Genomic DNA, 54,154 nt, shown 5'->3' with positions numbered 1-54,154 from the left:
CTCCTGTCCGGGAGACGTCCGTAGTCCGTGACGGGCCGTCCGATGTACGGCAGAGTAACCGGCCGACTCACCGTAGGGCTCCGATACGGACGAAGGAAGAGGGCGACATCCCGTGAACGGGCGGACACGGCTCACGCACGCGAAAAGGCACCGGACGCAGCCCGTCGTGGGACCGACGGCTGCGCCCGGTGGTGGTGTGTCGTGCGGGATCAACCGGTCAGCGGCCGGGGCAGCTTGAGCAGGGTCACCGAGGTCTCGATGCCGCTGTCCACCAGTCGGCCGTTCGCGTCGAAGGCCTCCGCGCCGTCCGTCATCCCGAAGTCGTTGTCGTTGATGAGCGCCAGGGTGTCGCGGCCCGTGACCGCCACCCCCTCGATCTTGCCGGGCACGCCCGCGACCGTGCCGAGGTCGACGACCAGGCTCTTGCGCAGCACCCGCACCCCGGATGCGGAGGGATCGTCGAGCTCCTCGTACGCGGGCGAGGTCGCCGGGTCGTCCCACACCGAGCCCAGGATGCCGGAACCGTCGGGCAGCGTCACCCTGTGCAGCCGGGCCGACCTGTCGGTGCGCTCCTCCACCAGCAGGCTGTCGCGGCCGATCGCGACGACCGAGGAGATCTTCAGCTCGGACGTGTCGTCCTCGCCCGGGTCGACGACCTCGACCGGGTCGAAGCGGTAGGCGTACTCCGCCGTCACCTTCTGCTTCTTCGTCGAGAAGCGAAGGAACCGCACGTTGCGGGAAGCCTCGCCCGCGTCCTCGTCCGGAAGCGAGAGCGGGCTCTGTACGGCGAGCACCAGGTCCCCGCCGGGCAGCAGCGCCAGGCCCTCGAAACCGCGGTTGATCTTGCGGTGCAGCAGCACGCCGGGCAGCGCCTCGACGACGCGGTAGTCCGCGCCCTCGAGCCGCAGGCCCCGCGGTACGTAACGCGTCAGGACACGGCCGCGCGAGGAGACATGGACGAGCGACGGACCGTACTCGTCGACCAGCCAGAACGAACCGTCCGCGGCACGGACGATGCCCTCCGTGTCCAGCCCGTTCGGGTTGTACGCGAGCGGTGTCTGCGCGTCGAAGGTGTACGGGGCCTCGTCGCGGCTCGCCTGGTTCGCCAGACCCGTCACCGCGTTGCCGGAACGCGTCGTCAGCGGCAAGGAGTCCAGCACCTCGATCCGCTTGCCGTCGACGCGGATCCTGACGATCGCGGGGTCGAAGCCCGGAACGGGGAAGGTGCGCCGCTTCTGCCCGTCGACCTTGATCTGACCGTTAGGACCGCGGTCCGTCACCGTCCAGAACTCGCCCCTGCGGCCAGTGGGGAAGAGGTCGCTGCCGATGCCGCCCAGCATCACGTCCCGGTCGTCGGAGACCGTACCCGGCAGGAGGCCGTTACTGAACGCGGCCAGCGGTACATCGCCGAGCACCGCACTGCCGGTGACCCGCGCCGTGCGCTCGGGGCGGCCACCGGGCCCGTGGCCGTCCTGCGAACCGGCCGCGGTCGCCGCGACACAGACCGTGGACAGCAGGGCGAGCGGCAGCCCGACAGCAAGGGAACGACGGACAACGCGCGCGGACATGGGGCCTCCTGGTGACACTGACGCTCGGTCGGTCGTCAGGCTCCGCCCCCACGCTCAACGCCCGGTGACATCGAGTTGAACGTGGGGACAGCAGGTGAGGAACGCGACGGCCGCTCAGGCGTCGGACAGGGCCCCGGCCAGCGCGCCCGCCGGATCGTCGTCCGCCGGCCCGGCCGGAAGCCACCGGCCCCGCTCCTTGCGGTACGGCCACCAGCGCCCGTCACGCCCGTACCGCAACTGCGCACCGGAGGCCGTCGCGGTCCAGCGGTTGTTCGCGGCGCGCAGCTGCGGGCCCTCGCCCTCCTCCCACGCGGCCGCCAGCTGCGCACGGGCCCGCACGAGCTCCTCCGGGCCCGGCAGCCACTCCTCGTCGAACACCGCCAGCGCGGCCGGCCCGCCGTACCGCCAGGCCCGCACAGCGGCGTCGAGGTCCGCCCGCTGCCGTCCCGAAGCAGAGGCGAGGCGGGCGGACACCTGCTCGTCCGGCCGGGTGCCGGCAGCCAGCCGGACCGCGTCCTGTCCCGGCGTCAGCCCGATTGCCACGGGCTGCCGTTCATGACCCTCGGACAGGGCGTCCGCCAGCATCGCGAAGGCCCGTACGGCGCTGTCCGCCGCCAGTACCTCCAGAGCGGCGGGATCGACGCCCGGCACCGGATCCGTCTCCGAGTCCAGCGACGGCGGCAGACCCGGTTCCGCAGGCAGCGGCGGGGGAGGGGGCAGGGGCGGCAGGATGTCCCGCGCGGCGAACGCCTCGTCGGCCCGGACGCCGCGTGGGAGACCCTGACCCGCCAGGGAGTCCGGCTCCGGATCCGCACCGTCCGCCTCGTGGACCGCACGCGCGGTGCTGCGCACCTGGAGCTCGTCGAGCAGCCGCCGTTCGTCACGTCCCCGCAGCAGCAGCAGTACGAACGGGTCCTGGTCCAGGAGCCGCGCCACCTGGTAGCACAGGGCTCCCGTGTGCGGACAGTGGTCCCACGCCTCGCAACTGCACTCGGGCTCCAGGTCGCCGATCCCCGGCAGCAGCTCGACCCCGGCCGCCGCCGCGTCCTCCACCAGATGAGGGGGCATCTCACGGTCCAGCAGCGCGGCGATGTGCCCGGACCGCTCCGACGCCATGTCCAGGAAGCGGTCCCACTCCGCCTCGGTCAGTTGCTGGAGGAGCACATCACTCCGGTACGCGGTCGAGTCGCGGTCCTGTACGACCGCGGTGATCCGGCCAGGCCGGACGGAGACCGCGCCGACCCTGCCCTCGCGGGCCAGTCTGCGGCCCTTCTTGAGCTGTTGACCGTCGAGCGCGGTGTCCTCCAGCGCCTTCAGCCACGCCTGTCCCCACCAGGACGACGCGAATCCCCTGCCGTGTGCGGGCGGGAGGGCCGCAAACGTACGCTCCGGTCCGTCAACGTCGTTCATCGTGCGCCCCCTCGGAGCTCGACCAGGTCGGCCAGTTCGGCATCGGTCAGTTCCGTCAGCGCCGCCTCGCCCCCGCCGAGGACGGCATCCGCCAGCTTCTGCTTGCGGACCAGCATGTCGGCGATCCGGTCCTCGATGGTTCCCTCGGCGATCAGCCGGTGCACCTGCACCGGCTGGGTCTGCCCGATCCGGTACGCACGGTCGGTGGCCTGCGCCTCCACGGCCGGATTCCACCAGCGGTCGAAGTGCACCACGTGCCCGGCCCGGGTGAGGTTGAGCCCCGTACCCGCCGCCTTGAGCGACAGCAGGAACACCGGGGCACCGCCCGCCTGGAACCGGTTCACCATGGCCTCCCGCGCGGCGACGGGCGTGCCACCGTGCAGGAACTGGGTGGGCACCCCGCGGGCGGCCAGATGCTGTTCGAGCAGCCGCGCCATCTGCACGTACTGGGTGAACACCAGCACGCTCGCCCCCTCGGCCAGAATCGTGTCGAGCAGCTCGTCCAGCAGTTCCACCTTGCCCGAACGGTCCGCGATCCGGGGCTGCTCCTCCTTGAGGTACTGCGCCGGGTGGTTGCAGATCTGCTTGAGCGCCGTCAGCAGTTTCATGACGAGTCCGCGGCGCGCGAAGCCGTCGGCGCCGGAGATCTCGGCGAGGGTCTCCCGCACCACCGCCTCGTACAGACCGGTCTGTTCCGCCGTCAGTGACACCGCGCGGTCGGTCTCCGTCTTCGGCGGCAGCTCCGGGGCGATACCCGGGTCGGACTTGCGGCGCCGCAGGAGGAACGGACGCACCAGCGCCGCCAGCCGCTCGCCGGCCGCAGGGTCGTTGCCGCCCTCGACCACGCCCGCGTACCGGGTACGGAACGTACCGAGCCTGCCCAGCAGCCCGGGCGTCGTCCAGTCGAGGATGGCCCACAACTCGGAGAGGTTGTTCTCGACCGGGGTACCGGTGAGCGCGACGCGGGCTCCGGCACCGATCGTCCGCAGCTGCTTGGCCGTTGCCGAGTGCGGATTCTTCACGTGCTGGGCCTCGTCGGCGACGACCATGCCCCACGACACCTGAGCGAGCCGTGCCGCGTCGAGGCGCATCGTGCCGTACGTGGTGAGGACGAACTCGCCGTCCGCCAGGCCCTCCAGGGAACGCGCCGCGCCGTGGAAGCGGCGCACCGGCGTGCCCGGGGCGAACTTCTCGATCTCCCTCTGCCAGTTGCCCATCAGGGAGGTCGGGCACACCACGAGGGTCGGCCCGGCGGCACGCTCGATGCCCTGCCGGTGCAGATGCAGAGCGATCAGGGTGATGGTCTTGCCGAGCCCCATGTCGTCGGCGAGACAACCGCCGAGGCCGAGCGACGTCATGGTGTGCAGCCAGTTCAGGCCGCGCAGCTGGTAGTCACGCAGGTTCGCGGCGAGGGCCGCCGGCTGACCGACCGTCTGCAGGTCCCGCGACTCCGGGTCGGCGAGCCGCGCACGCAGGTCCTCGAACCAGCCCGTCGCCGAAACCTGCACCTGTCGTCCGCCGATGTCGGCGGTCCCGGTCAGCACGGCGCCGAGGGCGTCGATGGGCGTGACCTTGCGGTCCTGCGCCTCCCGGGCGCGCCGGGCCTCCTCAGGGTCGATGAGGACCCACTGGTCGCGCAGCCTGACCAGGGGCCTGCCCGCCTCGGCGAGCCGGTCGAGCTCCTCGCGGCTCAACTTCCGGTCCCCGAGTGCGAACCGCCAGTCGAACGCGAGCAGCGCGTCGGCGGACATGAGCGAGGGTGTGTCCGTTTCGGTCCTCGCGGGGCGGCCGGCCCCACCCTCCTCGTCGTCCTGGCCGAACGTGCCCGAGGGGCCGATCACCGCGCGTGCGGTGAGCTTCCTGGCGAGCTCCTTGGGCCAGTGCACCTGAACTCCCGTCGCGGCGAGGGCACGGGCCGCGGGTCCCAGCAGCTCCGCGATCTCCTCGTCGGCCGGCTCGACCACGTCCGGCACGGCGGCCGACAGCAGCGGTGTCAGTGGGGGCCAGGCGCGGGCGGCGCGGCGCAGTGCCAACAAGGCGTCCATGCGGGCCCGGGGGCCGAACAACGAGGCGCCGGGGGAGCGTGCTGCCCACACGTCGGCCGCGTCGGCGACCAGGGCGGGATCCTGGACGCTGTGGATCTGCAGGACCGCACGGAACGAGGGCCGTGCGTCCGTACCGTCCGCCGTGTCGGCCGCCCCGGTGAGCCCCAGCACCTCGATGCGCAGCGAGAGCCGGACCCCCGCGTCGTGCCCGGCGGCCACATCGGCCGCCCACGGCCGCAGCCCGGGCAGGTGCTGGGCGGCCGTGGCCGCGAACGCGGGCCCGCCCGTGAGGAGTTCGGCGGCCGGGGTGCGGGGCAGTCCGTCGGCGACGGCATCGAGGAACGAGCGCAGCAGCGGCTCGGGCTCGGCGAGCATGACCGGATCCGCTGCCGCGTCGAGCGGAACCGCGTGGGCGGTGGGAGGCATGGAAGCCGCCAGGACCCTGATCCGGTCCAGGTCGTCGGCGGTCAGCGGGCCGGCGCGCCACGCGTCGTTGTCGCCAGGGCTCAGTCCCGGCAGGAGCAGCCCGCGCGCGACGAGTTGAAGAGCGAGCATCGCGGCGGCGCCCCAGAACGCCGTCGCGGCCGAGGCGTGCGTGCTCGCGCGCGCCCGTGTGAGAACGGGCAGCGCGTCGCGTACCGGCACGGCCAACGCCTGCACGGTGCAGGGGCGGGCGTCGCTGCCGACGACCGTCAGCTCCGTCGAACTCCCTGGACCACCGGGAGGGGTGCTACCGTCCGGGTTCCAGAACGCGATCAGGCCGGTACGGGCCGGATCTGCGGGGAGGAAGACTGCGGAGCAGCGGGACAGTTCAACGATCTCGTCATGTGTTGTTGCCGCAGGGAGCCTGTGCACAGCGATGTCAGATTCCTCAAATTTGACTAGTGAGCCCGGGGTCGCCGAGGGTACTCCATCCACGGCCCGTTCCGGGAGAAATGCACAGTGAGCCACCTCACTCATTTCTGCCTTCTGAGGCTTGAGGTGCAGCCGGCACCACCACGGGGGGAGGGGGCTGGCCCCCGTATTTCCCGGGTGGTGACGCCATGGCAGCCGCAGGCCCGCCATCCGTACGTTTGACGAGGTCAGCGTAGATGCCCAGAAACCGGAGACGTCATGCCCCAGGCGGTAGCCACCGTTGCGCAGCACACCCGTGACGGATCGGAGGGCCCGGGAGCTCCCCAGGCCTCCGGCAGTGATTTCGCACCGCTCCTGAAGGCCGTGAAGAGCCAGGGACTCCTGGAGCGCCGCACCGGCTGGTACGCGGCGGGCATCGCCGCCAACCTGGTCGCCCTCGGGGGTGTCATCACCGGCATGGTGTTCCTCGGAGACACCTGGTGGACCCTCTTCCTCGCCCTTCCGCTGGCCATCCTGTGGACCCGTACCGCCTTCTTCGGGCACGACGCCGGCCACGCGCAGATATCCGGGAACCGCAAGGCGAGCCGCAGCGTCGGGCTGATCCACGCCAACCTGCTCCTCGGCATGAACGAGGCCTGGTGGAACGACAAGCACGTCCGCCACCACGCCAACCCCAACCACATCGACAAGGACCCCGACGTCGGGGTCGGCGCCCTGGTGTGGACGCAGAAGCAGGCGGCACAGCGCGAGGGCTTCGCCCGCTGGCTCACCCGTAACCAGGCGCGGCTCTTCTTCCCGATGCTGCTCCTCGAGGGCATCGCCCTCAAGATCTACGGCTTCCAGTTCCTGCGGCGCCAGCCCGTCCGAGAGCGCGCACTCTCCGGTCTGCTGCTGGCCGGCCACCTCGCGCTGTACGCGACGCTGCTGCTCACCACGATGTCGCTGGGCAAGGCCGTCGTCTTCGCCCTCGTGCACCACGCACTCTTCGGCCTCCACCTGGGCATGGCCTTCGCGCCGAACCACAAGGGCATGGAGATGCCCGACCCGGACGGCGACCGCTGGGGCCACCTGCAGCGCCAGGTCCTCACCTCGCGCAACGTCCGCGGCGCCGTCCTCACCGACTGGTTCCTCGGCGGCCTGAACTACCAGATCGAGCACCACCTCTTCCCGAGCATGCCCCGCCCCCACCTGCGCCTGGCGCAGCCGCTGGTCAGGGCCCACTGCCGGGAGATCGGGATGCCGTACGCGGAGACCGGTCTCATCGAGTCCTACCGCCAGGCCCTGGAGCACATGCACGAGGTCGGCGAACCGCTGCGCTAGACGGGAGCGGCCTGCTGGAACCGATGGGCGGTCGCAGGCGTTCTCACACCAGGAGCGGCTCCGGCCGCGGAGGAGGCATGGATCATGTCGAACGGTGCAAAGATCGCCATCGGGGGAGTGGTCGCGGCAGTCATCCTGATTCCGTTCATCGGATTCTGGTGGTCACTGCTGGTCCTCATCGGGGTGCCCACGGTGGGCTACCTGATGCTCGATCCGGCCCAGCGGCGCAGGCTCCGCAGGATCAGCCGCAAGGAGATAGGGCGCTGAACAGCACAGTCGTGGCCGTCAGCAGCAACGGCGTGTACTCGTTCACCAAACCGAACCGGGGCAGCGTCACGCTGCTGGCCGGGCTCGGCGTGGAGGGCGATGTCCACGCCGGAGTCACGGTCAAACACCGCTCGCGAGTGGCACAGGACCCGACGCAGCCCAACCTGCGTCAGGTACACCTGATCCATGAGGAGCTGTTCGCCGAGCTGCGGGATGCGGGATTCGACGTCGCGCCCGGTGACCTGGGAGAGAACGTCACCACCGGTGGCATCGACCTCCTCGCCCTCCCGGCGGGCACGCTGCTCCACCTCGGCGACGAGGCCGTCGTCGAGGTGACGGGCCTGCGTAATCCGTGCCTCCAGATCGACCACTTCCAGGACGGTCTGCTCAAGCAGGTCGTCGGGAGGGACGAGGACGGCGGCATCGTCCGGAAGGCCGGGATCATGGGCATCGTCAGGGTCGGCGGAGTCGTGCGGCCCGGCGACCCCGTCAGGACCGAGCTGCCCGCCGAGCCGCACCGTCCGCTGGAGCGGGTCTAGGGCCTCTCGTCCGGCCCGCTCGGGTAGCTGGTCCGCGGGTCGCCTGCTCCCGCAGGCCGGCCCGTGGCTTCCCGTCGGCCCGTAGCGGACCCGGGGCTCAGACCGGCCGGACGGCCAACTCGTCCAGTGACTTCAGCAGCCCCGGCAGTTCGGGGCCGCGGCCGACCGGGAGGACCTCGCCCGGCTCCTCGTCCAGCAGGATGAAAGCGATGTCGTCGGTTCTGGCGACCAGGGACCAGCCGGGGCCGTCGACGCGCAGCATGCGGGCCCCGCCGGGGGCGAACGCGGAGCGTATCCGGCCGGGCGGGGGCGGGACCGTGACGTAGGCGAGAGCCTCTGCGAGCGCCCGGCGAACGCCGGGGTGCTGCCGGGAGCCGCTGCCTTCCGCGGCCTCCCCGGCGTCCCCCTGTCCGCCCTCCGATGCCTGTGCCGCCGGAGCCTGCCCGTCCTCCGACGCGTTCCCGTCTGCCGAGGGCTGTCCGTTCTTCGGCGCCTTTCCGTCGGGCCTGCTGAACGTGGTGTCGTCGTCGATCTGCTCGCGCCAGGCGGCCCACTGCAGGGCGATCTCGTCCGCGCCGAGACGCCGCTGGGCCGCTCCCCACACCTCGGTGTCCGGCGGTGTCAGGGGTGCCGGGTCGGTTCCCTCGGCGGACGGGTCCGGCAGCGGGTCGTGCGGCTCGGGAACGCCGGGCGCCGCGACCGCCAGGGCCAGCGGCCAGCCCGGCAGTGCGCACACGACCGAGCGGTCGTCGGGGGAGAGGTCGTACTCCATGCCGCAGTCCCAGGAGGCGATGGCGACCGCCACCAGGGACACATCGTCGACGACGACCGTCCAGCGGGCGCCGCCGCCGTCCTGGCCGAGCACCAGACCGTAGCCCTCGGCGTACGGTTCGAGGCCCAGCGCGCCGCACGCGGCCACGTAGTCGTCGCCGAGCACGCTCGGGAACTGCGCGGGGGTCAGCAGTACCGCGGTCAGCACAAACAGTGCGTCGTCGTCGGCGACCGCCTCGTCGGTCCCGGCCACAGCACCCTCCTCTTTCCTCACAGCTTCGTCCGTCGGCGCACCTTAACTACTCGGTAACCCTGCCGTCGAGGCCCTGACAAGGGATATCGCCCGGTGACAGGCGGTCTCGGCAGCCCGCTGCGGCAGGCCGGAGCACCCCTCGCACCGTGGTGCCCGTCCGCCCGGCCCGCGTAGGCTTGTGCCTCCGGCCGACGAGGGGACAGCCAGGGTGAAGCGGTTCGAACGGCTCAGGCAGATCCAGCGTCTCGACCCGGAGCGGGACTTCCTCGAGATCTACCGGCTCACCGTGACGTACGAATTCCCTTGGGACATCACCCGCGCACTCGAACTCGCCCTGTACCGCACCTACGCCGTCCCCAGCATCGGGCGACTCCTCGCGGAGACAGGGGAACTGACGGAACGTTCACAGAAGCGGTACGACGACACCGCACTTCTCCTCGACTCCGTCGTGGAGCACGGCTTCGACAGCGAGGAAGGCCGCACGGCGGTCCGGCGGATCAACCGGATGCACCGCAGCTACGACATCAGCGACGACGACATGCGCTACGTGCTGTGCACCTTCGTGGTCACCCCGAAGCGCTGGCTCGACACCTACGGCTGGCGCAGGCTGTCCGACCACGAGCTGCGCGCCATCGCGGTCTACTACCGCACTCTCGGCACGCACCTGGGCATCAGGGACGTGCCGCAGACGTACGAGGACTTCGAGCGCACCCTCGACGCCTACGAGGAGGAGCACTTCGGCTGGGACGAGGGCGCACGCTCGGTCTCCGACGCGACGCTGGCTCTCATGGGCTCCTGGTACCCGCGCCCGCTCGCACCCGTCGTGCGCAAGGCGGCGCTGGCCCTCCTCGACGATGCGCTGCTGCGCACGTTCCGCTACGAACGCCCCGGTCCCGTCGCCCGGGGACTGACCCGCGGAGCGCTGCGCCTGAGGGCCCGAGCCGTACGGCTCCTGCCGCCCCGCTCCACCGCGCACTACGCCCGTCAGAACCCCGAGATCAAGGGCTATCCGAACGGGTACGAGGTCGCCGGGCTCGGGACGTTCCCCACTCCGGGCGTCCGCGGGTGCCCGGTCCCGCACGGGCGGCCCTCAGACACTCCGGTCGAGTGAGCCGAGGGTGGCGCGGAGCCACCTCAGCTCGGCCTCACTGGTCGCCCGGGCGATCGTGAGGATGCCCCGGCGGAACGGATCGTCCAGTTCCTCGGCGCGCAGCGGCCGGTCCCCGGCGTAGAAGAAGCTCGCGGGCTCCTCGAGGAAGGCCAGTCGCTGCCGGAGCACGTCGGCCTGGGCCGACGGGTCCGGCAGATGACGCAGGAACGCCAGGAGCGTGAACCAGCGGTTCTCGTCGGTGATGTCCCCTCTGGCGGGTTCCGCCAGACGGTGCCGCAGCTCCGTTCTGCCCGCCTCGGTCAGCGTCAGGACGTGACGGGGCGCGGCCGTGCTGCCCGGCTGCGTCTCCCGGGCCAGCAGCCCCGCCTTCTCCAGCCGCTTGATGGCCGGGTACAGCGTGCTTTCCGCGACCGGCCTCACATGTCCGGTCAGGGCCGTGATGCGTTTGCGCAGTTCGTAGCCGTGCAGGGGGGTGTCGTACAGGAATCCGAGGATGGAGAGCTCCAGCATGCCCGCATTCTGCCTCATGCACGCGGTACATCGTTGCGGTGATACATCGGCAACGATGTATGCTCCTGCTCGAAGCGGGACGTCGGCGAGTGGGGGAGTGGACCTGTGTACGAGGCGAAGTTCGACCAGCGGGGCAGTGTCGTCCGGTGGACCGAGTCGGGCGGGACGCCCGAAGGCGCCGGCGCGGCCTCGGTGTACGTGCACGGGCTCGGAGCGATGTCCTCCGTCTACCACGCGCACCTCGCGGCCGCCCCGGCGCTGTCCGGCCGCCGTTCACTCCTCGTCGACCTTCCCGGGCACGGCATCAGTGACCGGCCCCAGGACTTCGGCTACACGCTGGAGGACCACGCGGACGCGCTCGCCGCCGCGCTCGACGGAGCCGGGGTGCGCGGCGCGGACCTCATCGGCCACAGCATGGGCGGCGCGGTCGCGATCGTCCTCGCGCACCGGCGTCCGGAACTGGTCCGGCGTCTGGTCCTCACCGAGGCCAACCTCGACCCGTACCCGCCGGTCACCGCGGGGAGCAGCGGCATCGCCGGACTGTCGGAGGAGGAGTTCGTCCACGGCGGGGGCTTCGCCCGGGTGCTGGCGCGGGTGGGGCCTGCCTGGGCCGCGACCATGCGGCTCGCCGACCCGCTCGCCCTGCACCGCACGGCGACCGGCCTGGCGCGCGGCACCGACCCGACGATGCGCCGGATGCTGATGGAGTCGCCGGCCGAGCGTGTGTACCTGCAGGGCGCGCTGAGTGGTGAACTCCCGGGAAGGGAGGCGCTGATGGCCGCCGGCGTACGGGTGGAGACCGTCCCGGAGGCGGGACACGTCCTCATGTTCGACCGCCCGGACGCGCTGGTGCGGGCCGTCGCCGAGCGCCCCGCGTGACGCGCGGACGCTCAGCGCGCGCGTACGGCGAGAACCAGGAAGCGGTCGTCCTCGTCGGTGTACGAGTCCAGCACCCAACCCGCGTGCGCAAGCAGGGGAACGAGACGCGGCTCCGCCCGTAGATCGTCGTCGGAGACGCTGCGGCCGTGCCGCGCCGCCAGCGCGGCCCGGCCGATCGGATGGAACAGGGCCAGTCGGCCACCGGGGCGCACGACGCGTGCCAGCTCGCCCAGCCCCGGCTCGGGATGCGTGAGATGGGAGATCAGGCCGGCCGCGAACACCGCGTCGAGCGTTCCGTCGCGCAACGGCAGCCGCGCCGCATCGGCCACGAGCAGGGCGCCGCTGCCGGCCCGCCCCGCCCGTGCCGCCGCATCCAGCATGGCGGGTGTGAGGTCGGCGCCGAGCACCGTGCCGCCGGGTCCCACCGCGTCCCGCAGGTGCGGCAACGCGCGCCCCGTACCGCAGCCCGCGTCGAGAACGGCGTCGCCGGGGCGAAGTCCCAGTGCGCCGACGGCGGCGGCGTACGCGGGCCCGTCATCGGGGAACCGTTTGTCCCAGTCCGCCGCTCGGACCGAGAAGAAGTCCTGGACATGTGTGTGGTCGTCGGCCATACAGACATGATCGCGTAGTCCGTATCCGAGCGAAACGGCACGGAGCGGTGCGCATGTTCGAACCTGCCCTGATCGTTCGGGAACATCTCTCTGTCATATTTCAGCAGCTTTCGAAATGCGCCCCTGGCATGCGCCCCTGAGCGGGCTAGCGTCCCCGATTCATGGGACACCTGGACCACGCCACCTTCGGCTGGCTGACACCCGCGCTGTCGTACGCGATGGCATCGATCGGCGCCGCACTCGGGCTCCGCTGCACCGTGCGCGCGCTCGCCACCAGCGGCCGTTCGCGCCGCAACTGGCTGTTCACCGCCGCATCCGCCATCGGTACGGGCATCTGGACGATGCACTTCGTCGCCATGCTCGGCTTCGGCGTCACCGGTACCGACATCCGCTACAACGTTCCGCTCACGCTGCTCAGCCTGCTGGTCGCCATGGTGGTGGTCGGGGCCGGAGTCTTCGTGGTCGGCTACAGCCGTGACCGCTCGCGTGCGCTCCTCATCGGCGGCCTCACGACCGGGCTCGGGGTCGCCAGCATGCACTACCTCGGCATGGCCGCCCTGAGGCTGCACGGCACCGTCGCGTACGACCCGCTGCTCGTGGCGCTCTCGGTGACGATCGCCGTCGTCGCCGCGACAGCGGCCCTCTGGGCGGCACTGAACATCAGGACGCCGGGGGCCGTGGCCCTCGCGTCCCTCGTCATGGGTGCGGCAGTCAGCAGCATGCACTACACCGGAATGCTGGCCGTCGGGGTCCGGGTCGCGCCGTCGGGATCCGAGCTTCCCGGAGCGACCGTGATGCAGTTCATCTTCCCGCTCGCCGTCGGCCTGGGCTCGTACCTCTTCCTCACCTCGGCGTTCGTCGCACTCTCACCGGCGGCCCGCGAGCGCGTGGAGGACGCCGCCGAACGGGCCCCGGCTGCAGTGGCGCCCTGACGCCGGGGCGGCTGCAACGCCGCCCCGGCGACCGGACGGCGCGGAATTCCGCCGTACACAGCACTCGGGGCACTGAGCTCCACACCTGGAACGAGGAGGCCATGCGCACACCCCGCACGACGACCCCGGACCCCGGTGCGCACGCCGAACGGCCCGCGCCACCGCCACGCGGACGACGCGCGCACGCAGGCCGGCCGGCCGACGAGCGCGCCGACCACGAGCCCGGGTCGCCGGCGCCGGACGATCCCCCGGCGCGTCGCGGGTCCCTGCGCCCCCGGACCGTGCGGGCCAAGGTCATTTCCCTGCTCATGGTCCCGGTCGTCTCGCTGCTCGCCCTGTGGGGCTTCGCCACCGTCACCACGGCGCAGGACGTGGCCCGGCTGCGTGAACTGCAACGGGTGGACAGCACCGTACGAGCACCGGTCCAGGCGGCGGTCGCCGCTCTGCAGACCGAACGTGAGGCGGCACTGCGCCAGTCGGTGGCACCGGGTACCGGGCACGCCGCCGACCTGAAGCGGCAGGCGAAGCACACCGATGCCGCGCTCGGAGCGCTGCGCCTGGGCGACCGGCACACGGTCGCCGACGCAGGCAACCTTCCCGAGGGCGTCGCTAGCCGGCTCAGCACCTTCCTCGAGCACACCAATCAACTCCCCACCCTGCGCAGCAGCCTCCTGGACCCTCCCGCCGGCGGTTCCCGGGACCGGGACGCCGACCGACGCGCCGACGCGGCCGCCGCATTCACGCAGTACTCCGAAGCCGTCACCGCGGCGTTCGGTGTCTCCGGCGCGCTCACCGGTATTCAGGACGCCGAGCTGGGGTCCGAGGCCCGCGTCCTGCTCGAACTGGCGCGGAGCGGCGAAATGCTGGCGCGGGAGGACGCGCTGCTGGCCTCCGCCGGACTCACCAAGACACTCGAAGGTGAGCAGCTGCGCAACTTCACCGGCGCGGTGGCGACCCGCCGGAGCCTCGCAGGAACGGCCGGGGACGATCTGCCGTCCGTCGGCCGAAGTGCCTGGCGCGCCCTCACCGAAGGCGGCGCCTATCGCAGGATCACGGCAGCCGAGGACAAGGTGCTCCAGGCGGAGCCGGGCCGCAAAGCCGCGCAGGCGGTGTCCGCCGCGGCATGGGAACGGGACGCGACAGCCGTACGCGAGGAGCTGAGCTCCATCGAAACCGGCGCGGTCGACCGCGCCGCCGACCGCGCCGACCCCCTCACGCGCGCACTGCTCAGCCCCGCCGGAGCGGCAGTCCTCTTCGGGTTCTTCGCCGCCGCCGCCTCACTCATGATCTCCGTGCGCATCGGCCGTGCGCTCGTCGTCGAGCTCGTCAGTCTGCGCAACAGCGCGCTGGAGATCGCCCGGCGCAAACTGCCCCGCGCCATGCAACGCCTGCGCGCCGGCGAGGAGCTGGACATCCGGGCGGAGGCGCCGCCCGGCAGGCCTTCCCACGACGAGATCGGCCAGGTGGGCGAAGCCCTCGACACCGTCCACCGTGCCGCGCTCAGCGCCGCCGTGGAACGTGCCGAACTGGCCAGCGGGATCTCCGGAGTCTTCGTCAACCTCGCTCGCCGCAGCCAGGTTCTCGTCCACCGCCAGCTCACCCTTCTCGACGGCATGGAGCGCCGCGCCGACGACCCCAACGAGCTGGGCGACCTGTTCCGGCTCGACCACCTCACAACCCGGATGAGGCGGCACGCGGAGAGCCTGATCATTCTCTCCGGGGCAGCGCCCGGGCGGGCCTGGCGGATGGCCGTACCACTGACCAATGTGGTGCGTGCCGCCGTCTCCGAGATCGAGGACTACTCACGGGTGGAGGTGCGGGCGCTGCCGGATGCGGGCGTGAAGGGGGCGGCCGTGGCCGACCTCACCCACCTCCTGGCCGAACTCGTCGAGAACGCCGCACAGTTCTCCCCGCCGCACACCAAGGTGCGCATCAGCGGCGAACCGGTCGGCAACGGGTACGCCCTGGAGATCGAGGACCGTGGGCTCGGCATGGGCAAGGAGTTGCTCGGCGAGGCCAACCGGCGCATCGAGCAGTCGGAAGCGCTCGACCTGTTCGACAGCGACAGGCTCGGCCTCTTCGTGGTGAGCCGGCTCTCCGCCCGTCACCAGATCAAGGTCCAGTTGCGCACCTCGCCGTACGGCGGCACGACGGCGGTGGTGCTGCTGCCGACCGCACTGCTCCAGAGCGGACTGCCGGCAGGCCAGTCGGCCGCTCCGGCGGACGCCGAGCCCGGGGGCGCCACAACGGTGGCCCGCGACGACGACAGCAGGGCACACGGACCAGGGCCACGCGCCGCGGCCCCACGCCCCACCGCGTTCCCCGCCCCGGTGGCCGTGCCCGCGATCGAGCCGCGGACTCCCGTCGAGGCCCGCACAGGCCCGAAGACCGCACCCGCGCCGGTCACCACGCTGCACCGGCGCGCACGCTCCTCGGGTTCCACGGGGCCCTCTGCCTCCACGGGGCCTTCGGGGTCCACAGGTCTCTCGGGTGTCCCGGGTCCCTCCGGTACCTCGGACGAGGACGGCGAGCTGCCGCGTCGCGTCCGCCAGGCGAGCCTCGTACCCCAGCTGCGCGAGAAGCCGCGCCCGGAGCGCGGCGACGCGCGCCACCCAGGGGCCACACCGCCGGTCGAACGCACGCCTGAACAGGCCCGCGACCGCATGACCGCCTACCGCAACGGATGGGTCCGCGGCGGCGGGACCGCACCGGGCGGCAGCACACCCGGACCCGCTTCCGGTATCCGGCCGTACACCGAAGGAGACCAGGCATGATCGCGAACGAGAGAGCGGCGGCTTCCCGCGGCTCCGGCGAACTCGACTGGCTGCTGGACGATCTCGTCGCACGGGTCGGCGAGGTCCGGCACGCAGTCGTGCTGTCCAACGACGGGCTGGCCGTCGGTGCGTCCAGCGCCCTCAGCAGAGAGGACGCCGAGCACCTCGCGGCTGTGGCGTCCGGCTTCCACAGCCTCGCGAAAGGGGCGGGCCGGCACTTCCGGGCCGGGGGAGTGCGCCAGACGATGGTCGAGATGGACGAGGGCTTCCTGTTCGTCGCGGCGGCCGGCGACGGATCCTGTCTAGCCGTGCTGAGCACGGCCTTCGCGGACATCGGCCTCGTGGCCTACGAGATGGCGCGCCTGGTGAAGCGGGTGGGCGAGCACCTCGCCACGCCGGTGAGGCTCGCCGAACCACCGGCGACCGGCTGAGGGGGCGGACGTGCGCACGGGCATGAGCGACGACGGCACCGCGCAGGGCAGCCAGTGGTACGACGCCGAGGCAGGCCCGCTGGTCCGCCCCTACGCCGTGACGGGCGGCCGTACCGATCCGGGGCCCAGCGGGGTGCGCTTCGACCTGATCGCGCTCGTGGCGGTCGACGAGGCCGCGCCGGACGGTTCCGACGAGGGGCTGCTCGGCCCGGAACACCGGGCCCTGCTGACGCTGTGCCGCAGTGAGACCCAGTCGGTCGCTGAACTCTCCGCGGACGCCGACCTGCCCGTCGGCGTGGTGAGAGTGCTCCTCGGCGATCTGCTCGAAGCCGGCTTCGTACGGGTCAGCCGTCCTGTGCCCCCGGCGCAGCTGCCCGACGAGCGGATCCTGCGTGAGGTGATCGACGGCCTGCGGGCGCTGTGACGGGCACCTTCGCGAAGGCCGTGCGCGCTGCCCTCTCGCGTCTACCGAGCCGATCTGAGCGTCCGAATATCTGGAACACCCTGAATGCGTGAGATACGTCGAATACCTCGAATGCATCGAATACCTCGAATACCTCGAATACCGAGTCGAATTCCGACCGGAGTGACCGGATATGAACAATGAGCGGGCCTGTCCGGTCACATCGGTCAAAAACCGTTCACTCCCTTCGGCGGCGGCCGCTCCTTGCCATGCTGTCGCCTCTACTTGACGGCACTCGCGAGAGAAGTGATGGATGTCCTCCGAGCATGTGGACAGCACGGGTGGGGAACAGACCGAGGACACCACGGCCCTCGCTCTGAAGATATTGGTCGCCGGCGGCTTCGGGGTCGGCAAGACGACCCTGGTCGGAGCCGTCAGTGAGATCCGGCCCCTGCGCACCGAGGAACTCCTCAGTGAGGCAGGGCAGTCCGTGGACGACACCGGCGGAGTGGACCAGAAGACCACTACGACCGTGGCCATGGACTTCGGCCGCATCACCATCAGGTCGGGCTTGTCGCTCTATCTCTTCGGAACCCCGGGGCAGGACCGTTTCTGGTTCCTGTGGGACGAGCTGTCCACGGGGGCGCTGGGAGCGGTGGTGCTGGCCGACACCCGCCGGCTCGAGGACTGCTTCCCGGCAGTCGACTACTTCGAACACCGCCGCATTCCGTTCGTCGTCGCCGTCAACTGCTTCTCGGGCGCACGGACTTACGGAGAGGAGGACGTCTCCCGTGCACTCGACCTCGACCGGGGCACGCCGGTCGTGCTGTGCGACGCGCGCGACCGGGCCTCCGGAAAAGAGGTCCTGATCCGCATGGTCGAGTACGCCGGGCGGATGCACACCGCCCGGCTGCTCGACTCCGTGGGGCAGGCCGGCACACACTGAGCCGGACGGAGCGAACCGTGCCGGCCTGCCGGCACGGTCTAGGAGGCCACCTCGGCCATGGCCAGCACCTTGTCGATGTGCACGCGTACGACGAGTTCGCCGGCCACGCCGTTGCGTGCCCCGAACTCCTCGGCCGCCTCCGCGCCCATGTACCGGCCCGCGATACGGGTCGCCCAGCGGCGCAGATCGCCGAGGTCCTCGCTCAGGTCCGCCCGCCCTTGGAGCACGGCGAACGCGAACGGGGGCCGGTCGTCGTCCACGCAGATCGACACCCGTCCGTCTCGCGCGAGATTGCGGCCCTTGACGCTCTCCTTTCCGGTGTTGAAGACCAGATCGTCACCGTCGAGCAGGAACCAGACGGGCGCGATGTGCGGGCTTCCGTCCGCTCGTACGGTCGAAACCTTTGCGGTGCGGGTCCCCTCCGAGAGGAACGCCCGCCATTCGTCCTGGGTCATGTGGTGTGCCATGAGCCCATCTTCGGACGAGATCCTGAGCATGGCGCGAAGCGACGCCCCGGAGACGGGGAGGCGCTTGCCCGCGAGGGACCCTTGCGCGAGGCTTGCCCATCGACGCGGGGAACGGACGAACGGGGAGGATGAGCACATGCCGATGGACCGGGGACTTGACTGGCTCCTTGACGATCTCACCAGCCGGGTGGAGCACATACAGCACGCGCTGGTGCTGTCGAACGACGGGCTGGTCACCGGAGCCAGCGCGGAGCTGGCACGCGAGGACGCCGAGCACCTGGCGGCGGTCTCGTCCGGACTGCACAGCCTGGCCAGGGGATCGGGGCGTCACTTCCGGGCCGGAAGAGCGCGCCAGACCATGGTGGAGTTCGACGAGGCACTGCTCTTTGTGACGGCGGCGGGCGACGGCAGCTGTCTGTGCGTGCTGAGTTCCGCGGAGGCCGACGTCGGCCAGGTCGCCTATGAGATGACCTTGCTGGTCAATCGCGTGGGCGAGCACCTCGGCGTGACGGCACGGCAAGGTGCAGAGCGCGCCGACCGCCTTTGAACTACGCTTTTCGCCGAGTATGCGGAGTTATCCACAGGGGCAGCGGGATCTGCCTCCCCTGGTTACCGTGGTCACAGAGAGTATTCGACCAGAGAGTATTCGACCACACGGGGGAGGCCAGTCATGGCTGTCAAGGAAGCGGCACGCACCGGCCGCGCGGGAGCGGAGCGCACGGCCACGGGAGCGGGTGGGGGCGCCGAAGCGGGTGGGGGTGCCGGAAAAACACCGGGCGCCGCGGGAAGCACGCTGGCCGCAGGACGCGCCGCGCAGGAGCTGGAGTTGAAGCGCGGCGAGTTCGACCTTGCCGTCCATCTGGGGCTGATCAGCGCGGACGCGCCGGTGGCCGGCGGAAGGCCGCGGGTACGGAGGGAAGAAGTCGACCGGCTGCAAGCCACGGCCGGCTTCCCCGAATCCCTCCGGGCAAGGGTGCGCACGGCGGGGACGGCGGAGGGCGCCGCCCTGCTCGGTATCAGCAGTGTCCGCTTCACCGGGCTGGCCCGGATCGGGTGCGTCTCGCCGGTGGCGTTCTATCTGAACCGTTACCGTGCGGTGGTCTGGCTCTATCTGGTGGACGAAATCGCGGGATTCGGTGCCAGGGAGCCCGAGCTGCTCGCCGGAAAGAGCCCGGTCGGGATGCGGACCATGCTGGAGGCCGGCGTCGACTGGCGTGCGCGCAACTGGCGTTCGCGCAGGATCGACCGGCTGCTGGGCCGGACGGAGGATCCATGGGCGCGTGCCGCGGTACAGGCGTCCGCTCTGGACGCGGTCCAGCTCGCGGAAGTGGTGGACGACCCGTACGAACGCGCCTACCTCGCGCGCATCCGGCCGGAGTCCGCCTTCGGGCGGCCGGGATCCGTGTCCGGGAGGGAGACCATGGGGCAGCTGATGCTGGCCGACGATCCGGACGAGATCCTCTGGCGGCGGGTGAACCTGGCCATGGAGCTGGACCGGGCGCGCGAGCGCCGCTCTGCTCCCAGGCCGGGTGGCCCGCCCGGGAGCGCGCCGGTACCTGTGCCCGCGCGGGCGGGGGAGGCGGTCGACCGGGTGGCGGGTCGCACCGCTGCGCCGACCGTGGCCGCGCCGGGTCTCCTGGCCCGGATCGGACTGGGCAGGCGACGGAGCCGAGATCATTAAGTGCTTGCGACCTGCCCGTGCGCACAGGCATCTTTGCCCCATGTTGATCAGAGAAGCCACCACGGAGGACTGGCCCGCCATCTGGCCGTTCTTCCACGAAATCGTCTCCGCGGGCGAGACGTTCACCTTTCCCCTGGACCTGGGGGAGAACGATGCCAGGGGCTGGTGGCTCCTGTCCGCACCCAGTCGTACGGTCGTCGCGGTCGACGACGCCGGGACCGTCCTGGGCACGGCCAAGATGAACCGGAACCACATGGGCAACGGATCGCACATCGCCAGCGCCAGCTACATGGTCGACTCCCGGCACTCCGGCCGAGGGGTGGGCCGGGCCCTGTGCGAATACACAGTGGAGTGGGCGCGGGAAGCGGGCTTCCGCGCCATGCAGTTCAACGCCGTGGTGGAGACCAACACGCACGCTGTACGGCTGTACCGCTCGCTCGGGTTCGAGGTACTGGGGACGCTTCCGGAAGGCTTCAACCATCCGGCCAAGGGCTACGTCGGACTGCACATCATGCACAAGGCCCTCTGAAGCGCCCGGCCGAGCCGCTCAGTCGCCGACACCGGAGATCGTGCGACCCGCGGGTCCGGCGTCCTCCACACCGCTCCTGGTCCCCGGAGCGACCACGGTGCCGGCCCAGGACAGTGCCTTCCAGCCATCTTCCGGGGTGCCCTCGACCACCACGACGCCCGTGTTGTCGAGGGCATGGGCGGCGGCGAACTCCACCGAGACGTTGTGGGCACGGGCCGCCGTCCACATCCTGATCGCCGCGCCATGACTGATCAGAGCAGCCGTGCCCGCGGCGGCCGGTCCGGCGGCCGAGGCGGCCTCAGCGACCACCGCGTCGAAGCGGGCCAGTGCCTCGGTGCCGCTCTCGCCCCCTGCCATACGCCTCGACGTGTCGCCGGCGGACCAGGCGAATGCGGTCGTCAGATACTCCGCCACCGCTGCCCGGTCGGCGCGCATCTCCAACTTTCCGGCGGAGAGTTCGCGGATGCCGTCCCGGATGCGGACCTCCAGACCTCGTTCCGCAGCCAGGGGCGCCGCCGTCAGCTGCGTGCGCGTCAGCGTCGAGGCGTAGAGGGCGCCAATGTCCTCACCGGCCAGGGCGGCCGGAAGTTCGGCAGCCTGACGCAGGCCCAGAGCGGTGAGCCCGGGTCCGGGCCGTGCGGTGTCCAGGAAGTGGCCGAGGTTGGACGGCGTCTGACCGTGACGGATCAACAGCAATCGCATAGAACGGGTCGGGCTCCAAGGCGGGTCGCATCGTGCGACGACAGATATATGTACTGGTCACCCTCTCATCGAGCCATCCCCGGCCGCACCCGCCCCGGCCCCGGCGTGTCCGCCATGTCATAAGTCGCGGTGATGTGACAACAGTTGGTGTGTCCGATGCTTCGTGGGGTGGGTGCACACCCGGGTGGCGGGGGCAGTACTGTGCGCCCCACCGCCAGTCCGGCGGGGAAACTCGTATGGAGGAAGAATCCATGACCATACCCAGGAGATCGTGGCGTGGCGCGGGAGCATTCGCGGCCGCTGCGGTTGTCGGCCTGGCCGGCGGAGTCATCTCCGCCGCGCCGGCCGCAGCTCACACCCCCACCTGGGTCGTGACCTGCTCCGACGTGAGCGTCGACCTCACCGCCTACTCGAGCGACGTGGCCAACGTCGTGACCGTGTCCGTGGTGGGCGGCAAGGAACTGCTCCCCGCGACGACGTTCGGTCGGGAGTTCCACACCAAGACGCCGCTCCAGCTGCCGCCGCACGACAAGGAGCTGACAGTCCGGCTCGTCGTCAAGGCCGGAGACGGCGAGAAGTTCTCGCGCGACGAGACGAAGCAGGCTCCGGTGTGCGAGGACAGCACCCCGTCGCCGACGCCGACGCCGACCGAGACGAAGCCGACCGAGCCGCCGGCCACGCAGACCCCCGAGCCGAGTGCCACGCCGAGCGAGACCGCTACGGAGACCGCGCCCGCCCCGGCGGAGCCGAGCCCCAGCGCGCCCGACCTGGCCGAGACCGGTTCGTCGTCCGCGACGCCCGTCATCGGGGGAGCCGCGATCGCGGTTCTGCTCGCCGGTGGCGGCATCCTGTGGTCCGTCCGTAAGCGCCGTTCCGCGCAGCACTGACGTATCCCGGCAGTCCGGCCCGACGGACCAGTTCCGGGAGGCCGGGTGAGGGGCGTACCGCATCGGAAGCGATGCGGTACGCCCCTCAGCGCGTTCCTCGTTGCTGCTGCACCGGATCCGGGGCGTCTCGTTCGGGTCAGGGGCCGGGTGCGGCCGAGGCGGCCGTCGGGGCGGTGGCGGAATCCGGGGAGGCCGGGCCCATCTCGCACCAGACGGCCTTGCCCTCTCCCCGGGGTTCGATGCCCCAGCGTGTGGCGACCGCGTCCAGGAGCAGCAGACCGCGCCCGGAGGTCGAGGTCTCTCCCGGAGTGCGACGCCGCGGCCAGACACTCGAACGGTCCTGGACCGACAGCCTGATGCGCCGGACAGGCTCCGGCAGAACCTCCAGCGTGAGAACAGCCCCGCCCTCCGTGTGCAGCAGCACATTCACCAGCAACTCCCCGGTGACCAGCTCCGCGTCGTCGGCCAGTGAGGCCATGTCCCAGTCCGTCAGCGCCTGGCGGACGATGGCGCGCGCATCCGAGAGCCCCTCCGGGTCCGCCTGATGGATGTACTGGTGCAGCCGCGGAGCGCGTGGCGACCCCAGATCCGGGCTGCGTCGCAGCACCAGCAGCGCCACGTCGTCCCCCGAGCCCCACCGCTCCCACAGGCGGTCCGACAGATGATCCGCCAGCGCCTCGGCGCCCGCCGGCCCGTTGCTGATCTCGTGAACCAGCGTGGCCACGCCCGAGTCGATGTCGGCGCCGGGCTCCTCCACGAGTCCGTCGGTGTACAGGACGAGCGTCTCGCCCGGCACCAGGTCGAGCCGAGTCTCCGGGAACTCCTCGTCCTTGAAGGTCGTGGAGATCCCCAGCGGCAGACCACCGCGCACCTGAGGGCTGGCGACCCTGCCGTCGGTGTGCCGGATGAGCGGGCCGAAGTGCCCGGCACGCACCACGCGCACGGTGCCGGTCGCGAGGTCCACCTGTGCATACGCGCACGTTGCGAAGCGGTCGGTGTCCAGTTCGGCCAGGAAGCGGGAGGCGCGAGCCAGTACCGTCGCCGGCGGATGCCCCTCGGCCGCGTACGCGCGCAGGGCGATACGCAGCTGGCCCATGATCGCGGCAGCGTGCGTGTCGTGGCCCTGTACGTCGCCCACCACGACGCCGAAGCGGTGGTTGGGCAGCGCGATCACGTCGTACCAGTCGCCGCCGACCTGCCGGCCGCTCCACGCCGCGTGGTACCGGACCGCGATCTCCCCGCCCTCGATGTCGTGGATCCGCCGCGGGAGCATGGCCGACTGGAGCCCGGTGGCGAACTCGCGCTCCTCGTCGAACAGCATGGCCCGCTGGAGCGACTGGGCCACGATGGCGGCCAGCCCCAGACAGAGAATGCGCTCGTCCGCGCTGAACACCGTGCGTTCCCGGTAGAAGAGGGCGAGCCCGCCGAGGGGTCGCGCCTGCGCGACCAGCGGAAGGTAGGCAGCGGCGCGGAACTTCAGCCGCCCGATGTGCGGCTCGAGTACCGGATAGCGCCGGATCAGGGAGTCGAGCGAGGTGATGAACCGGGGCTTTCCGCTGAGGATCGTGTCGCCCAGGGGAAGGTTCGCGTCGAGCTCCCCGGAGCCCAGTCCGCCGAGCACCTCCACGGAGTCGCCGCTCAACGCGATGATGTTGAGCGCGGAGTTCTCCACCAGTCCGAGCGCCAGTCCGTCCGAGCCGAGCCCGGCCAGGCCGCCCGGGCCCGTGAGCGCTGCCGTGACGTCGTCGACGGTCACCGCACGTGACATCGCGCTCGTCGTGCGTTCAACGATGTTGGTCTGGCGCTGGCGGCGCTTTTCCAGATCCTGCACGAAGGCCGAATGGGTGACTTCCGCCGTCGCGTCCCGTACCACGCCGATGACACGGTGTGCGCGACCGTCCTCGGAACGCAGGATTCTGGCCTGGACGTGAGTCCACTGGCGGGTGCCGTCCGCCAGGGGCACCTGGAAGTGCACGCTGTAGGAACTGCTCCCGCTGGAGAGCGCCTCGTCGATGGTGACGTCCAGACGCGCCCGCTCCGACGGCTCCAGCTGCTCCACCACGGCCCCGGGCCGTGCGTCGAAGGTGTCAGGGTCCAGGCCGAAGACCATCAGCCCGGCTTCGTCGATGTCCAGGGTCCCGGCGTCCAGGTCCCATTCGAAGCTGCCGGTCCGGTTCATGGCGAGACGCTCCGCCGTCCCCGTTTCGCTGCTACCGGTCCCGTCGGACCGGAGGGGAGGCGGAGCCTTGGAGTCTGCTCGCCGTGGATGATCGGTCATTCCTGCTCCGGAGGTCGTCCGGCGGGGCTGCTGGACGTCGCGGCCCGTAGGTCTCAATTGTCGAGCCCGTTGTGCGGGAGTGCCACAGCGGTTCGGTGGGGCACCCGCCTCCGGAGCGTCGGGGAGGCCGTCGCAGAATGGCAGGCAGAGATCCCCCACGACCGGTGGATGCACCGCCCCTGCCTGACCGGAGCGCACATATGAATGACGCCGAGCCCGTCCTGCTTCATACAGAGGGTCACAGCCTGCACATCACGCTCAACCGCCCCCGGGCCCTGAACGCGCTGACCCACACCATGGTGCGGAGCATCGACGAGGCGCTCACCCTCGCCGAGCAGGACGACGCCGTCACGGCCGTCGTGATCAGCGGGGCCGGCGAGCGCGGTCTGTGCGCCGGTGGCGACATCCGGTCCATCTACGAGGACGCGCGGGCCGGCCGCCGCGCATCCGTGGACTTCTGGCGCGACGAGTACCGGCTCAACGCCCGTATCGCCCGTTTCCCCAAGCCGTACGTGGCGCTCATGGACGGCATCGTCATGGGCGGCGGGGTAGGGGTGTCCGCCCACGGTGACGTCCGTATCGTCACCGAGCGCTCCCGAGTGGCGATGCCCGAGACCGGGATCGGCTTCGTCCCCGATGTGGGCGGTACCTATCTGCTGGCCGCGGCACCCGGTGAGCTCGGCACCCACCTCGCCCTGACCGGGCAGGCCGTGGGCGCCGCCGACACGCTGCTGTGCGGGCTGGCCGACCATTTCGTGCCCTCGGAGCGGCTGGCCCAGCTCACCGCCGCCCTTGCCCTCGGTACGACGCCCGCCGAGGTGACGGAGACGGTGCGGCGTTACGCCGCGACGGCACCCGAAGGGGAGCTCGCGCCGCACCGCTCATGGATCGACGCCTGCTACGGCGCCGACACCGTCGAGGAGATCATCGGCCGCCTCCTCGACAGTGGTGAGCCCGAGGCGAAGGAGACCGCCGGAACACTCCTCGCCAAGTCGCCCACCGCGCTCAAGGTCACCCTTGCCGCCATGCGCCGCGCCCGGCGTCTCGAAAGCCTCGAAGCGGCACTCGACCAGGAGTTCCGGGTCTCCTGCCGGGCCTTCGCCGGACCCGATCTGGTGGAGGGCGTACGCGCCCAGATCATCGACAAGGACCGTCGTCCGAAGTGGCACCCGGCCGAGCCCGCCGACGTCACCGACGCAGACGTCGCCCGCCACTTCGAACCGCTCGGTGAACTCGAACTCGGTCTGGCCTCGGGCTGAACCGGCGTCGCCTCCGAGCGGTTCGCACGCCGCTCAGAGGTCGCCCGGCCCGGTGACCTCGCGGAACGGGATGCCGAGAAGCCCGGCGGCGGCCTTGAAGTCCTTCGCGCGGTGCCCCGTACAGAGGGTCCAGTGGTGACCGATGCCCGTCGAGGACCAGGCGTCCGTCCACTCACCGGGGTCGAAGCCGAAGTCCACGCGGGACGTCGTGTTGCCGATCTTGAGCAACGGGCCGGGGACGACTCGACCCTCGGAGACGACGAACACGAACGAGCCGTCCGCCTCCTGTCCGATCCCGAACGTGGTCACCGGGCCGTGCTTCACATCGAACTCGACGCTGACGCCCCAGCCGCGCTTCCCGTGGTAGACGCCGAGCCCCCGCAGCAGCGGGTCCTGGGCGCTGATCGCCAGATGGGCCGGTCCGTCGTGGCCCATCTCGACGACTCCGTCACGGAAGTTCAGGGCCTGCAGTTCGGTGAAGGACCCGCCGGCACCGAGCGTGTCGGCGATCAGCATGGCGAGGCTGGTGCGGAGCTCGTACTCACCGGCGACCGGGATGCCACGGGCGGTGAGCAGGGAAGCGCCGAGGATCATCCCGGCACCGAGCCGCTCGTGGATCTCGCCGTCGAGGCCGCGATGGTAGTAGGCGAGGCTGTCGAGCGAGAAGTCCTCGACGAGCCGGTCCAGCCCCACGGACACCCGGGCCGCCCAGTCCAGATCACCCTCGTCGACGGACTCGTCGAGGGTGAACACACCCCGGGCCAGAGCGACGCGCTCGGCAGCCTCCTCGTCGGTGACCGCCGCGACCCGTACCCGCAGGTCATCAAACTCCAGGACCTCGACATGGCCGCCGAACCGGGAGGACACCAGCGTCATGTCCGTCGACACGTCGAGCATCCCGGGATAGAGATGGCCCATCAGCCCGTGCCGGCCATGACGCATCGCGCCCCGTACCGCCGCCGCGGAGATCCACCGGCGGATCCGGTTCCACGCGTTGTCGTCCCGCAGATGTCCGGAGACCGAGCGGAACGCGATACCGCTGCGGCGGAACACGTTGGCGACCTCGGGCAGCGGGCACTGACCGCAGTACGCCAGCCACTTCCCGGTATCGGTGTTCGGATGGTCCATCGCCTCGGTCGGCTGAAGATCGATGACCAGCACCGGTGCATGGGTGCGCTGGGCGATCGGCAGCACCATCGAAGCCGTGAGATACGTCGTCAGGAACGTGACGACGATGTCGCAGTCGGCCCTGCGGAGCTGCTCCGCCGCGCCGGCCGCCTCCTGGGGATCGGAGATGAAGCCGGCGTCGACCACCTCGCAGCCCATCGCCTCGAACCGCTCGGTGACGTAGCGCGCCGAGTCCTGGAGCAGGTCGAGGAGACCGGGGAACTGCGGCCAGTAGGCGGCCAGTCCGCCGGAGACCAGGCCCACGCGGGTAGGGCGGCGTGCGGTGCGGACGAGAGCGGCGGTGGCGTCGTCAGCCATCGGAATTCCTTCCTTCGTCTTCTGCTGAGCGGTCGGCGGCGCCCGGTGCGTCCGCCGTACATGTCGCCTCCAGGCGGTCCTCGGCCCTGTCCCAGGCCGCCGGGTCCCCCTGCGGGCTGTAGTGACGCAGCTCCTGGGTGCGCGCGACGAGCCGGCGCATGTCGGCCAGGCTGCCCACCAGGCCGTGGGCCCGCGCCTGGAGCAGTACGTTGCCGAGCGCGGTCGCCTCGGCAGGACCCGCGGTGACCGGCAGACCGGTCGCGTCGGCGGTCCACTGGCAGAGCAGTTCGTTGCGCGAACCGCCTCCGACCAGGTGGATGCGGGTCAGCTCGCGGCCCGCCAGCCCGGCGGCCTGCCGCAGCGTTCGGCGATGGGCCAGAGCGAGGCTCTCCAGCACGCAGCGCACATACCCGCCGGGGCCGTCCGGCAGTGCCTGACCGGTGCGGGTGAGAGCGGAGTCGATGCGCGAGGGCATGTCACCCGGGGCGAGGAACGCCGGATCGTCGGGATCGATCACGGCGGCGAACGGCCTGGCCCTCACCGCGTCCGCGAGAAGCCGGGGCAGGCTCGGTGACAGACCGTCCCGCTCCCAGGTACGACGGCACTCCTCCAGCAGCCACATGCCCATGATGTTGCGGAGATAGCGGACGGTGCCGTCGACCCCCCGCTCATTGGTGAAGTTCGCGGCCCGCGACTCCTCGGTCAGGACCGGCGCGTCCAGTTCCAGACCGGCCAACGACCAGGTACCGCACGACACATAGGCGAACCCGGGTTCCGTGGCGGGGACCGCGGCGACGGCCGACGCCGTGTCGTGCGAGGCGACCGTCGTCACCGGTGTGCCCGCGGGCAGACCGGTGAACTCGGTGACGTGCGGCAGGAGCGTCCCCGCCGGGTCACCCGGTTCGCGCAGCGCGGGGAGCAGCGAACGCTCCAGCCCCAGCCGCCCGATGAGCGCCTCGGACCAGTCCCCGGTACGGGCGTCGAACAGCCCGGTCGTCGACGCGTTGGTCGCCTCCGCGCCCACCGTGCCGGTCAGCCAGTACACCAGCAGATCAGGCATCAGAAGCAGCGTCCGCGCCGCCTCCCACTGGGCGGTGGAACGATGGGCGGCGAGCTGGAAGACGGTGTTGAACGGCAGATGCTGCAGTCCGCTCACGCCGTACAGATCCTGTGCCCCGACCCGGGCCAGTACCTCGTCGGCAGCCCGGACATTACGGCTGTCCCGGTAGTGGAACGGCATCCCGAGCAGTGCCCCGTCGGAGTCCAGGAGTCCGTAGTCCACTGCCCATGTGTCGATGCCGACCGAGGCGACGGGACCGCTGCGCGCCGCCTTCCGGAGACCGTCCAGCATGCCCTGGTACAGGGCGAGCACGTCCCACCGAAGCCCGTCGGGCAGCCGGACCGGAGTGTTGGCGAAGCGGTGCGCCTCGGTCAGCACCAATGCGTCGGCACCGACCCGGCCGGTGATCACCCGGCCGCTGGTGGCACCGAGGTCGACCGCGGCGAACACCGGGTCGTGTCGTGAAGTCGCAGACATGGCAATCTCATCCGATCCGGGCGGGGCCGTGTCCCGCACGTGCGCAGACGGTGCGGGACACGGCTCACCGCGCGTGGTCAGCGCAGGAAGGCCGCCGCCACACCGGCGTCGACGGGAATGTGAAGGCCGGTGGTGTGGGTCAGATCCCCACCGGTCAGCGCGAATACGGCGTTGGCGACGTGCTCGGGGAGCACCTCGCGCTTGAGGAGCGTGCGCTGGGCGTAGAACTCGCCGAGCCTCTCCTCCTCGATGCCGTACGTCGCCGCGCGCTGGGCGCCCCACCCCGCGGCGAAGATCCCGGAGCCGCGCACCACCCCGTCGGGGTTGACGCCGTTGACCCGGATACCGTGCTCGCCGAGCTCGGCAGCCAGCAGCCGCACCTGGTGGGCCTGGTCGGCCTTGGTCGCCGAGTACGCGACGTTGTTCGGACCGGCGAACACGGCGTTCTTCGACGCGATGTAGATGATGTCGCCGCCGAGCTTCTGCGCCTGCATCGCACGGGCGGCCTCGCGCGACACGAGGAACGAGCCGCGCGCCATGATGTCGTGCTGGAGATCCCAGTCCCGTGCAGTGGTCTCCAGCAACGGCTTGGAGATGGAGATCCCGGCGTTGTTCACGACCAGGTCCACGCCGCCGAAGGCGAGCACCGCCGCCTTGAACGCGTCGGCGATCTGCTCCTCGCTGGTGACGTCGACGGTCACCGCGACGGCCTTGTCCGGCCCGCCGAGCTCGTCGGCGACCGTTACCGCCTTCTCGGCATCGAGGTCCGCGACGACGACGCAGGCTCCCTCCGCGACGAGCCGGTGCGCGATGGCCTTCCCGATCCCCGAACCCGCGCCGGTGACCAGCGCGACCCGGGTGGCGAGCACCTTCGGCGGCGGCATGCGGCGGAGTTTGGCCTCCTCCAGTTCCCAGTACTCGATGCGGAACTTCTCGGACTCCTCGATCGGAGCGTAGGAGGAGACGGCCTCCGCACCCCGCATCACATTGATGGCGTTGAGGTAGAACTCCCCGGCGACCCTGGCGGTCTGCTTGTCCTTGCCGAAGGAGAACATCCCCACCCCGGGCACCAGCACGATGGCCGGGTCCGCGCCACGCATCGCGGGCGACTCGGGTGTCGCGTGACGGTCGTAGTAGGCGCGGTAGGCCTCGCGGTACTCCTCGTGGAGCGACTGGAGGCGGGCAACCGCCTCGTCGAGCGGGGCGTCGGCCGGCAGATCGAGGACCAGCGGGCTGACCTTCGTACGGAGGAAGTGGTCCGGGCAGGACGTACCGAGTGCGGCGAGGCGCGGGTGCTCGGCGCGGGAGAGGAAGTCCAGCACCGGTTCCGCGTCGGTGAAGTTCCCCACCTGCGGGCGGTCCGTGGAGGCCAGACCGCGGATCACCGGAGCCAGCGCCGCGGCCCGCTCCCGGCGTGCCTCCGGCGCCAGTGCCTCCCGGCCGGACAGTACGGGGCCGAAGGGCTCCGCCCTGCCGTGGACCTCGAGGAACGTCTCGGCCGTACGGATCATCCAGAGGGCGTTGCGCTCGCACTCCTCGGAGGTGTCGCCCCAGGCCGTGATGCCGTGGCCGCCCAGGACGACGCCGACCGCCTGCGGGTTGGCCTCCTTGACGGCAGCGATGTCGAGACCGAGCTGGAAACCGGGCCGGCGCCAGCCCACCCATGCCACCTTGTCCCCGAAGCACTCCGCGGTGAGCTTCTCGCCGTCGGCGGCGCACGCCAGGGCGATTCCGGAGTCCGGGTGCAGATGGTCGACGTGCGCGGCCTCGACCAGCGCGTGCATCGCGGTGTCGATGGACGGGGCGGCGCCGCCCTTGCCGTGCAGGCAGTAGTCGAACGCCGGGACCATCTCGTCCTCGCGCTCCACCCCCGGGTACACGTCCTTGAGCGCGCGCACCCGGTCCAGCCGGAGCACGGCGAGGCCGGCCTCGGTGAGCGTACCGAGGTCACCGCCCGAGCCCTTGACCCAGAGCAGTTCGGCCTCGCCGCCGGTGACCGGATCGGTCTCCGTCGCCTTGGCCGAGGTGTTGCCGCCGGCGTAGTTGGTGTTGCGGGGGTCGGAGCCGATCCGGTGGGCGCGCTCCAGGAGCGCGGCGACTTCGGCGTGCGTCGCGGACGTCATGAGGGTTCCTTCGGGGTGATGGGCGGGCGGGTGCCGGACGAATGCGCCGGCTGCGAGGTGCGCCGAGGGCTCAGGCGCCCCAGCCGGCCTGCTCGCCGCCGACCCGGTCGGCAGCGATGCGCTCCTGGTTGCCGGAGGCGAGGTAGGCGGCGAACGGGTCGCGGGCGAGGCCGAGCTCTTCGCGTACGTCCGCGAGCAGGGGCCGTACGTCGGTGTTGTACGCGTCCATCAGCGCGCCGTTGGCGGCGAGGACGTCGCCGGAGCGCTGCGCGGCGGCCAGCGCCTCGACATCGATCAGCAGCGCCTTCGCGGTCGCTTCCTGCACATTGGTGACCGAGCGGATGACTGCCGGGATCTTGGCCTCGATGTTGTGGCACTGGTCGAGCATGAAGTTGACGTTGGTCTCGGGCTTCATGCCGCCGTTCTTGACCACTTCGTGCATGATCCGGAAGAGCTGGAACGGATCGGCGGCGCCCGCCATCAGGTCGTCGTCCGCGTAGAAGCGGGAGTTGAAGTCGAACGCCCCGAGCTTCCCCTCGCGCAGCAGGAACGCCACGATGAACTCGATGTTGGTCCCCGGGGCGTGGTGTCCGGTGTCCACGACGACCTGGGCCTTCGGGCCGAGCTTGAGGCAATGGGCGTACGAGGTGCCCCAGTCGGGCACGTCCGTGGTGTAGAACGCGGGCTCGAAGAGCTTGTACTCCAGCAGCATCCGTTGGTCGTCGCCGAGGCGCTCGTAGACCTCGGCGAGTGCCTCGGCCAGCCGGTCCTGACGGCCCGAAATATCGTCCTGACCGGGGTAGTTGGTGCCGTCCGAGAACCACAGCTTCAGGTCGGGCGATCCGGTGGCATCCATGATGTCGACGCATTCGAGCAGGTGGTCGGTGGCCTTGCGGCGGACCTTGGGGTCCGGGTGGGTGACCGAGCCCAGCTTGAAGTCGTCGTCCTGGAACACATTGGAGTTGATGGCGCCGATCCGCAGCCCGAGCCCTTCGGCGTACCGGGTCAGTGCCGCGTAGTCCTCGACCCTGTCCCACGGAATGTGCAGCGACACCTTCGGGGCGACCCCGGTGAAGCTGTTCACCTGCGCCGCGTCCGCAAGTTTCTCGAACGGGTCGCGCGGGACTCCGGGCTGGGCGAAGACCTTGAAACGGGTCCCGGAGTTGCCGTAGCCCCAGGACGGCGTCTCGATGACCTGAGACTTCAGGGCTGCCTTGACGGCCGACACATCAGACATGAACACCTCGTAATCAGAGTCATCCGGCGACCGGTCAGGATCGGGGATGTGAATCGTTTCATCCGGAACGTACGCTAGGTTTGGCCGATGCTGCTAGTCAAGCAGCTAGTCAAGTTTTGTAGCGATTGAATCAATTCACCGAAAGCGCTTGCTTTCCTTGCGGTTGACAGGTGACCAAAAGGTCACATATTTTGGATTCATGGACGCGGTGTTCAAAGCCCTGGCAGACCCGACGCGGCGCAGCCTGCTCGACGAGCTGTTCCGTGACGACGGGCAGACACTGAGTGCGTTGGAAGCCCGCTTCGAGATCACGCGGTTCGCGGTGATGAAGCACCTCAAGCTGCTGGAGGCGGCGGGCCTGGTCGTCACCAGGCGGCGAGGCCGGGAGAAGCTCCACTTCCTGAACCCGGTGCCCATCCGGCTCGTCCACGACCGGTGGGTGAGCAAGTATGCGGAGCCCTGGGCCGCAGGGCTCAGCGGCCTCAAGAGCCGACTGGAGAATCCCATGGAGAAGATCTTCGAGATCTACATCCGCACCACTCCCGAGCGCCTCTGGGAAGCCATCACGGACCCCGAGATCAGGAGCAAGTACAACTTCGGTGCCCGTGTCACCTCCGACTGGACGCCGGGATCACGTTTCGAGATGGGCGCCCCGGGCGCCCCCGGCCCGCTCGGCGAGGGGCAGAACCTCGAGGTCGACCCGCCGCGCAAGCTGGTCCAGAGCATGGTGGCGCTCTGGAGCGAGGAAGTGAGGAACGAGGGGCCGACCCGCATCACCTGGGAGATCGAGCCCGTCGGTGACTCCTGCCGGCTGACCGTCACCCATGACGAGCTGCGCGACGGCGCCAACGACGAGCTCTACGGCGGTTGGCCGATGATCCTCTCCGGCCTGAAGACCTGGCTCGAGACGGGTGAGCTGCTCACCACGCCGGGCTCCCTGCTGTACACGGGCAACAGCTGAAACCGTTCAATTCGCCGGCACGCTGGATGCCGCGCTCGCCGGCACGGGAGCGCGGCATCCAGTGCGAGCCGCAGTGGTTCAGCGGCCGGACGAACCGGTCAGGCTCGGCTGGAGCGCCCGCACGAGAGCGAAGAGCCTGTCCTCGTTGCCCGAGAGGCCCGCGCTCCGCAGCGCCTCGTCGGCCTCCTCGATCGGGGAGGCGAGCAGCGGCATGTACAGCGGGGCGTCCGTCGGGTCCGCGAGCGCGGCGCGGGTGGCCGCAAGTAGCCGGACGTACGCCTGGGCCGCGGCGATCTCGTCATTGCGCATCTCAGCATCTCCTGGTCAGAGGTGTCGGACCGTCAAGCATCCCCCATGGGTCTGACAATGCCCGCCGAGCAGGCCGGATCAGGTCCGGACGCCCCGTGTGCGACGGTCTGCGGCCGGTGGTTCGACCTCCAGGAAACGCCGTCGGCGCGGACCGCGGTACGACAGAGCTGTCCAGCCCAGGCGCGACAGCACGGTGGCGCACCCGGCCAGCGCGCGCTCCTCCTCATGGGCGGCACCGCTGCCGGGCGGGCCCACCCACTCCACCCGTACGGAGCCGGGGGACTCGCCCTCGCACACCCGGTACCCCGTGGCCGTACGCTCCCCGGACGCTCCGACCGCCGATGCGGCTACTTCCGCGGCCTCCAGTGCCAGTGCCACCGCGCGGACCGGCCGGAGCAGCTCCCACTGGGCGGGTACACGCTCGGGATCCGCGTGTCCCGTATTGGTCAGCCGCCGGATCTGCAGCATCCCTTCGAACGCGGTGCGCACCGCGCCGGCCCGCTCGCGAGCAGGTCCGGACAGCGCCGGCCCGTCCCCGGTGAGAGGCTCGAACGCGGTCTCCCGCGAGGTGCCCATATACGAATCCCCTTCGCCGGTGCGTTGCGGTGCAGTGCTCTGCGGTCCAGTGTGCGCCGGCCCACCGACAACGGCGGCTGAGCCGGGAGTTGTCAGGGATCGATAGGCTCGGCATACCCGCCCGTTCCCCCGGAGGAATCACGTACTGTGCCCGACCATGAATCAACCGGCGTTCCGGCCACCGAGCGGGAGGACCTGCGTGCCGACTGCGCCAACTGCTTCGGCCTCTGCTGCGTCGCGCTGACGCTGACAGCGTCCGCGGACTTCGCGATCAACAAGGACGCCGGGGAGCCCTGCCGCAATCTGCAGGACGACTTCCGCTGCGGCATTCACACGCAACTGCGGCCCAAGGGGTTCTCCGGCTGCACGGTGTACGACTGTTTCGGCGCCGGCCAGAAGGTATCCCAGGAAACCTACGACGGCAGGGACTGGCGGGCCTCTCCGGACACCGCCCAGCAGATGTTCCAGGTCTTCCCCGTGATGCGCCGACTCCACGAGCTGCTCTGGTATCTCACCGAAGCCCTCGCCCTCCCTGCCGCAGGCCCCCTGCACACGGAGCTCCGCAGAGCCCTCGACAGCACGGAGCGCCTCACCCGCGGCTCGGCCGAAGTCCTCGCGGAACTCGACGTGTCGGCACACCGCGACGAGGTCGCGTCGTTGCTGCTGCGCACCAGCGAGCTCGCACGCGCCGTCGTGCCCCGGCGCAAGAAGCGCAACCACCGGGGTGCCGACCTCATCGGGTCCCGCATGCGGGGCGCCGATCTGCGGGGGGCGGATCTGCGTGGGGCCTACCTCATCGCGGCAGACCTGAGCGGGGCCGACCTGCGGCTCGCCGACCTGATCGGCGCGGACTTCCGTGACGCCGAACTGTCCGGCGCAGACCTCAGCGGGGCGCTGTTCCTCACCCAGGCCCAGCTCAACGCGGCGAAGGGCGACACCGCCACACGGCTTCCGCCGTCCTTGACGCGGCCCGCACACTGGTCCGGCCAGGGCACAGGACAGGCCTGAACACCCTTGTGATTGCCGCCCCGCCCGGGTCACGCGGGGCGGGGGCCGTCCTCCCCGTGTCCGGCGGCAGCCGCATCGTCCTGCTCCAGTGCCGCCTTCAGCCGTTCCAGCGTGGTGCGGATGTTGCCACGCTGGAACTCGGCGAACGTCTGCCCGCGCGTCGCGATCCGGTCGAATGTGTTGGCGAGCAGGTCCGGCCATGCCCGGCGGTCGTCCGTCCATATCTCCGTGACCCGGGTGGAGCCTTCGACCGCCTCGAAGCGGTACTCCCACGTCGCGATCGGCCCGCGCAGCCGTGGCCGCTTGGCCCCGATCGCGTGAACACGGAACGCGAACCGCTCGCCCTCATCGGCGGCTGTGACCGTGCACTTCGTCGTCCAGCGGAACGCGCCGCGCTTGTTGCGGCCCTCGAAGACCATGCCCACGTGGGCGCCCCGGTGTTCCCCGAGCACCGTCGCGCCCCGGTTCTCCGGGCTCCAGCGCCCCATCGCAGTGGGGTCGCTGAGCTGTTCGTACACGGCCGAGGGGGCCGCGTCGATCACGATGCTGTCCGACACGGACATGGTGCGGGGCATGGGGGACTCCTTGTCCACGGCCGTCCTGGGACACCTGCCGCAGGCCGGGCGGATCGCGGGCGAACGGATGGGGTTGGTCGTTCGTCGGACAGTGTGGCCTACACGCGGAACCGACCGGGACACCGGACCCGATGTGACTCGTAGCGATAGGTGTCACTGCGCAGCGGTATCCGTCACGGGCCGTCGGTAGTCGCCAATTCATGTGGTGTGACTCTGCGGGCCAACTGTCGCGTCAGCATGGAATCCGTCGTCCAGGGCGGGCTATGACCCAAAATGATGAGCCGGGACACGCTAGTGGAACCTGGCCAGGCGTATGGGAACTACCGGAGACGGGTCGCGGTCCGGACAAGGTCGGCGACGGCTCTGGACCGACTGTGCGGCGGCCAGGCGATCACGGTGGTGACTTTCGGCGCGTCCAGCACGGGCACGGCGGCGAGGTCACCGTGCAGTTGAGCTCGGCACGACTCCGGTGAGACAGCGCAAGCACGGCCGAGCGCGACGAGCTGCAACAACTGCGCGTGGTCGCGGACCTGCGGGCCGGGGCCGGGCGGGTAGGTGCCGTCGGGGTCGGGCCAGCGTGGCAGGGGCAGGCCGGGCAGCCCGGTGATGTCGGCCATGTGCACATGGGGCTGGACGGTGAGCGGATGCCCGGCCGGCAGGACCACGACCTGGCCCTCCGTGCTGAGTTCTTCGGTGTGGAGCCCGGCCGTCGAGTCGAACGGCCGGTGCAGTAGCGCCACGTCGGCCCGGCCCTCGCGCAGAAGCCGTTCCTGCTCGGCGGGGCCGCACAGGATGACGTCGACGGGGACCGCGCCGGGCTCGGCGGCGTACGCGTCCAGCAGTTGCGCCAGCAGTTCGCGGGACGCGCTGGCCTTCGTGACCAGGACCAGGCCGGGACGGCCGGTCGAGGTGAGGGCGGCGCGGCGGGTCCGGCGCTCGGCCGCTTCGACCGCGTCGAGGGCCGCCTGGCCCTCGGCCAGCAGCACCGAGCCGGCTTCGGTCAGCGTGACGGTGCGGCTGGTCCGATCCAGCAGCGCTACCCCGAGTCGGCGTTCGAGCTGCTGGATCGCCCGTGACAGAGGGGGCTGTGCGATCCCGAGCCGCTGCGCGGCGCGCCCGAAGTGCAACTCTTCGGCGACAGCGATGAAGTAGCGCAGTTCCCTGGTCTCCATCCGGCCAGGGTACTCCCGATCAATACCCGGAAGGTATCGTTGCCCACCCAATCGGTCTTGGACCCCCGCAGGGGTCCGAGAGCAGCATGGTCCCCATGAGCGAACGAACGATTGCGCTGGTCACCGGCGCAAACAAGGGAATCGGCTACGAGATCGCCGCAGGCCTGGGCGCCCTGGGCTGGAGCGTCGGCGTCGGCGCCCGCGACGATCAGCGCCGCAAGGCCGCGGTGGAGGGACTGCGCGCGGCCGGCGTCGACGCGTTCGGCGTACCGCTGGACGTGACCGACGACGCGAGCGCGACAGCCGCCGCACGGCTGATCGAGGAACAGGCCGGGCGCCTCGACGTGCTCGTCAACAACGCCGCCATCACAGGCGGCATGCCCCAGGAGCCCACCCGCGTCGACACCGCCACCATCCGCACGGTCGTGGAGACCAACGTCATCGGCGTCATCCGCGTCACCAACGCGATGATGCCGCTGCTGCGCCGCTCTGCTTCACCGCGGATCGTGAACATGTCCAGCAGTGTCGGCTCCCTCACCCGGCAGTCAGGGACCGCTGGTGAGCTGACCACAGGTCCAGTGGCCGTGGCGTACTCGCCGTCGAAGACGTTCCTGAATGCCGTCACCCTCCAGTACGCCCGGGAGCTGAGCGGCACGAACATCCTGATCAACGCAGGCTGCCCCGGCTACGTCGCGACCGACCTCAACGGCTTCCGGGGCGTGCGCACCCCCGAACAGGGCGCGGCCATCGCCATCAAACTCGCGACCCTGCCCGACGACGGCCCGACGGGCCAGTTCTTCGAGGACGCCGGCGTGGTGCCCTGGTGAAGTGCACGGCGGTCATCACCCGCGCAGCCACCAGGGTGAGGCCGCTTGGCCCGCGCGTCTCGAGCAGGTTCATCGACTGTCGGCCGCCCCGGCCGACGCTCCGGTGTTCGGGCCAACGCTCCGCCGTACGAAGCCTCTGGTGGTGACGGTTCTCCTGGTCGAAAACCCACCTACCAGGGGCTTTGTCCGTCCGTCCGGCCAACTGGCCATCCCACAGCGGAGATTGGCGACGGGTCACAGTACGACTGGCCGCTGCGCCGGCCGGTGAACCTACGTATTCGATTACGTAGTTCTACTGGCGCCCCGGGAAGGCAGCGTTGGGAGACTCACCCCATGAGCTTCCTGACGGAACCCTGGTGTCACGTCGGGGAGCTTGCTGACTCCCTACTGGGCAACCGTCCAACGGGTAGCGAACGCTGTCTGGTCAACAAAGCCCGCCTGAACATTGGAGAGTCCTCCGTTGGTTTCCAAGATTCGTATCCTTCTGGGCATGCTCGCGCTCCTGGCGCTGGCCCTCGGCGCCATCGCCCTGCTCGCGGCCATGAAAGCCGATGCCACCTGGTTCACGGTCGTTCCTCTCGGCATCCTCGTCATCGGCGCGTCCGTCGTCCAGTCGCTCGGATGGTTCAACAAAAAGGGCAGGTGACTGGCCTGGCGGCTCGCAGGGCACACAGCTTCTCCTGCGGCGCCCGGCTCGCCGGAATCCCGGCGACTTCCGGGCCCCGGTGGCGCCGCCTTGCGGACGGCTTCGTGCGGAGATCTCTGCACGCTAGGGTGCCGCGGTGACCTGGACCGAGCGTGTGGTTGAGCGGGAGGGCGTACGCCTTGTATGCCGGGACTGGGGCGGGGAAGGGCCAGGGCTGGTGCTGTTGCACGGGCTGGCCGGCCACGCAGGCGAATGGGATGCTCTGGCAGGCCGCCTGAGATCGGTGCATCGGGTGGTCGCCGTCGACCAACGCGGTCAAGGTGCCAGCGACCGATTCCCTTCTGACGTCTCCAGGGATGCCTTCGTCGAAGACGTCGTCGCCGTGGCAGACCAGCTGGGCCTGGGGCGCGTTGTGCTTGTCGGACAGTCGATGGGCGGACACGCCGCCATCCTGGCTGCCGCGAGGCATCCTGATGTGGTCCGTGCGCTGGTGGCCATCGAAGCCGACGTGAGCGGCCCCGACCCCGAATGGCCGACACAGGTCCGCCGGTGGCTCGACTCGTGGCCCGACTCCTTTCCCTCGCGCGATGCCGCGGTCCAGTTTTTCGGCGGGGGAGCGATCGGCATGGGCTGGGCGGACGGCCTGGAGGAACGCGATGGGCAATGGTGGCCCCGATTCGACCGGACGTGATGGTCCAGTCCGTGGCGGACGCTGCCCAGCACTCCTTCTCGCACGAGTGGGAGCGCGTCACCTGCCCCACTCTGCTCATACTGGCGCAGTCGAGCTTCATCTCGCCCGCACGGGTCGACGAACTGATGCGCCGCCGCGTCCCGACCGTGTCCGTCACTGTGCGCGAGGCCCGTCATGACCTGCACCTGGAGCAACCCGACATCGTGTACGGCCTGGTCTCCCCATTTCTCGCCGGCCTGTCCACGTAGAGACGCGCCGGGACCTTGGCTGGTGCGGCCGCGTTCAGCCGGCCTTCTGTTGGATTGATCTCAGCGTCGCCAACTCAGCACCAGCATGCTCAGCACCAAGTGCGCGTCCGGAAAGAGGACTTGACTTCGAGTGCGCTCAAAATGGTGGAATCCCCGGCATGCCCGCACCGGGCTGCGGCAAGGACGACGAGGGGGAGCCAACCATGAGTGGATCACCGGTCACGCTGATCACCGGCGGCGGCAGCGGAATCGGCGCCGCGACAGCCCGCCGGCTGCTGGAACGGGGCCACCGGGTGGCCGTCACCGGGCGCAGCGAGGACCGGCTCAGTCGTTTCGCCGAGGAACTCGGCAAGCCCGACGCGCTGTTGACGCTCACCGGCGACGCGGCCGACCACGAAGCGGTTCAGTCCGCCGTCGACGGGACGGTCGACCGGTTCGGAAGGCTGGACGCCGTCGTCGCCAATGCGGGATTCGCCACCCACGACACATTGGCGGACGGCGACCCCGAGGCCTGGCGGGAGATGGTCCTCACCAACGTCCTGGGACCTGCCCTGCTGATCAGGGCCGCGCTCCCGGCGCTCAAGGAGACGCGGGGACGCATCGTTCTGGTGGGCAGCGTCGCCGGGTTCGTCCACACCCCGGGAAACATCTACGGGGCGACCAAATGGGCGGTCACCGGGTTGGCCGAGAACACCCGGCGGATGGTGACGGGCGACGGTGTGGGCGTGACCCTGGTCGCGCCGGGTCGTGTGGACACCCCGTTCTGGGACGGCCTCGGCAGCCTGCCCGAAGGGCATCTGCTGACGGCCGACCAGATCGCCGACTCCATCGTGTGGGCCATGAGCCGGCCCGAGGGTGTCGACGTCAACAACGTCATCATCCGGCCGATCGGCCAGCCCGTCTGACGACAACCCCGTGCCGCGCCCCCGAATCAGGGAGCGCGGCTCGGGACCGGGGCGAAGGCTCAGGCGCGCCACTCCGCGGTTCGTTCCGGGGACGCGTCCGCCAGTGCCTTCAGGATGGCGTCCGCGTCGCCCCGGTTCCCGTAGACCGGTGTTCCCGGCTGCTGGCGCCACGACTCGTCCAGATCGCCGGTGTCCACGGTGTCGAAGCCCAGCTCGGAGATGAGCTCCCGTACCGCCTGCTTGGCGGACGGGTCGTCACCGGAGACCGGGAGCGCCTGGCGTCCGGGGGTCCCCAGGGGGAGTCCCCTGTCGAGGATGTCCTGGGCGTACGTGCCGTTGAAGGCCTTGATCACCGGGTGGCCGATCTGCTGTTCGGTCCACCGGCTCTCCGTCAGACCGTCCTCGATGGCGGCGATCCGTCCGTCACGCTGCGGGTAGTAGTTGCCGGTGTCGATGACAGCGGCGCCGGGTGCGGCCCCGTCGATGAGCCCGGCGGGCAGGTCCGGGACTTTGCCGAGAGGGACGGTCACCACGACGATCTGGGCGTCGTGCGCCGCCTGTGCCGCTGCGACCGCGGTGGCACCCGTCTCGTCGACGAGCGCCTGGAGAGTGTGGGGTCCGCGAGAGTTCGCGACGGACACGTCGTGCCCGAGCTCGGTAAGACGCCGCGTCAGGTTGCCGCCGATGTTGCCAGCCCCGATGATGCCGATCTTCATGGATCCGACCTTCCGATGCCTGCTGCCTTGGGTGAGAACGTCTCGCGGGACCACCAACCCCGTTCGGGCGGCGACTATTCCGACCGCTCCGAATCGGTTCTGCGGGCAGGCGGGCGGATGGAACCCGTACACGCGGGCACGCATGGGAGGAGAACCGGAACCGCAATGCCCCATGTGGAGGTGACGCCTGTGCTGCACGGCGTCGATGTCAGTTCCCACCAGACGTCCTTCGATACGGATGGTCTGGACTTCGTCTTCATAAAGGCGACCGAAGGCCGTTCGTACATCAATCCGCGCCTCGCCGGCCAGGCGGCACGCGCCAGGGGAGCCGAGTGCGTAGTCGGCTTCTATCACTTCCTGTGGCCGGGAAACGTCAAGGAACAGGCGGCGTACTTCGTCGCCGGTGCGCCGGAGAAAGCCGGTGATCTACTGGCCGTCGACTGGGAGACGACCGGCGAGGGTACGCATGCGAGCAACGCGGACAAGGACCGCTTCATCCGTGAGGTGAAGCGCCTGCGGCCGGACCACCGCGTCCTGCTGTACTGCAATCGATCCTTCTGGCTGAATCACGACACGACCTCGTACGCGGGCGACGGTCTCTGGATCGCCGACTACGTAACGGCGGGAAAGCCCCGGATCGAAGCGTCCTGGCGCATTCATCAGTACACCGACCGGCCGCTTGACAAGAACGTGGCCGCCTTCTCCTCGCGCACGGCGTTGCGGGCCTGGGCCAAGGGCTGAGCACCTTCCGTTCGAGGGACTCTCCGGGGGAGGTCACCCCGCCGTCTGCCCGCAGTCCGTGCGTCAACAAGGGCGTCGTGGCCGTCGGCCAATGGAGTGTCCTTTGCCAGCCACTGGTGCAGTGCGGACAGGGATGTACCGCAGTACCGCCACGGGGGAGTCCATCCTGGTCGCCGAGTCCGCAACCGGCCGTCGACCGAAGGAGTGCCGCAGTGACGACGAGGGGCCCCGCAGAATCGGTGGAAGCCGATACCGCCTTTCAGGACGAGTTGCCCGTACGGCGGAAGCAGCCGGGGAATGTGGTCATCAAGTGGCTGACCACCACTGACCACAAGACGATCGGCACGATGTACCTGCTCACGTCGTTCGCCTTTTTCCTCATCGGCGGTGTTCTGGCACTCGTGATGCGTGCCGAGCTGGCCCGGCCGGGTAATCAGATCGTGTCGAACGAGCAGTTCAACCAGGCGTTCACGATGCACGGCACGATCATGCTGCTGATGTTCGCGACGCCGCTGTTCGCAGGGTTCGCGAACTGGATCATGCCGCTGCAGATCGGCGCGCCCGATGTGGCGTTCCCGCGGCTGAACATGTTCGCGTACTGGCTGTACCTCTTCGGCTCGACCATCGCGGTGGCCGGGTTCATCACCCCGCAGGGCGCGGCAGACTTCGGCTGGTTCGCCTATTCCCCGCTCACCGATGCGGTGTACTCGCCCGGTATCGGGTCCGATCTGTGGATCATGGGGCTGGCCTTCTCCGGCTTCGGCACGATCCTGGGCTCGGTCAACTTCATCACCACGATCATCTGCATGCGCGCCCCCGGCATGACGATGTTCCGCATGCCGATCTTCGTATGGAACGTCCTTCTCACCGGTGTTCTGGTCCTGCTGGCATTCCCCGTCCTGGCGGGCGCCCTGCTCGCCCTCGAGGTCGACCGGAAATTCGGTGCGCACATCTTCGACGCGGCCAATGGTGGCGCATTGCTCTGGCAGCACCTCTTCTGGTTCTTCGGCCATCCAGAGGTGTACATCATCGCCCTGCCGTTCTTCGGAATCGTCTCCGAGATCTTCCCGGTGTTCAGCCGGAAGCCGATGTTCGGCTACATCGGTCTCATCGCGGCCACGATCTCCATCGCCGGCCTCTCCGCGACGGTGTGGGCGCACCACATGTACGTCACGGGCGGTGTGCTGTTGCCGTTCTTCTCGTTCATGACATTCCTCATCGCGGTACCGACCGGTGTGAAGTTCTTCAACTGGATCGGCACGATGTGGAAGGGATCCCTGTCCTTCGAGACCCCGATGCTCTGGTCGGTCGGCTTCCTCGTCACCTTCCTCTTCGGCGGCCTCACGGGTGTCATCCTGGCCTCGCCGCCCCTGGACTTCCACGTCTCCGACTCGTATTTCGTGGTGGCGCACTTCCATTACGTCGTCTTCGGCACCGTGGTCTTCGCGATGTTCGCCGGATTCCACTTCTGGTGGCCGAAGTTCACCGGCAAGATGCTGGACGAGCGGCTCGGAAAGATGAGCTTCTGGACGCTGTTCGTGGGCTTCCACGGCACGTTCCTGGTGCAGCACTGGCTCGGCGCGGAAGGTATGCCCCGTCGTTACGCGGACTACCTCGCGGCGGACGGCTTCACCGCGCTCAACACGATCTCGACGATCGCCTCCTTCCTGCTCGGCCTGTCGGTGCTGCCCTTCCTCTACAACGTGTGGAAGACCGCGAAGTACGGCAAGAAGATCGAGGTCGACGACCCGTGGGGCTACGGCCGTTCGCTCGAATGGGCCACGTCCTGCCCGCCCCCGCGGCACAACTTCCTCACGCTTCCCCGGATCCGTTCCGAATCGCCCGCGTTCGACCTGCACCACCCCGCGGTCCGCGCACTCGAAGAAGTGGTCAACCGCCCCGCGGACTCGGCGACGGTGGCGCCCGGGGACAAGCAGGCATGAGGCGGAGCCCGAACAACGGCCGGACGAGAGGAGGACTGCGTGGAACCGGACAAGGACAGCGCCCGGGGCCTTGCCCAGATGGAGGGCTACCTGCTGTGGAACGCCGAAGTCGAGGAGGCCAGGCGAGGAGCTTCCCGCTTCACCGAGCAGTTGCCCTGGCTGACCACCGCCCAGTTGGAGGACGTCGAGCGGGTCTACGTCGCCGACCGAGTGGCCCTCTCCCGGCAGTCGCTCCTGAGGATCGCCGACCGCGCAGGCGAACTCCGCGGTGAGTACACCGCACGGTACGAGCGGCTCAGGGCCCGCTGTGTGGCAGCGTCCGTCGTGGCTGTCGGCGCGGCGAGCGGTACCTGCACGGCCCTCACACTGATCAGCCGGTGACCGCGGCCCCGGGCGCTCGGCGCAGCACCCGGGGCAACGGCCGCGGTCAGTGACGCACCAGACAGAACGGATGCCCTGCCGGATCGGCGAACACGCGCCAGCTCCGAGAGGCGGGCCGGTCGTTCAGCACGGTCGCGCCGAGCGCGAGCACCTGCTCCTGGGCGTGGTCCAGGTCGGGGACGCCGAAGTCCAGATGGGACTGCTGCGGGTGCTCGGGATCCGGCCACTGGGGCGGGCGGTACGGATCGACCCGCTGGAACGCGAGCACGAACCCGGCCGGTGCATGGACGGTCGCCCAGCCCTCGCCGTTCTCCCACCGAGGATCGGGCTGGTTCACCCTGCCGCCCAGCACAGCCCCGTAGAAGTCCGCGAGCACGACGGGGTCGGGACAGTCCAGCACCACACACTGCAGTTCGGCGATCATGGTCCGCATCCTACGAGCAGGCCCGAAAACCCTGGACGTGTCGTGCCCGGCCCCTGACAGGATGCCGGGATGAATGATCACCGGCGTACCGAACCCTCCAGAACGGCCGACGACCGCACTTCCCTCACCGGCTTCCTGCAGTACCAGCGCGAGACGCTGGAACTGAAGTGCGCCGGACTGACCACGGATCAGCTGCGGCACCGGGCGGTCGAACCGTCCGGCCTGTCCCTCATCGGACTGGTCCGGCACACCGCCGAGGTCGAGCGGATATGGTTCCAGGCCGTGTGGAACGGCGAGGACCCCGAGGCCTACTGGCCGGGTACCGCCAACGGCACCTTCGCCGAGTTCGACAGCGATCAGGCCGACCCCGTCGAGGCGTTCACCGTCTGGCGCACCGCCTGCGCGCGGTCCCGCGAGATCGTGGACGCCGCCGAGTCGCTCGACGCCACCGTGAAGTGGCGCGACGAGCTGTTCTCGCTCCGGTACATCCTCACCCACATGATCGAGGAGTACGCCCGGCACAACGGTCATGCCGACCTGCTCAGGGAGCGGATCGACGGCTCCACCGGGGAATGAGTGAACGCCGACGACCCCCGGGCGCACGGCCGTTGATCAGGCCGCAGAGCCCACCGGGCGCTGCGCGGGCCACGCCCGGTCGAGCGCGGACAGTTGCGCGGCGAGCTGCTCGGCGTGCGAGGCGGGAAGTCCGCCGGCGCGGTGCCCCAGCTGCACCGCGCAGGCAGTCGTCGTGTCGATGAGCTGCTCCAGGGCACTGGCCACGTCCCCGGATCCGGCCGTGTGCCGGGCCACCGCCGGAAGTTCGGCCGCCGACAGGTCGATGGCTGTGCGTGCCGCGGCCAGCGACCGGTAGGCGTCGCGCCGCAGCGCGTCACGCCCGTTGTGGTCCTCCGGAGCACCCAGTACGTGTCGCAGGTACCGGTGCGCCGCGCCCACCGCGCTGTCGAGTGCGGCCCGGACCCTGTGGCCCCGGCTGCCGGGCAGCGGGAGGTGGCCGACGAGCAGCACCGTCGCGCAGGCGAGGAAGGACTCGACGACCCGGCCCCAGGCGGCCGGCGGTTCGCCGCCCAGGAGGACGAGCGCGAGCACGAGTACGGTCACCACCGCCGTCTGCACCGCGAAATGCCGGGTCGCGACGGGAAGCAGCGCACCGCAGAGCGCGACCACTGCGACCAGGGTGAAGGGACCGGGCAGCAGCAGGGCCAGTACACCGAAGACGGCGGCACCGACGACGGTGCCCACGGCCCGGCACACCACCCGCGATGCCAGCGGCCCCAGATCGGGCTTGACCAGGAACACGGTCGTGGCAGGCAGCCAGTACCAGTGCTCGTGATGCAGGGCCTGCGCCACGACCGTGCTCGCCACGCAGCACAGGGCGACCCGTACCCCGTACTCACGTCCCGCGGCACTCCACGCCCCGCTCAGGGCGGAGAGGTACGAACGCCCCTTCCGGGTGCGCACCGGAGCCCCCGCCGGGCAGTCGAAGGCCGTCGCCGCCCGCAGGATCGCATCGTCCAGCGCCCGCAGCGCGGCATCGGTGCGCGCCGGGGCCGACAGCGCACCGCAGGAGCCGCCCGTACGCACCGCGTCGGCCAGCCGACGCGGACCGTCCACGATTCCGGCGGGCAGCGATACCCCCGCCCAGGCCAGCGCGGTCGCGGCCTCCGCGAGCGGCAGAGCCGCGGCGTACTGGGCGTGCAGCCTGCGCTCGGCCGACGAACTCGCCCGCCGACGCAGCCTCGGCCCCGTCAGCGCGTCCTGCGCATGGTCGAGGGCCGCGCTCAGCGCAGCGCGCCGGGCGAGAGCCTCCGGGCCGCCCGCAGCCTCCAGAAGCCCGGCCACCGCCCCGTACACCGCGGCAACGGCCTCCCGCTCCCCGTCGAGGCGGTACGGACCGCCGGCCGGCCGGACGGGTGACGGCAGGACCAGACGGAGCAGGATGAGCCACCCCGCACCGGCCAGGAACAGCAGGGCACGCTGCGGACCCGGCTCGGGCAACGGCATGCCGGCCCCGATCACAGCCGCGACCAGCAGCTGCGTGCCGCACGCGGACGCGACCGGACCCGTCGCGCTGACCGCTCCAGCGACCAGCCCCAGCACCCCGAGCAGGAGCGGCAGAACGACGATGGAGGGGCCGGCTCCCGCGGCGGCCGCGGCCATGGTGCCCAGCAGCAGACCTGCCGAACCCGCCAGGGCAGGGATCCCGAGCCGGGAGACCGAGGCGCGCCGGCTGCCGGGACGGTCGTTGATCCCGGCCAGCATCGCCCCCAGCGCTGCCGGTATCCCGGCCGTCGGCCGATCGGCGAGAACCGTCGCGAGCAGCGGGGCCACGGCCAGCGACCCCCTCAGGACCGCGTTCCACGGGACCGGCCCCCGCTGCGCCCGCAGCACATGGGCGAGCCACGGGGGGAGGGGAGGGAAGGTGGAGAGAATGGCAGGTGTGAACACCGGGCTCCTGTCCGCGCAGGGGATCAGCAGATCGCCGGGGGACACCTTCGGCCTGGGCGCCTCCCCAGCGTAGATCCTTTACGTGGAGGGGGTGCTACCTGCTCGTTTCCGGAACATGACGGCCTGCCGGACGTGCGACCTCACAGGGCGGCCCCGAAGTTCTGCGTCCACACAGGGCCGCCGGAGGAGTCGACACGGCCGACCCCGATCTCCTTGAACGCGCAGTTGAGGATGTTCGCCCGGTGGCCGGGGCTGTTCATCCAGGAGTCCATCACCGCGGCCGGAGAGCTCTGCCCCTTCGCGATGTTCTCGCCGTAGGTGCTCCAGCGGTAGCCCGCCGCCGTAATGCGGTCACCCGGGTCCGAGCCGTCGGGGGAGGTGTGCGAGAAGTAGTCGCGCGACACCATGTCGGCGGAATGCCGTGACGCCGCCGTCGCCAGCTTGCTGTTGCTGCGGACCGCCGCGCAGCCCTCCTTCGCCCGCTCGGCGTTGACCAGGGCCGTGACCTCCTCGGCGGCCGAGGACGGCGGTGGGTCAGCGGGCTTCGGCGCCGGTGCGGCCGGAGGCTTCGAGGACGGTGCACGCGTGCTCGGAGCGGCCTTGGGGGTGGGGGACGCACTCTTCTTCTTCGTCCGGGAAGGCGACGGAGAGGGCGACGCGGAGGACGGTGAGGGGGAAGGCGAAGCGGACAGCGATTCCGGCGCGGCCAGCGAGGGGGAGGAGCCGGCCTGAGGTGCGACAGCCGTGGCCGGGCCTTCGTCCTCCCCGTCCGTGTAGAGGTGCACCGCAGTGCCCCCTCCGCCCAGGACCATCACCGCCACCAGCCCCGCCGTGACGGTGTTGCGACGGCGGCGCCGCACCTGACCCCGTCGCCGCTCGGCACGCCCCGGACCGGAGAGATGGGTGGCTCCGGCCACCGGAAGGATGTCCGTACCGGCCATGGACGCTCCCGCGGCTGACGCCGCCAGGGGAACGAGAGCCAGGCCCACCAGCAGGCCCTCCGCCGGCACCATGCCCGACCCGTGCCCCGAGCACACCGTGCACTCACGCGCGTGGCGGGCCATACGCTTGCGCCAGAGAGCGGACGGCACCCCGTCCCACCCGGCGGTGAGGTCCTCCAGCAGGATGCAGCGCGGGCGCGCGGCCAGCGCGCGCACCACCACCCTGGCCCCTTCCAGCTGGGCCTTCATCCGCTGTACGCGTACCGCGGTGTGCTGCGGGGAGAGTTCGAGCGCAGCGGCGACCTCGGCCCGGGACAACTCGCCTGCCGTCTCCAGCCACCACAGCGAGAGCAGCGCGCGGTCGTCCTCGTCCAGCCAGCGAGTGGCCTCGGCGGCCTCGCGCCGCTGGCCGGTCAGACCGAGGCGGACGATGGTCAGCTCGACGAAATCGGCGCCGGGATCGACGACGTCGTACGCGTCCTCCATCCGGTCGGCGGATATGTCCCCGGTTCTTCGCTCACGCCAGTGTCCCCGTATCTGGTTCATGGTGATGGCCACGAACCACGAACGGAAGCTCCCCGGGGAGCGGAGCGAGGGGAGACCGTTGAGCATGCGCAGCACGCTCTCCTGCACCACGTCGTCGACGTCCGCGTGGCCGTTCAGAGCACGGCCGACAATGTTGTAGACCAGCGGCAGGTACGACGCGACGAGTTGGTCCTGGGCCTGCTGGTCCCCTTGTTGCGCCGCCTTGATCAACGCCGTCTCGCGTGCCTCGCCCATGGTGTGCTCACTCTTCCGGGATCCTGTTCCGTCACTGCCCACACTCGGGAGACGGCGTGCGGCGGGGACGATAACAGGAATCCCGGGTCCGGTCTTCCGAGCTTCTTCCCCGCAGCGTCCGGCCGCGGCGCGGCACAGCGCACGCCGGACCGGGTGGCACGAACGTGTCACCCGGTCCGGCGTGCGGATATGAGTGGTGCGGAAGGGGCCGGCGGGGCGGTCGGCGTTCTCTCGTCAGGTTCGGGGCGGGTTGTCCTTGTCACGGTCGGCGCCGAGCTGGTCCTTGAGCTTGTCCTGGCCGGTGTCGACCTGGCTGCGGTACTTCCCCTGGGTCTTGCCGTCGACCGTGTCACCCGCCTTGTCGACGCCCTTGCCGGCCTGGTCCTCGTGCCCCTTCAACATCTTCTTGATCTTGTCCATGGCGGACATGGCTGCTCTCCTCCGGTCGGCGTCCCCCTCCCATCAAGGGTCACCGCACATCGCGGCGACCGCATCCGCGGGAGGCGCCCGGACGCTCTTCACACGCCGGACCCGGTCCGGACGTGTGAAGAGCGCCTGGGTGGGCACATACCGGGTTACCAGGAGGAGGTGGTGGCAGTGGGCCGCATCCAGATCGTCCGTCGTCCGCCGCCCCCCACGGGGCCGCCCCCGCTGGACCTGCGCACCCCGTCCGGCCGGACCCTGCCCTACTGAGGAGCGCTCCGGTCGTTCACTCCCTGCCGTAGCGGTGTCCCGAAGGTGCACTGTGTGAGGGTTTCGCCATGAGCATTCCCGGACAGCCGTCGGCCGACCTGCAGTCGGACCGGCCGCACTCCGCCCGCGTGTGGAACTACCTGCTCGGAGGCAAGGACAACTACCCGGCCGACGCGGCGGTGGGCGAGATGATTCTGCGCATGTTTCCCGACATTGCAGGTATCGCCCGTGACCAGCGCGCCTTCCTGGCCCGCGCGGTCCGATTCCTGGCCGGCGAGGCGGGAGTCCGCCAGTTCCTCGACATCGGCACGGGGCTGCCCACGGCGAACAGCACGCACGAGGTCGCCCAGTGGATGGCTCCCGAGTCCCGCATCGTGTACGTCGACAACGACCCGCTCGTCCTGACGCACGCCCGCGCGCTGCTGACCAGCACGCCCGAAGGTGCCTGCGCGTACATCGACGCCGATGTGCGCGACACGGGCCACATCCTCCAAGAGGCCGCCCGGACCCTGGATCCGGGCCGGCCCATCGGCCTCACCCTGCTCGGCATCATGGGCCAGCTGCCCGACGAGGAGGACCCGTGGGCGCTCGTCGACCGCTTGCTGGCAGGACTGCCGTCCGGGAGCTATCTGGCGCTCGCCGACGGCACCGACACGAGCGACTCGCTGAACAGCGCCATCGAGGCCTACAACGCGAACTCGGCGAGCTCCTACCATCTGCGCAGTCCCGCACGCATCGCCGACTTCTTCCAAGGGCTGGACGTGGTCGAACCGGGCATCGTCAGGACGTCGGCATGGCGCCCCGACCCCGGTCAGGACCGGCCGGACTCCCCACGGAGCCACGCCGTCAGCGGTGTCGGACGCAAGGCCTGAGCCGCAGGGCGGCACAGGGTCGGCGCGGCCGGGCGGAGCGTAAGCTCCCGAGTCATGATCGATCATTCGTCGAACCCCGGTACGGCGGGCACCTTCCCGCAGCGGAACTGGGCAGGGAACATCACCTTCGGGGCCCGGCAGCTGCGCACACCCGTCACCGTTGCCGAGCTCCAGAGCATCGTCGCCGCCGGGAGCGCGGTACGGGCGCTGGGCACCGGCCATTCCTTCAACACGGTCGCCGACACCGACGGCGACCTGATATCCGTAGCCGGGCTGCCCCGCTCGATCGAGATCGACAGCAAGGCCGGCACCGCGACGGTGAGCGCGGGGCTGCGCTTCGGCGAACTCACCGAGACGCTGCACCGAAGCGGATTCGCCCTGCACAACCTGGGCTCGCTGCCCCACATCTCGGTCGCCGGCGCCTGTGCGACGGGCACCCACGGCTCCGGCGTGGGCAATCGTTCCCTCGCGGGTGCGGTGCGCGCACTGGAGCTCGTCACGGCGGACGGCACCATGGTGACGCTGCGCAGGGGGGACCCCGAGTTCGCGGGCGCCGTGGTCTCCCTCGGCGCACTGGGGATCGTGACCCGGGTGACGCTGGACCTCGTGCCCGCGTTCGACATCCAGCAATGGGTGTACGAGGGGCTTCCCCAGGAACAGCTGCTCGGCCGCTTCGACGAGGTGATGGCCGAGGCCTACAGCGTGAGCCTCTTCACCCGCTGGCGGGACGGACCGATCGACCAGGTGTGGCTCAAGCAGCGGGTGACCGGGGACGGACCCTGTGCTGCGGCGCCGCCCCAGTGGCTCGGCGCTACGCTCGCGGACGGGCCGCGCCACCCCGTCCCCGGCATGCCGGCGAAGCACTGCACGCCGCAGCAGGGCGACCCCGGCCCCTGGCACGCCCGGCTTCCCCACTTCCGGCTCGAATTCACCCCGAGCAACGGAGAGGAACTCCAGTCGGAGTACTTCGTCGCCCGGCAGGACGCGGTGGCGGCCTACGAAGCACTGGACCGCATCCGGGAGCGCATCGCGCCGCTCCTGCAGATCGCTGAGATCCGCACGGTGGCCGCAGACGACCTGTGGCTGAGCCCCGCCCAGGGCACCGACTCCGTGGCCTTCCACTTCACCTGGGTACCCGACACGGCGGCGGTCACGCCCGTCCTGGCGGCGATCGAGGAAGCACTGGCTCCGTTCGGGGCCAGGCCGCACTGGGGCAAGGTGTTCACCACCCCTCCGGGAACGCTGCGCACCCTGTACAGCCACTACGCAGACTTCGAGCGGCTCGCCCATCGGTTCGACCCCACGGGCACCTTCCGCAACGAGTTCCTCGCACACCACTTCCCCCGTACTGGCAACGGCAACGGCAACGGCAACGGCAACGGCGGCGCCGAGGCGGGCTGAGCACGAGCGGAGGCCCCGCAGAGGTCAGAGAGAGCCGGGCCATTCGTCCGGCCCGGCCGGTCGGCGTCGCGCCGGATGCGGCGAGAGTTCCTCCACCAGGGCGGCGAGCTCATCGCACGCCAGTTCCGTCTCGTGGCGGATGTTGTTGTGTTCCGCCACGATCGCGGACAGGAGCAGCGCGGTGAGCGCCACGCAGACGTTGAGGATCGCGAGGTTGAGCATGATCTCGAGCCAGGAGTGACTCTCGAAGGGCCCCACCCGGTCGGTTCCGGAAATGATCGCCATGACGGAAATCAGGAGGGCGCACGGGGCGCTGCCGGCCAGCTGGAAGCGCAGCGAGGCCCAGACGAGCGGCGGGAACACGAGATAGATCATGGACAGCGGACTCCTCGTGGCGACCACCGCAAGCACCACCGTGGCCACTGCCAGTGCCACGGGCTCCGCCCACCGGTCGCCACGCTGCGGCATGCGTGCCGTACGCAGGACGAGCAGCAGCGGAGTGACCATGAGCACCCCCATGGTGTCGCCGGCCCACCAGGCCGACCAGACGGGCCAGAACTTCCCCGACGGGAGATCCCCGTTGAGCAGCAGGACCCCGGCACCGATGGTCGCACTGATGAGCATGCTGCCCATGGCGCCCAGGAAGACGAGGACGACGCCGTCGCGCAGGCGGTCCAGCTCCTTGCGGAACCCCACCGCGCGGAGCACGAGACAGGAACACACGGGGGCCAGCGTGCTGCCTGCCGCGATGGCGGTGCTCGAGAGGCCGAGTTCGCCGCTGATCGAGACGACGCTGAGCAGTGATCCGACCGCGATCGCGGGCCAGACCCGGATACCCAGGTACAGCAGGGCGGCCACGGCGATGCCCGTAGGGGGCCAGAGCGGTGAGACGACGGCGCCGTTCACGGTCACCTGCCTGAACAGACCGAGCTGTCCGGACCCGTAGTAGGCGGCGGTGATGCCCAGCATCTGCAGGGCGACCAGGGCCCGACGTCTCGATTCCTCGCTGCGGATCACGCATCTCATCAGACACCGCCCGGGACGGCAGGCGGCCGTGACACGCGCGACCCGGCCCCTACGTCACCTGGCGCCTGCCGGGGGAGGCTCGTGACGCAGGACGAGGACGGCCACATCGTCCTCGTGACCGGTGAGGGCCCCTGCCTGGAGCACCCTGTCGGCCAGTTCCTCGGCGGTGGCCCCGGCGTGGGAGCTCACCAGACGCCTGACCCGCTCCAGGCCGTCCCCGATCGACAGCGAAGGTCCTTCGACGACCCCGTCGGTGACGAGGACGAAGGAGCCGTCGGCCGCCAGCGTGCGCCGCGTAACCGGATAGTGCTGGCGGGCCTCGATACCCAGGGGGAGCCCTCCCGCGTCCGCCGTGATCCCCGACCGGCCGTCGGCGGTGGCCCACACACTGGCCACATGGCCGGCCCGCGCGCTCTGGAGGTCCCCGGTCAGGGGATCCAGCCGCAAGAACGAGCAGGTGGCGAAGAGGGTGGAGTCCACCGAGAGAATCAGGTCGTTCGTCCGCTCCATGACCTCGCCCGGATCACTGGCGGAGAGGGCGATGGCGCGCATGGCGATGCGTATCTGCCCCATGAAGGCCGCCGCCTCGACGTCGTGACCCTGGACATCCCCTATCGCCAGTCCGAGCGATCCGTCCGGGAGCAGGAACGCGTCGTACCAGTCGCCGCCGATGTCCAGCCCGTCGCGGGCGGGGGCATATCGGGCGGCGATCTGAAGCCCCGGCAGCGAGGGCAGCGCAGCAGGCAGCATCTTGCGCTGCAGGGCGCCGGCCAGCTCGACTCGCGCCTGATGCAGCTCCACCTCCTGCCGGGCACGGGCAGTCAGGTGCTGCAGTGTGCTGAGCAGGTCCTCGGCGCTCGCTGATCTGGGAGTTCGACGCCGGTTCATGGGCCGCTCCGCGGTGCGTTAGTACGTGCATCCTATTTCGGCGGGATGACTCCTGCGACCGCTGCGGTTCCGGCGCGAGGGCGACGGGCGCGTCTCAGTCGTTCCGGCTCAGGGCGGTTGTGAGCCGTCCGAGAGTCTCCTGCAGGGCGAGGATCTCCTGGACCGACATGCCCGTGGCTCCGAGGATCGTGCGCGGAACGGGCAGCGCGCGCTCGCGCAGCGCGGTTCCCGCCCCGGTGAGGTGGACGGTGACCGACCGTTCGTCCTCCGGACTGCGTTCGCGCTTCACGAGCCCGGCAGTCTCCAGCCTCTTCAGCAGCGGGGACAGTGTTCCGGAGTCCAGGTGCAGCCGCTCACCGATCGTCTTGACCGGGAGTGGGCCGTGCTCCCACAGGACCATCATCGCGAGGTACTGGGGGTAGGTGAGCCCGAGTTCCCTGAGGGCTTCGCGATAGACGCCGCCGAAGGCGCGGGAGGCGGCCTGGAGCGAGAAGCAGACCTGGTGGTCCAGCCGGAGGAGCTCGGAGTCCGGCAGGTCCGTCAGGTCGGGAGCGGCGATCGGCGGTGGCGTCATGAGTCCAGAGTAACCTGCCGCCCATCATTGAGTTGTGCACAATTAAGTTATGTGCAATTCTCTTGGAGGTGACCGGCCCGCGGTCGCCGTAGTACGAGAGAAGGTCATTTCATGGACGCGCTGTACACCGCTGTCGCCACCGCGAACGGCCGCGAAGGCCGGGCAGTGAGTTCGGACGGCCAGATCGACCTCGGCCTCGCCCTGCCGCCGGCCCTCGGGGGCAACGGGAAGGGCACCAACCCGGAGCAGCTCTTCGCCGCCGGATACGCGGCCTGCTTCGCCAGCGCGATGAGCTCGGTCGGCCGCGAGATGAAGCTCGACACCAAGGACGTCTCCGTGACGGCCGAGGTGTCGATCGGGAAGGACGACACGGGCTTCGGCCTCGCGGTCGTCATGCGCGTCGAGCTGCCGGAGGCTCTCGAGGGCGAGACCGGCCGCCGGCTGGTCGAGGCCACGCACGCCTTCTGCCCGTACTCCAAGGCCACCCGCGGAAACATAGAGGTCGAACTCGTCATCGAGTAACGGACCCGGACCGCACCGGCTCCGCGCGCGCCGCCGCCCCTCGACCGCATGTGCGGCC

At 70.4% G+C, this 54,154-nt stretch carries 54 protein-coding genes; 29 read left to right on the top strand and 25 right to left on the bottom strand.

Translation table 11 applies throughout. The features are described 5' to 3' along the window. Positions 1 to 209: 209 nt before the first annotated feature. The 3 genes from ACFQ6X_RS27550 to ACFQ6X_RS27540 all read right to left on the bottom strand — a co-directional run bounded on the left by ACFQ6X_RS27550 (position 210) and on the right by ACFQ6X_RS27540 (position 5,878). A complete protein-coding gene (locus ACFQ6X_RS27550) occupies positions 210 to 1,568 on the bottom strand; it encodes an esterase-like activity of phytase family protein (RefSeq protein ID WP_383185198.1) in 1,359 nt (452 codons plus the stop codon). A gap of 114 nt (positions 1,569 to 1,682) precedes the next feature. After that, positions 1,683 to 2,978 carry an SWF or SNF family helicase gene (locus tag ACFQ6X_RS27545; protein ID WP_383185197.1) on the bottom strand — a complete coding sequence of 432 codons (1,296 nt, stop codon included), beginning with the start codon at positions 2,976 to 2,978 and terminating at the stop codon, positions 1,683 to 1,685. Continuing rightward, positions 2,975 to 5,878 carry a DEAD/DEAH box helicase gene (locus ACFQ6X_RS27540; protein WP_383185195.1) on the bottom strand — a complete coding sequence of 968 codons (2,904 nt, stop codon included), beginning with the start codon at positions 5,876 to 5,878 and terminating at the stop codon, positions 2,975 to 2,977. The genes ACFQ6X_RS27545 and ACFQ6X_RS27540 overlap by 4 nt, the downstream gene beginning before the upstream one ends. Positions 5,879 to 6,136: 258 nt before the next feature. Between ACFQ6X_RS27540 and ACFQ6X_RS27535 the strand changes: the two genes are divergently transcribed. The 3 genes from ACFQ6X_RS27535 (at position 6,137) to ACFQ6X_RS27525 (ending at position 8,004) form a co-directional block, all read left to right on the top strand. Next, positions 6,137 to 7,198, top strand: coding sequence for a fatty acid desaturase family protein (locus ACFQ6X_RS27535; protein WP_383185194.1), 1,062 nt, complete (start codon positions 6,137 to 6,139; stop codon positions 7,196 to 7,198). A gap of 84 nt (positions 7,199 to 7,282) precedes the next feature. Next, the gene (locus ACFQ6X_RS27530) at positions 7,283 to 7,465 is read left to right on the top strand and encodes a hypothetical protein (protein ID WP_329204354.1); all 183 of its coding nucleotides are present in this window, start codon (positions 7,283 to 7,285) and stop codon (positions 7,463 to 7,465) included. Continuing rightward, positions 7,462 to 8,004 (top strand): MOSC domain-containing protein, encoded by a 543-nt coding sequence (locus tag ACFQ6X_RS27525; protein ID WP_383185299.1) that lies wholly within the window; start codon positions 7,462 to 7,464, stop codon positions 8,002 to 8,004. The genes ACFQ6X_RS27530 and ACFQ6X_RS27525 overlap by 4 nt, the downstream gene beginning before the upstream one ends. A 97-nt stretch (positions 8,005 to 8,101) precedes the next feature. On the opposite strand, the gene ACFQ6X_RS27520 is transcribed toward ACFQ6X_RS27525, so the two are convergent. Next, positions 8,102 to 9,028: a hypothetical protein gene (locus ACFQ6X_RS27520; RefSeq protein WP_383185192.1), complete on the bottom strand. Its 927-nt coding sequence runs from the start codon at positions 9,026 to 9,028 to the stop codon at positions 8,102 to 8,104. Between the two features lie 208 nt (positions 9,029 to 9,236). Between ACFQ6X_RS27520 and ACFQ6X_RS27515 the strand changes: the two genes are divergently transcribed. Next, positions 9,237 to 10,139: an oxygenase MpaB family protein gene (locus ACFQ6X_RS27515; RefSeq protein ID WP_383185190.1), complete on the top strand. Its 903-nt coding sequence runs from the start codon at positions 9,237 to 9,239 to the stop codon at positions 10,137 to 10,139. On the opposite strand, the gene ACFQ6X_RS27510 is transcribed toward ACFQ6X_RS27515, so the two are convergent. After that, a complete protein-coding gene (locus ACFQ6X_RS27510) occupies positions 10,119 to 10,649 on the bottom strand; it encodes a PadR family transcriptional regulator (RefSeq protein WP_383185188.1) in 531 nt (176 codons plus the stop codon). The genes ACFQ6X_RS27515 and ACFQ6X_RS27510 overlap by 21 nt on opposite strands. Positions 10,650 to 10,754: 105 nt before the next feature. Between ACFQ6X_RS27510 and ACFQ6X_RS27505 the strand changes: the two genes are divergently transcribed. Beyond that, positions 10,755 to 11,528 carry an alpha/beta fold hydrolase gene (locus ACFQ6X_RS27505; RefSeq protein WP_383185187.1) on the top strand — a complete coding sequence of 258 codons (774 nt, stop codon included), beginning with the start codon at positions 10,755 to 10,757 and terminating at the stop codon, positions 11,526 to 11,528. Between the two features lie 11 nt (positions 11,529 to 11,539). Here the strand turns inward: ACFQ6X_RS27505 and ACFQ6X_RS27500 are convergent, their stop codons facing one another. Then, positions 11,540 to 12,139 (bottom strand): class I SAM-dependent methyltransferase, encoded by a 600-nt coding sequence (locus tag ACFQ6X_RS27500; protein WP_383185185.1) that lies wholly within the window; start codon positions 12,137 to 12,139, stop codon positions 11,540 to 11,542. A gap of 161 nt (positions 12,140 to 12,300) precedes the next feature. On the opposite strand from ACFQ6X_RS27500, the gene ACFQ6X_RS27495 reads away from it, so the two are divergent. From ACFQ6X_RS27495 to ACFQ6X_RS27475, 5 genes are all read left to right on the top strand, one after another. Beyond that, positions 12,301 to 13,071: an MHYT domain-containing protein gene (locus ACFQ6X_RS27495; protein WP_383185184.1), complete on the top strand. Its 771-nt coding sequence runs from the start codon at positions 12,301 to 12,303 to the stop codon at positions 13,069 to 13,071. A 101-nt stretch (positions 13,072 to 13,172) separates the two neighbouring features. Continuing rightward, on the top strand, positions 13,173 to 15,845 hold the full coding sequence (locus ACFQ6X_RS27490; protein ID WP_383185183.1) for a nitrate- and nitrite sensing domain-containing protein: 2,673 nt from the start codon (positions 13,173 to 13,175) through the stop codon (positions 15,843 to 15,845). Beyond that, positions 15,842 to 16,276 carry a roadblock/LC7 domain-containing protein gene (locus tag ACFQ6X_RS27485; protein ID WP_329204346.1) on the top strand — a complete coding sequence of 145 codons (435 nt, stop codon included), beginning with the start codon at positions 15,842 to 15,844 and terminating at the stop codon, positions 16,274 to 16,276. Before ACFQ6X_RS27490 ends, ACFQ6X_RS27485 begins: the two co-directional genes overlap by 4 nt. 22 nt (positions 16,277 to 16,298) lie before the next feature. Further along, a complete protein-coding gene (locus ACFQ6X_RS27480; RefSeq protein ID WP_329204345.1) occupies positions 16,299 to 16,700 on the top strand; it encodes a DUF742 domain-containing protein in 402 nt (133 codons plus the stop codon). A 292-nt stretch (positions 16,701 to 16,992) separates the two neighbouring features. Next, positions 16,993 to 17,625, top strand: a complete 633-nt coding sequence (locus ACFQ6X_RS27475) for an ATP/GTP-binding protein (protein WP_383185182.1) — start codon at positions 16,993 to 16,995, stop codon at positions 17,623 to 17,625. A gap of 38 nt (positions 17,626 to 17,663) precedes the next feature. Here ACFQ6X_RS27475 and ACFQ6X_RS27470 read toward each other — a convergent pair whose 3' ends face one another. Further along, the gene (locus ACFQ6X_RS27470) at positions 17,664 to 18,092 is read right to left on the bottom strand and encodes a PPOX class F420-dependent oxidoreductase (protein WP_383185181.1); all 429 of its coding nucleotides are present in this window, start codon (positions 18,090 to 18,092) and stop codon (positions 17,664 to 17,666) included. A 136-nt stretch (positions 18,093 to 18,228) separates the two neighbouring features. On the opposite strand from ACFQ6X_RS27470, the gene ACFQ6X_RS27465 reads away from it, so the two are divergent. The 3 genes from ACFQ6X_RS27465 (at position 18,229) to ACFQ6X_RS27455 (ending at position 20,302) form a co-directional block, all read left to right on the top strand. Further along, positions 18,229 to 18,639, top strand: coding sequence for a roadblock/LC7 domain-containing protein (locus tag ACFQ6X_RS27465; RefSeq protein WP_383185180.1), 411 nt, complete (start codon positions 18,229 to 18,231; stop codon positions 18,637 to 18,639). Between the two features lie 123 nt (positions 18,640 to 18,762). Continuing rightward, the gene (locus tag ACFQ6X_RS27460; protein WP_383185179.1) at positions 18,763 to 19,773 is read left to right on the top strand and encodes a DUF6397 family protein; all 1,011 of its coding nucleotides are present in this window, start codon (positions 18,763 to 18,765) and stop codon (positions 19,771 to 19,773) included. Positions 19,774 to 19,813: 40 nt separating this feature from the next. Continuing rightward, a complete protein-coding gene (locus ACFQ6X_RS27455; RefSeq protein WP_383185178.1) occupies positions 19,814 to 20,302 on the top strand; it encodes a GNAT family N-acetyltransferase in 489 nt (162 codons plus the stop codon). An 18-nt stretch (positions 20,303 to 20,320) separates the two neighbouring features. Here the strand turns inward: ACFQ6X_RS27455 and ACFQ6X_RS27450 are convergent, their stop codons facing one another. Further along, positions 20,321 to 21,004, bottom strand: coding sequence for a histidine phosphatase family protein (locus tag ACFQ6X_RS27450; protein WP_383185177.1), 684 nt, complete (start codon positions 21,002 to 21,004; stop codon positions 20,321 to 20,323). 251 nt (positions 21,005 to 21,255) lie between these two features. Between ACFQ6X_RS27450 and ACFQ6X_RS27445 the strand changes: the two genes are divergently transcribed. Beyond that, a complete protein-coding gene (locus ACFQ6X_RS27445; RefSeq protein WP_383185176.1) occupies positions 21,256 to 21,891 on the top strand; it encodes an LAETG motif-containing sortase-dependent surface protein in 636 nt (211 codons plus the stop codon). 136 nt (positions 21,892 to 22,027) lie between these two features. Here the strand turns inward: ACFQ6X_RS27445 and ACFQ6X_RS27440 are convergent, their stop codons facing one another. Then, the gene (locus ACFQ6X_RS27440; RefSeq protein ID WP_383185175.1) at positions 22,028 to 24,169 is read right to left on the bottom strand and encodes a SpoIIE family protein phosphatase; all 2,142 of its coding nucleotides are present in this window, start codon (positions 24,167 to 24,169) and stop codon (positions 22,028 to 22,030) included. 200 nt (positions 24,170 to 24,369) lie between these two features. Here ACFQ6X_RS27440 and ACFQ6X_RS27435 point away from each other — a divergent pair, with 200 nt between their 5' ends. Further along, entirely contained in the window at positions 24,370 to 25,428 is a 1,059-nt protein-coding gene (locus ACFQ6X_RS27435; RefSeq protein WP_383185174.1) for an enoyl-CoA hydratase/isomerase family protein, read from the top strand. A 33-nt stretch (positions 25,429 to 25,461) separates the two neighbouring features. Here ACFQ6X_RS27435 and ACFQ6X_RS27430 read toward each other — a convergent pair whose 3' ends face one another. The 4 genes from ACFQ6X_RS27430 to rhaI all read right to left on the bottom strand — a co-directional run bounded on the left by ACFQ6X_RS27430 (position 25,462) and on the right by rhaI (position 31,810). Further along, a complete protein-coding gene (locus ACFQ6X_RS27430; RefSeq protein ID WP_383185173.1) occupies positions 25,462 to 26,913 on the bottom strand; it encodes an arabinose isomerase in 1,452 nt (483 codons plus the stop codon). After that, positions 26,906 to 28,450: a rhamnulokinase family protein gene (locus tag ACFQ6X_RS27425; RefSeq protein ID WP_383185172.1), complete on the bottom strand. Its 1,545-nt coding sequence runs from the start codon at positions 28,448 to 28,450 to the stop codon at positions 26,906 to 26,908. Before ACFQ6X_RS27425 ends, ACFQ6X_RS27430 begins: the two co-directional genes overlap by 8 nt. 77 nt (positions 28,451 to 28,527) lie before the next feature. Further along, positions 28,528 to 30,573 carry a bifunctional aldolase/short-chain dehydrogenase gene (locus ACFQ6X_RS27420; protein WP_383185171.1) on the bottom strand — a complete coding sequence of 682 codons (2,046 nt, stop codon included), beginning with the start codon at positions 30,571 to 30,573 and terminating at the stop codon, positions 28,528 to 28,530. A 70-nt stretch (positions 30,574 to 30,643) separates the two neighbouring features. Beyond that, on the bottom strand, positions 30,644 to 31,810 hold the full coding sequence (gene rhaI, locus ACFQ6X_RS27415; protein WP_329204332.1) for an L-rhamnose isomerase: 1,167 nt from the start codon (positions 31,808 to 31,810) through the stop codon (positions 30,644 to 30,646). Between the two features lie 199 nt (positions 31,811 to 32,009). Here rhaI and ACFQ6X_RS27410 point away from each other — a divergent pair, with 199 nt between their 5' ends. Continuing rightward, positions 32,010 to 32,771 (top strand): ArsR/SmtB family transcription factor, encoded by a 762-nt coding sequence (locus tag ACFQ6X_RS27410; protein ID WP_383185170.1) that lies wholly within the window; start codon positions 32,010 to 32,012, stop codon positions 32,769 to 32,771. A gap of 78 nt (positions 32,772 to 32,849) precedes the next feature. Here the strand turns inward: ACFQ6X_RS27410 and ACFQ6X_RS27405 are convergent, their stop codons facing one another. Beyond that, positions 32,850 to 33,080, bottom strand: coding sequence for a hypothetical protein (locus ACFQ6X_RS27405; RefSeq protein ID WP_383185169.1), 231 nt, complete (start codon positions 33,078 to 33,080; stop codon positions 32,850 to 32,852). Between the two features lie 78 nt (positions 33,081 to 33,158). After that, positions 33,159 to 33,656: a hypothetical protein gene (locus ACFQ6X_RS27400; protein WP_383185168.1), complete on the bottom strand. Its 498-nt coding sequence runs from the start codon at positions 33,654 to 33,656 to the stop codon at positions 33,159 to 33,161. Positions 33,657 to 33,803: 147 nt separating this feature from the next. Between ACFQ6X_RS27400 and ACFQ6X_RS27395 the strand changes: the two genes are divergently transcribed. Beyond that, positions 33,804 to 34,664: a pentapeptide repeat-containing protein gene (locus ACFQ6X_RS27395; RefSeq protein WP_383185167.1), complete on the top strand. Its 861-nt coding sequence runs from the start codon at positions 33,804 to 33,806 to the stop codon at positions 34,662 to 34,664. Between the two features lie 29 nt (positions 34,665 to 34,693). Here the strand turns inward: ACFQ6X_RS27395 and ACFQ6X_RS27390 are convergent, their stop codons facing one another. Next, entirely contained in the window at positions 34,694 to 35,239 is a 546-nt protein-coding gene (locus ACFQ6X_RS27390) for an SRPBCC family protein (RefSeq protein ID WP_383185166.1), read from the bottom strand. A 320-nt stretch (positions 35,240 to 35,559) separates the two neighbouring features. Beyond that, complete coding sequence (locus ACFQ6X_RS27385; RefSeq protein WP_383185165.1) at positions 35,560 to 36,411, bottom strand: LysR family transcriptional regulator; 852 nt, start codon at positions 36,409 to 36,411, stop codon at positions 35,560 to 35,562. A gap of 95 nt (positions 36,412 to 36,506) precedes the next feature. On the opposite strand from ACFQ6X_RS27385, the gene ACFQ6X_RS27380 reads away from it, so the two are divergent. The 5 genes from ACFQ6X_RS27380 to ACFQ6X_RS27360 all read left to right on the top strand — a co-directional run bounded on the left by ACFQ6X_RS27380 (position 36,507) and on the right by ACFQ6X_RS27360 (position 39,728). Beyond that, complete coding sequence (locus ACFQ6X_RS27380; protein ID WP_351181773.1) at positions 36,507 to 37,238, top strand: SDR family NAD(P)-dependent oxidoreductase; 732 nt, start codon at positions 36,507 to 36,509, stop codon at positions 37,236 to 37,238. 490 nt (positions 37,239 to 37,728) lie between these two features. Continuing rightward, entirely contained in the window at positions 37,729 to 37,884 is a 156-nt protein-coding gene (locus ACFQ6X_RS27375) for a hypothetical protein (protein WP_383185164.1), read from the top strand. Positions 37,885 to 38,020: 136 nt separating this feature from the next. Then, complete coding sequence (locus ACFQ6X_RS27370; protein ID WP_383185163.1) at positions 38,021 to 38,575, top strand: alpha/beta fold hydrolase; 555 nt, start codon at positions 38,021 to 38,023, stop codon at positions 38,573 to 38,575. Next, a complete protein-coding gene (locus ACFQ6X_RS27365; protein ID WP_383185305.1) occupies positions 38,548 to 38,823 on the top strand; it encodes an alpha/beta fold hydrolase in 276 nt (91 codons plus the stop codon). The genes ACFQ6X_RS27370 and ACFQ6X_RS27365 overlap by 28 nt, the downstream gene beginning before the upstream one ends. 203 nt (positions 38,824 to 39,026) lie before the next feature. After that, the gene (locus tag ACFQ6X_RS27360; RefSeq protein ID WP_383185162.1) at positions 39,027 to 39,728 is read left to right on the top strand and encodes an SDR family oxidoreductase; all 702 of its coding nucleotides are present in this window, start codon (positions 39,027 to 39,029) and stop codon (positions 39,726 to 39,728) included. 59 nt (positions 39,729 to 39,787) lie between these two features. Here the strand turns inward: ACFQ6X_RS27360 and ACFQ6X_RS27355 are convergent, their stop codons facing one another. Beyond that, positions 39,788 to 40,588, bottom strand: coding sequence for an NADPH-dependent F420 reductase (locus tag ACFQ6X_RS27355; RefSeq protein ID WP_383185161.1), 801 nt, complete (start codon positions 40,586 to 40,588; stop codon positions 39,788 to 39,790). A gap of 45 nt (positions 40,589 to 40,633) precedes the next feature. Between ACFQ6X_RS27355 and ACFQ6X_RS27350 the strand changes: the two genes are divergently transcribed. From ACFQ6X_RS27350 to ACFQ6X_RS27340, 3 genes are all read left to right on the top strand, one after another. Then, positions 40,634 to 41,185 carry a GH25 family lysozyme gene (locus ACFQ6X_RS27350; RefSeq protein WP_383185297.1) on the top strand — a complete coding sequence of 184 codons (552 nt, stop codon included), beginning with the start codon at positions 40,634 to 40,636 and terminating at the stop codon, positions 41,183 to 41,185. A 212-nt stretch (positions 41,186 to 41,397) separates the two neighbouring features. Further along, a complete protein-coding gene (gene ctaD, locus ACFQ6X_RS27345; protein ID WP_383185160.1) occupies positions 41,398 to 43,128 on the top strand; it encodes a cytochrome c oxidase subunit I in 1,731 nt (576 codons plus the stop codon). Positions 43,129 to 43,167: 39 nt separating this feature from the next. After that, a complete protein-coding gene (locus ACFQ6X_RS27340) occupies positions 43,168 to 43,509 on the top strand; it encodes a hypothetical protein (protein ID WP_383185159.1) in 342 nt (113 codons plus the stop codon). A 46-nt stretch (positions 43,510 to 43,555) separates the two neighbouring features. Here the strand turns inward: ACFQ6X_RS27340 and ACFQ6X_RS27335 are convergent, their stop codons facing one another. Then, on the bottom strand, positions 43,556 to 43,933 hold the full coding sequence (locus ACFQ6X_RS27335) for a VOC family protein (RefSeq protein WP_383185158.1): 378 nt from the start codon (positions 43,931 to 43,933) through the stop codon (positions 43,556 to 43,558). Between the two features lie 69 nt (positions 43,934 to 44,002). Between ACFQ6X_RS27335 and ACFQ6X_RS27330 the strand changes: the two genes are divergently transcribed. Further along, positions 44,003 to 44,509 carry a DinB family protein gene (locus tag ACFQ6X_RS27330; protein ID WP_383185157.1) on the top strand — a complete coding sequence of 169 codons (507 nt, stop codon included), beginning with the start codon at positions 44,003 to 44,005 and terminating at the stop codon, positions 44,507 to 44,509. Positions 44,510 to 44,545: 36 nt separating this feature from the next. On the opposite strand, the gene ACFQ6X_RS27325 is transcribed toward ACFQ6X_RS27330, so the two are convergent. The 3 genes from ACFQ6X_RS27325 to ACFQ6X_RS27315 all read right to left on the bottom strand — a co-directional run bounded on the left by ACFQ6X_RS27325 (position 44,546) and on the right by ACFQ6X_RS27315 (position 48,549). Next, positions 44,546 to 46,399 carry an FUSC family protein gene (locus ACFQ6X_RS27325; protein WP_383185156.1) on the bottom strand — a complete coding sequence of 618 codons (1,854 nt, stop codon included), beginning with the start codon at positions 46,397 to 46,399 and terminating at the stop codon, positions 44,546 to 44,548. Positions 46,400 to 46,539: 140 nt separating this feature from the next. Next, on the bottom strand, positions 46,540 to 48,120 hold the full coding sequence (locus ACFQ6X_RS27320) for a sigma-70 family RNA polymerase sigma factor (RefSeq protein WP_383185155.1): 1,581 nt from the start codon (positions 48,118 to 48,120) through the stop codon (positions 46,540 to 46,542). A 234-nt stretch (positions 48,121 to 48,354) separates the two neighbouring features. Further along, positions 48,355 to 48,549: an antitoxin gene (locus ACFQ6X_RS27315; protein ID WP_383185154.1), complete on the bottom strand. Its 195-nt coding sequence runs from the start codon at positions 48,547 to 48,549 to the stop codon at positions 48,355 to 48,357. Between the two features lie 332 nt (positions 48,550 to 48,881). On the opposite strand from ACFQ6X_RS27315, the gene ACFQ6X_RS27310 reads away from it, so the two are divergent. Both ACFQ6X_RS27310 and ACFQ6X_RS27305 read left to right on the top strand, forming a co-directional pair. Then, positions 48,882 to 49,685: an SAM-dependent methyltransferase gene (locus ACFQ6X_RS27310; protein WP_383185153.1), complete on the top strand. Its 804-nt coding sequence runs from the start codon at positions 48,882 to 48,884 to the stop codon at positions 49,683 to 49,685. Between the two features lie 54 nt (positions 49,686 to 49,739). Continuing rightward, positions 49,740 to 51,086: an FAD-binding protein gene (locus ACFQ6X_RS27305; RefSeq protein ID WP_383185152.1), complete on the top strand. Its 1,347-nt coding sequence runs from the start codon at positions 49,740 to 49,742 to the stop codon at positions 51,084 to 51,086. Positions 51,087 to 51,110: 24 nt separating this feature from the next. Here ACFQ6X_RS27305 and ACFQ6X_RS27300 read toward each other — a convergent pair whose 3' ends face one another. The 3 genes from ACFQ6X_RS27300 to ACFQ6X_RS27290 form a co-directional block, all read right to left on the bottom strand. Then, positions 51,111 to 52,103: an MASE1 domain-containing protein gene (locus tag ACFQ6X_RS27300; protein WP_383185151.1), complete on the bottom strand. Its 993-nt coding sequence runs from the start codon at positions 52,101 to 52,103 to the stop codon at positions 51,111 to 51,113. Between the two features lie 63 nt (positions 52,104 to 52,166). Then, positions 52,167 to 53,000 carry a PP2C family protein-serine/threonine phosphatase gene (locus ACFQ6X_RS27295; RefSeq protein ID WP_383185150.1) on the bottom strand — a complete coding sequence of 278 codons (834 nt, stop codon included), beginning with the start codon at positions 52,998 to 53,000 and terminating at the stop codon, positions 52,167 to 52,169. Positions 53,001 to 53,094: 94 nt separating this feature from the next. Beyond that, positions 53,095 to 53,574, bottom strand: a complete 480-nt coding sequence (locus tag ACFQ6X_RS27290; RefSeq protein WP_383185149.1) for a MarR family winged helix-turn-helix transcriptional regulator — start codon at positions 53,572 to 53,574, stop codon at positions 53,095 to 53,097. 111 nt (positions 53,575 to 53,685) lie between these two features. Between ACFQ6X_RS27290 and ACFQ6X_RS27285 the strand changes: the two genes are divergently transcribed. Further along, positions 53,686 to 54,096 carry an organic hydroperoxide resistance protein gene (locus ACFQ6X_RS27285; RefSeq protein ID WP_329204310.1) on the top strand — a complete coding sequence of 137 codons (411 nt, stop codon included), beginning with the start codon at positions 53,686 to 53,688 and terminating at the stop codon, positions 54,094 to 54,096. Positions 54,097 to 54,154 lie beyond the last annotated feature (58 nt).

The sequence above is a fragment of the Streptomyces sp. NPDC056452 genome, from assembly GCF_042796085.1.
GTDB lineage: Bacteria > Actinomycetota > Actinomycetes > Streptomycetales > Streptomycetaceae > Streptomyces.
This window is presented reverse-complemented; position numbering and strand designations above follow the sequence as displayed.

What these genes read in the sequence shown, in the direction of transcription:
- ACFQ6X_RS27410 (WP_383185170.1), top strand. Translation starts at nt 32,010, where the DNA reads ATGGACGCGGTGTTCAAAGCCCTGGCAGACCCGACGCGGCGCAGCCTG.
- ACFQ6X_RS27320 (WP_383185155.1), bottom strand. Translation starts at nt 48,120, where the DNA reads ATGGGCGAGGCACGCGAGACGGCGTTGATCAAGGCGGCGCAACAAGGG.
- ACFQ6X_RS27290 (WP_383185149.1), bottom strand. Translation starts at nt 53,574, where the DNA reads ATGACGCCACCGCCGATCGCCGCTCCCGACCTGACGGACCTGCCGGAC.
- ACFQ6X_RS27535 (WP_383185194.1), top strand. Translation starts at nt 6,137, where the DNA reads ATGCCCCAGGCGGTAGCCACCGTTGCGCAGCACACCCGTGACGGATCG.
- ACFQ6X_RS27495 (WP_383185184.1), top strand. Translation starts at nt 12,301, where the DNA reads ATGGGACACCTGGACCACGCCACCTTCGGCTGGCTGACACCCGCGCTG.
- ACFQ6X_RS27335 (WP_383185158.1), bottom strand. Translation starts at nt 43,933, where the DNA reads ATGATCGCCGAACTGCAGTGTGTGGTGCTGGACTGTCCCGACCCCGTC.
- ACFQ6X_RS27475 (WP_383185182.1), top strand. Translation starts at nt 16,993, where the DNA reads ATGTCCTCCGAGCATGTGGACAGCACGGGTGGGGAACAGACCGAGGAC.
- ACFQ6X_RS27375 (WP_383185164.1), top strand. Translation starts at nt 37,729, where the DNA reads ATGCTCGCGCTCCTGGCGCTGGCCCTCGGCGCCATCGCCCTGCTCGCG.
- ACFQ6X_RS27545 (WP_383185197.1), bottom strand. Translation starts at nt 2,978, where the DNA reads ATGAACGACGTTGACGGACCGGAGCGTACGTTTGCGGCCCTCCCGCCC.
- ACFQ6X_RS27380 (WP_351181773.1), top strand. Translation starts at nt 36,507, where the DNA reads ATGAGCGAACGAACGATTGCGCTGGTCACCGGCGCAAACAAGGGAATC.
- ACFQ6X_RS27390 (WP_383185166.1), bottom strand. Translation starts at nt 35,239, where the DNA reads ATGCCCCGCACCATGTCCGTGTCGGACAGCATCGTGATCGACGCGGCC.
- ACFQ6X_RS27470 (WP_383185181.1), bottom strand. Translation starts at nt 18,092, where the DNA reads ATGGCACACCACATGACCCAGGACGAATGGCGGGCGTTCCTCTCGGAG.
- ACFQ6X_RS27435 (WP_383185174.1), top strand. Translation starts at nt 24,370, where the DNA reads ATGAATGACGCCGAGCCCGTCCTGCTTCATACAGAGGGTCACAGCCTG.
- ACFQ6X_RS27465 (WP_383185180.1), top strand. Translation starts at nt 18,229, where the DNA reads ATGCCGATGGACCGGGGACTTGACTGGCTCCTTGACGATCTCACCAGC.
- ACFQ6X_RS27445 (WP_383185176.1), top strand. Translation starts at nt 21,256, where the DNA reads ATGACCATACCCAGGAGATCGTGGCGTGGCGCGGGAGCATTCGCGGCC.
- ACFQ6X_RS27550 (WP_383185198.1), bottom strand. Translation starts at nt 1,568, where the DNA reads ATGTCCGCGCGCGTTGTCCGTCGTTCCCTTGCTGTCGGGCTGCCGCTC.
- ACFQ6X_RS27480 (WP_329204345.1), top strand. Translation starts at nt 16,299, where the DNA reads ATGAGCGACGACGGCACCGCGCAGGGCAGCCAGTGGTACGACGCCGAG.
- ACFQ6X_RS27355 (WP_383185161.1), bottom strand. Translation starts at nt 40,588, where the DNA reads ATGCGTGCCCGCGTGTACGGGTTCCATCCGCCCGCCTGCCCGCAGAAC.
- ACFQ6X_RS27315 (WP_383185154.1), bottom strand. Translation starts at nt 48,549, where the DNA reads ATGTCCGCCATGGACAAGATCAAGAAGATGTTGAAGGGGCACGAGGAC.
- ACFQ6X_RS27530 (WP_329204354.1), top strand. Translation starts at nt 7,283, where the DNA reads ATGTCGAACGGTGCAAAGATCGCCATCGGGGGAGTGGTCGCGGCAGTC.
- rhaI (WP_329204332.1), bottom strand. Translation starts at nt 31,810, where the DNA reads ATGTCTGATGTGTCGGCCGTCAAGGCAGCCCTGAAGTCTCAGGTCATC.
- ACFQ6X_RS27455 (WP_383185178.1), top strand. Translation starts at nt 19,814, where the DNA reads ATGTTGATCAGAGAAGCCACCACGGAGGACTGGCCCGCCATCTGGCCG.
- ACFQ6X_RS27385 (WP_383185165.1), bottom strand. Translation starts at nt 36,411, where the DNA reads ATGGAGACCAGGGAACTGCGCTACTTCATCGCTGTCGCCGAAGAGTTG.
- ACFQ6X_RS27360 (WP_383185162.1), top strand. Translation starts at nt 39,027, where the DNA reads ATGAGTGGATCACCGGTCACGCTGATCACCGGCGGCGGCAGCGGAATC.
- ACFQ6X_RS27295 (WP_383185150.1), bottom strand. Translation starts at nt 53,000, where the DNA reads ATGAACCGGCGTCGAACTCCCAGATCAGCGAGCGCCGAGGACCTGCTC.
- ACFQ6X_RS27440 (WP_383185175.1), bottom strand. Translation starts at nt 24,169, where the DNA reads ATGACCGATCATCCACGGCGAGCAGACTCCAAGGCTCCGCCTCCCCTC.
- ACFQ6X_RS27425 (WP_383185172.1), bottom strand. Translation starts at nt 28,450, where the DNA reads ATGTCTGCGACTTCACGACACGACCCGGTGTTCGCCGCGGTCGACCTC.
- ACFQ6X_RS27510 (WP_383185188.1), bottom strand. Translation starts at nt 10,649, where the DNA reads ATGCTGGAGCTCTCCATCCTCGGATTCCTGTACGACACCCCCCTGCAC.
- ACFQ6X_RS27405 (WP_383185169.1), bottom strand. Translation starts at nt 33,080, where the DNA reads ATGCGCAATGACGAGATCGCCGCGGCCCAGGCGTACGTCCGGCTACTT.
- ACFQ6X_RS27330 (WP_383185157.1), top strand. Translation starts at nt 44,003, where the DNA reads ATGAATGATCACCGGCGTACCGAACCCTCCAGAACGGCCGACGACCGC.
- ACFQ6X_RS27460 (WP_383185179.1), top strand. Translation starts at nt 18,763, where the DNA reads ATGGCTGTCAAGGAAGCGGCACGCACCGGCCGCGCGGGAGCGGAGCGC.
- ACFQ6X_RS27500 (WP_383185185.1), bottom strand. Translation starts at nt 12,139, where the DNA reads ATGGCCGACGACCACACACATGTCCAGGACTTCTTCTCGGTCCGAGCG.
- ACFQ6X_RS27400 (WP_383185168.1), bottom strand. Translation starts at nt 33,656, where the DNA reads ATGGGCACCTCGCGGGAGACCGCGTTCGAGCCTCTCACCGGGGACGGG.
- ACFQ6X_RS27490 (WP_383185183.1), top strand. Translation starts at nt 13,173, where the DNA reads ATGCGCACACCCCGCACGACGACCCCGGACCCCGGTGCGCACGCCGAA.
- ACFQ6X_RS27420 (WP_383185171.1), bottom strand. Translation starts at nt 30,573, where the DNA reads ATGACGTCCGCGACGCACGCCGAAGTCGCCGCGCTCCTGGAGCGCGCC.
- ACFQ6X_RS27305 (WP_383185152.1), top strand. Translation starts at nt 49,740, where the DNA reads ATGATCGATCATTCGTCGAACCCCGGTACGGCGGGCACCTTCCCGCAG.
- ACFQ6X_RS27365 (WP_383185305.1), top strand. Translation starts at nt 38,548, where the DNA reads ATGGTGGCCCCGATTCGACCGGACGTGATGGTCCAGTCCGTGGCGGAC.
- ACFQ6X_RS27430 (WP_383185173.1), bottom strand. Translation starts at nt 26,913, where the DNA reads ATGGCTGACGACGCCACCGCCGCTCTCGTCCGCACCGCACGCCGCCCT.
- ACFQ6X_RS27285 (WP_329204310.1), top strand. Translation starts at nt 53,686, where the DNA reads ATGGACGCGCTGTACACCGCTGTCGCCACCGCGAACGGCCGCGAAGGC.
- ACFQ6X_RS27310 (WP_383185153.1), top strand. Translation starts at nt 48,882, where the DNA reads ATGAGCATTCCCGGACAGCCGTCGGCCGACCTGCAGTCGGACCGGCCG.
- ACFQ6X_RS27485 (WP_329204346.1), top strand. Translation starts at nt 15,842, where the DNA reads ATGATCGCGAACGAGAGAGCGGCGGCTTCCCGCGGCTCCGGCGAACTC.
- ACFQ6X_RS27450 (WP_383185177.1), bottom strand. Translation starts at nt 21,004, where the DNA reads ATGCGATTGCTGTTGATCCGTCACGGTCAGACGCCGTCCAACCTCGGC.